Annotated in this window: 61 protein-coding genes, 1 tRNA gene and 1 pseudogene; 41 read left to right on the top strand and 22 right to left on the bottom strand. The window is 57.8% G+C overall.

Translation table 11 applies throughout. The features are described from left to right. Window positions 1-482 precede the first annotated feature (482 nt). Window positions 483-559 (top strand) — tRNA-Met (locus ACR0L4_RS21900). 218 nt (window positions 560-777) lie between these two features. Continuing rightward, the gene (locus tag ACR0L4_RS21895; protein ID WP_480515131.1) at window positions 778-1,596 is read left to right on the top strand and encodes a DUF2189 domain-containing protein; all 819 of its coding nucleotides are present in this window, start codon (window positions 778-780) and stop codon (window positions 1,594-1,596) included. 152 nt (window positions 1,597-1,748) lie between these two features. Here the strand turns inward: ACR0L4_RS21895 and ACR0L4_RS21890 are convergent, their stop codons facing one another. Beyond that, the gene (locus ACR0L4_RS21890) at window positions 1,749-3,932 is read right to left on the bottom strand and encodes an esterase-like activity of phytase family protein (RefSeq protein WP_480515129.1); all 2,184 of its coding nucleotides are present in this window, start codon (window positions 3,930-3,932) and stop codon (window positions 1,749-1,751) included. Window positions 3,933-4,065: 133 nt separating this feature from the next. Next, complete coding sequence (locus tag ACR0L4_RS21885) at window positions 4,066-5,541, bottom strand: NAD-dependent succinate-semialdehyde dehydrogenase (RefSeq protein ID WP_480515127.1); 1,476 nt, start codon at window positions 5,539-5,541, stop codon at window positions 4,066-4,068. Window positions 5,542-5,826: 285 nt separating this feature from the next. On the opposite strand from ACR0L4_RS21885, the gene ACR0L4_RS21880 reads away from it, so the two are divergent. From ACR0L4_RS21880 to ACR0L4_RS21865, 4 genes are all read left to right on the top strand, one after another. After that, a complete protein-coding gene (locus ACR0L4_RS21880; RefSeq protein ID WP_480515125.1) occupies window positions 5,827-6,906 on the top strand; it encodes a hypothetical protein in 1,080 nt (359 codons plus the stop codon). 248 nt (window positions 6,907-7,154) lie between these two features. Continuing rightward, window positions 7,155-8,273, top strand: a complete 1,119-nt coding sequence (locus ACR0L4_RS21875) for a hypothetical protein (protein ID WP_480515123.1) — start codon at window positions 7,155-7,157, stop codon at window positions 8,271-8,273. A 22-nt stretch (window positions 8,274-8,295) separates the two neighbouring features. Beyond that, window positions 8,296-10,227 (top strand): AAA family ATPase, encoded by a 1,932-nt coding sequence (locus ACR0L4_RS21870; protein ID WP_480515121.1) that lies wholly within the window; start codon window positions 8,296-8,298, stop codon window positions 10,225-10,227. Beyond that, entirely contained in the window at window positions 10,224-10,556 is a 333-nt protein-coding gene (locus ACR0L4_RS21865; RefSeq protein ID WP_170754470.1) for a hypothetical protein, read from the top strand. The genes ACR0L4_RS21870 and ACR0L4_RS21865 overlap by 4 nt, the downstream gene beginning before the upstream one ends. Before the next feature lie 26 nt (window positions 10,557-10,582). Here the strand turns inward: ACR0L4_RS21865 and ACR0L4_RS21860 are convergent, their stop codons facing one another. Next, window positions 10,583-10,726 carry a hypothetical protein gene (locus ACR0L4_RS21860; protein ID WP_480515119.1) on the bottom strand — a complete coding sequence of 48 codons (144 nt, stop codon included), beginning with the start codon at window positions 10,724-10,726 and terminating at the stop codon, window positions 10,583-10,585. Window positions 10,727-10,731: 5 nt separating this feature from the next. On the opposite strand from ACR0L4_RS21860, the gene ACR0L4_RS21855 reads away from it, so the two are divergent. From ACR0L4_RS21855 to ACR0L4_RS21845, 3 genes are read left to right on the top strand one after another with little or no spacing between them, the layout of a single operon-like run. Beyond that, complete coding sequence (locus ACR0L4_RS21855) at window positions 10,732-12,069, top strand: DUF6638 family protein (protein ID WP_480515117.1); 1,338 nt, start codon at window positions 10,732-10,734, stop codon at window positions 12,067-12,069. Window position 12,070: 1 nt separating this feature from the next. Beyond that, window positions 12,071-12,337, top strand: coding sequence for a hypothetical protein (locus tag ACR0L4_RS21850; protein WP_170754474.1), 267 nt, complete (start codon window positions 12,071-12,073; stop codon window positions 12,335-12,337). Window positions 12,338-12,347: 10 nt separating this feature from the next. Beyond that, window positions 12,348-12,992, top strand: coding sequence for a DUF1523 family protein (locus ACR0L4_RS21845; protein ID WP_170754476.1), 645 nt, complete (start codon window positions 12,348-12,350; stop codon window positions 12,990-12,992). Window positions 12,993-13,024: 32 nt separating this feature from the next. Here the strand turns inward: ACR0L4_RS21845 and ACR0L4_RS21840 are convergent, their stop codons facing one another. The 6 genes from ACR0L4_RS21840 to ACR0L4_RS21815 form a co-directional block, all read right to left on the bottom strand. Further along, a complete protein-coding gene (locus tag ACR0L4_RS21840) occupies window positions 13,025-14,119 on the bottom strand; it encodes a flagellar basal body P-ring protein FlgI (RefSeq protein WP_480515114.1) in 1,095 nt (364 codons plus the stop codon). Continuing rightward, the gene (locus tag ACR0L4_RS21835; RefSeq protein ID WP_480515112.1) at window positions 14,116-15,123 is read right to left on the bottom strand and encodes a flagellin; all 1,008 of its coding nucleotides are present in this window, start codon (window positions 15,121-15,123) and stop codon (window positions 14,116-14,118) included. The genes ACR0L4_RS21840 and ACR0L4_RS21835 overlap by 4 nt, the downstream gene beginning before the upstream one ends. 2 nt (window positions 15,124-15,125) lie before the next feature. Continuing rightward, entirely contained in the window at window positions 15,126-16,577 is a 1,452-nt protein-coding gene (flgK, locus tag ACR0L4_RS21830; protein ID WP_480515110.1) for a flagellar hook-associated protein FlgK, read from the bottom strand. Between the two features lie 33 nt (window positions 16,578-16,610). Continuing rightward, a complete protein-coding gene (locus tag ACR0L4_RS21825; protein WP_480515108.1) occupies window positions 16,611-17,906 on the bottom strand; it encodes a flagellar hook protein FlgE in 1,296 nt (431 codons plus the stop codon). 91 nt (window positions 17,907-17,997) lie between these two features. Further along, on the bottom strand, window positions 17,998-18,837 hold the full coding sequence (locus tag ACR0L4_RS21820; protein WP_480515106.1) for a flagellar motor protein MotB: 840 nt from the start codon (window positions 18,835-18,837) through the stop codon (window positions 17,998-18,000). An 86-nt stretch (window positions 18,838-18,923) separates the two neighbouring features. Then, window positions 18,924-20,261, bottom strand: coding sequence for a FliI/YscN family ATPase (locus ACR0L4_RS21815; RefSeq protein WP_480515104.1), 1,338 nt, complete (start codon window positions 20,259-20,261; stop codon window positions 18,924-18,926). Between the two features lie 86 nt (window positions 20,262-20,347). Here ACR0L4_RS21815 and ACR0L4_RS21810 point away from each other — a divergent pair, with 86 nt between their 5' ends. From ACR0L4_RS21810 to ACR0L4_RS21770, 9 genes are read left to right on the top strand one after another with little or no spacing between them, the layout of a single operon-like run. Further along, a complete protein-coding gene (locus tag ACR0L4_RS21810; RefSeq protein ID WP_170754567.1) occupies window positions 20,348-20,737 on the top strand; it encodes a FlgB family protein in 390 nt (129 codons plus the stop codon). Window positions 20,738-20,749: 12 nt separating this feature from the next. After that, entirely contained in the window at window positions 20,750-21,136 is a 387-nt protein-coding gene (gene flgC, locus ACR0L4_RS21805) for a flagellar basal body rod protein FlgC (RefSeq protein ID WP_480515102.1), read from the top strand. Between the two features lie 12 nt (window positions 21,137-21,148). Then, window positions 21,149-21,439, top strand: a complete 291-nt coding sequence (gene fliE / locus ACR0L4_RS21800) for a flagellar hook-basal body complex protein FliE (RefSeq protein ID WP_170754492.1) — start codon at window positions 21,149-21,151, stop codon at window positions 21,437-21,439. Window positions 21,440-21,442: 3 nt separating this feature from the next. Then, complete coding sequence (locus tag ACR0L4_RS21795) at window positions 21,443-21,715, top strand: flagellar biosynthetic protein FliQ (protein ID WP_170754494.1); 273 nt, start codon at window positions 21,443-21,445, stop codon at window positions 21,713-21,715. After that, on the top strand, window positions 21,715-22,425 hold the full coding sequence (locus tag ACR0L4_RS21790) for a flagellar hook-basal body complex protein (RefSeq protein ID WP_480515099.1): 711 nt from the start codon (window positions 21,715-21,717) through the stop codon (window positions 22,423-22,425). The genes ACR0L4_RS21795 and ACR0L4_RS21790 overlap by 1 nt, the downstream gene beginning before the upstream one ends. Before the next feature lie 15 nt (window positions 22,426-22,440). Then, a complete protein-coding gene (flgG, locus tag ACR0L4_RS21785) occupies window positions 22,441-23,226 on the top strand; it encodes a flagellar basal-body rod protein FlgG (RefSeq protein WP_480515097.1) in 786 nt (261 codons plus the stop codon). Next, the gene (gene flgA, locus ACR0L4_RS21780; protein ID WP_480515095.1) at window positions 23,226-23,642 is read left to right on the top strand and encodes a flagellar basal body P-ring formation chaperone FlgA; all 417 of its coding nucleotides are present in this window, start codon (window positions 23,226-23,228) and stop codon (window positions 23,640-23,642) included. The genes flgG and flgA overlap by 1 nt, the downstream gene beginning before the upstream one ends. Continuing rightward, on the top strand, window positions 23,642-24,373 hold the full coding sequence (gene flgH / locus ACR0L4_RS21775) for a flagellar basal body L-ring protein FlgH (protein ID WP_480515093.1): 732 nt from the start codon (window positions 23,642-23,644) through the stop codon (window positions 24,371-24,373). Before flgA ends, flgH begins: the two co-directional genes overlap by 1 nt. A 9-nt stretch (window positions 24,374-24,382) precedes the next feature. Then, window positions 24,383-24,898 carry a flagellar basal body-associated FliL family protein gene (locus tag ACR0L4_RS21770; protein ID WP_480515091.1) on the top strand — a complete coding sequence of 172 codons (516 nt, stop codon included), beginning with the start codon at window positions 24,383-24,385 and terminating at the stop codon, window positions 24,896-24,898. A 20-nt stretch (window positions 24,899-24,918) separates the two neighbouring features. Here the strand turns inward: ACR0L4_RS21770 and ACR0L4_RS21765 are convergent, their stop codons facing one another. The 8 genes from ACR0L4_RS21765 to ACR0L4_RS21730 all read right to left on the bottom strand — a co-directional run bounded on the left by ACR0L4_RS21765 (window position 24,919) and on the right by ACR0L4_RS21730 (window position 31,977). Beyond that, a complete protein-coding gene (locus ACR0L4_RS21765; RefSeq protein ID WP_480515089.1) occupies window positions 24,919-25,305 on the bottom strand; it encodes a hypothetical protein in 387 nt (128 codons plus the stop codon). Next, the gene (flhB, locus tag ACR0L4_RS21760) at window positions 25,302-26,390 is read right to left on the bottom strand and encodes a flagellar type III secretion system protein FlhB (protein ID WP_480515087.1); all 1,089 of its coding nucleotides are present in this window, start codon (window positions 26,388-26,390) and stop codon (window positions 25,302-25,304) included. The genes ACR0L4_RS21765 and flhB overlap by 4 nt, the downstream gene beginning before the upstream one ends. Continuing rightward, window positions 26,387-27,160, bottom strand: a complete 774-nt coding sequence (locus ACR0L4_RS21755; protein WP_480515085.1) for a flagellar biosynthetic protein FliR — start codon at window positions 27,158-27,160, stop codon at window positions 26,387-26,389. Before ACR0L4_RS21755 ends, flhB begins: the two co-directional genes overlap by 4 nt. Then, complete coding sequence (flhA, locus tag ACR0L4_RS21750) at window positions 27,157-29,184, bottom strand: flagellar biosynthesis protein FlhA (RefSeq protein ID WP_480515137.1); 2,028 nt, start codon at window positions 29,182-29,184, stop codon at window positions 27,157-27,159. The genes ACR0L4_RS21755 and flhA overlap by 4 nt, the downstream gene beginning before the upstream one ends. Before the next feature lie 69 nt (window positions 29,185-29,253). Next, window positions 29,254-29,952, bottom strand: a complete 699-nt coding sequence (locus ACR0L4_RS21745) for a lytic transglycosylase domain-containing protein (protein ID WP_480515083.1) — start codon at window positions 29,950-29,952, stop codon at window positions 29,254-29,256. A 73-nt stretch (window positions 29,953-30,025) separates the two neighbouring features. Beyond that, on the bottom strand, window positions 30,026-30,454 hold the full coding sequence (locus ACR0L4_RS21740) for an Lrp/AsnC family transcriptional regulator (protein ID WP_170754514.1): 429 nt from the start codon (window positions 30,452-30,454) through the stop codon (window positions 30,026-30,028). Window positions 30,455-30,504: 50 nt separating this feature from the next. Further along, window positions 30,505-31,719 (bottom strand): MFS transporter, encoded by a 1,215-nt coding sequence (locus tag ACR0L4_RS21735; RefSeq protein WP_480515081.1) that lies wholly within the window; start codon window positions 31,717-31,719, stop codon window positions 30,505-30,507. A gap of 3 nt (window positions 31,720-31,722) precedes the next feature. Beyond that, window positions 31,723-31,977 carry a metal-sensing transcriptional repressor gene (locus ACR0L4_RS21730; protein ID WP_480515078.1) on the bottom strand — a complete coding sequence of 85 codons (255 nt, stop codon included), beginning with the start codon at window positions 31,975-31,977 and terminating at the stop codon, window positions 31,723-31,725. 133 nt (window positions 31,978-32,110) lie between these two features. Between ACR0L4_RS21730 and ACR0L4_RS21725 the strand changes: the two genes are divergently transcribed. From ACR0L4_RS21725 to ACR0L4_RS21695, 7 genes are all read left to right on the top strand, one after another. Continuing rightward, window positions 32,111-32,725: a ribonuclease D gene (locus ACR0L4_RS21725; protein ID WP_480515076.1), complete on the top strand. Its 615-nt coding sequence runs from the start codon at window positions 32,111-32,113 to the stop codon at window positions 32,723-32,725. Continuing rightward, window positions 32,722-33,684 carry a KpsF/GutQ family sugar-phosphate isomerase gene (locus ACR0L4_RS21720; RefSeq protein ID WP_480515074.1) on the top strand — a complete coding sequence of 321 codons (963 nt, stop codon included), beginning with the start codon at window positions 32,722-32,724 and terminating at the stop codon, window positions 33,682-33,684. The genes ACR0L4_RS21725 and ACR0L4_RS21720 overlap by 4 nt, the downstream gene beginning before the upstream one ends. An 11-nt stretch (window positions 33,685-33,695) precedes the next feature. Then, window positions 33,696-34,295 carry an LptA/OstA family protein gene (locus tag ACR0L4_RS21715; RefSeq protein WP_170754525.1) on the top strand — a complete coding sequence of 200 codons (600 nt, stop codon included), beginning with the start codon at window positions 33,696-33,698 and terminating at the stop codon, window positions 34,293-34,295. A 33-nt stretch (window positions 34,296-34,328) separates the two neighbouring features. After that, window positions 34,329-34,790 carry an LptA/OstA family protein gene (locus tag ACR0L4_RS21710; protein ID WP_480515135.1) on the top strand — a complete coding sequence of 154 codons (462 nt, stop codon included), beginning with the start codon at window positions 34,329-34,331 and terminating at the stop codon, window positions 34,788-34,790. Further along, entirely contained in the window at window positions 34,790-35,548 is a 759-nt protein-coding gene (gene lptB / locus ACR0L4_RS21705; RefSeq protein WP_170754529.1) for an LPS export ABC transporter ATP-binding protein, read from the top strand. The genes ACR0L4_RS21710 and lptB overlap by 1 nt, the downstream gene beginning before the upstream one ends. 254 nt (window positions 35,549-35,802) lie before the next feature. Further along, entirely contained in the window at window positions 35,803-36,366 is a 564-nt protein-coding gene (gene hpf / locus ACR0L4_RS21700) for a ribosome hibernation-promoting factor, HPF/YfiA family (RefSeq protein WP_170754531.1), read from the top strand. A gap of 57 nt (window positions 36,367-36,423) precedes the next feature. After that, a complete protein-coding gene (locus tag ACR0L4_RS21695) occupies window positions 36,424-36,888 on the top strand; it encodes a PTS sugar transporter subunit IIA (RefSeq protein WP_170754533.1) in 465 nt (154 codons plus the stop codon). A 62-nt stretch (window positions 36,889-36,950) separates the two neighbouring features. On the opposite strand, the gene dalA is transcribed toward ACR0L4_RS21695, so the two are convergent. Further along, complete coding sequence (gene dalA, locus ACR0L4_RS21690; protein ID WP_480515071.1) at window positions 36,951-37,466, bottom strand: divisome-associated lipoprotein DalA; 516 nt, start codon at window positions 37,464-37,466, stop codon at window positions 36,951-36,953. Here dalA and ACR0L4_RS21685 point away from each other — a divergent pair. From ACR0L4_RS21685 to ACR0L4_RS21675, 3 genes are all read left to right on the top strand, one after another. Further along, entirely contained in the window at window positions 37,465-37,590 is a 126-nt protein-coding gene (locus ACR0L4_RS21685) for a hypothetical protein (protein ID WP_480515069.1), read from the top strand. The two genes, dalA and ACR0L4_RS21685, sit on opposite strands and share 2 nt — an antisense overlap. Window positions 37,591-37,635: 45 nt before the next feature. Continuing rightward, window positions 37,636-38,235: a L,D-transpeptidase gene (locus tag ACR0L4_RS21680; protein ID WP_170754537.1), complete on the top strand. Its 600-nt coding sequence runs from the start codon at window positions 37,636-37,638 to the stop codon at window positions 38,233-38,235. A gap of 139 nt (window positions 38,236-38,374) precedes the next feature. Further along, on the top strand, window positions 38,375-38,557 hold the full coding sequence (locus ACR0L4_RS21675) for a hypothetical protein (RefSeq protein ID WP_170433947.1): 183 nt from the start codon (window positions 38,375-38,377) through the stop codon (window positions 38,555-38,557). A 75-nt stretch (window positions 38,558-38,632) separates the two neighbouring features. Here ACR0L4_RS21675 and hemH read toward each other — a convergent pair whose 3' ends face one another. Together hemH and ACR0L4_RS21665 are read right to left on the bottom strand one after the other, a co-directional pair. Then, entirely contained in the window at window positions 38,633-39,682 is a 1,050-nt protein-coding gene (gene hemH / locus ACR0L4_RS21670) for a ferrochelatase (protein WP_480515067.1), read from the bottom strand. A gap of 56 nt (window positions 39,683-39,738) precedes the next feature. After that, window positions 39,739-40,569: a class I SAM-dependent methyltransferase gene (locus ACR0L4_RS21665; protein WP_480515065.1), complete on the bottom strand. Its 831-nt coding sequence runs from the start codon at window positions 40,567-40,569 to the stop codon at window positions 39,739-39,741. Window positions 40,570-40,585: 16 nt separating this feature from the next. Between ACR0L4_RS21665 and ACR0L4_RS21660 the strand changes: the two genes are divergently transcribed. The 5 genes from ACR0L4_RS21660 to ACR0L4_RS21640 all read left to right on the top strand — a co-directional run bounded on the left by ACR0L4_RS21660 (window position 40,586) and on the right by ACR0L4_RS21640 (window position 43,333). Beyond that, window positions 40,586-41,314 carry a double zinc ribbon domain-containing protein gene (locus ACR0L4_RS21660; protein WP_480515133.1) on the top strand — a complete coding sequence of 243 codons (729 nt, stop codon included), beginning with the start codon at window positions 40,586-40,588 and terminating at the stop codon, window positions 41,312-41,314. 37 nt (window positions 41,315-41,351) lie between these two features. Further along, window positions 41,352-41,609 (top strand): glutaredoxin 3, encoded by a 258-nt coding sequence (grxC, locus tag ACR0L4_RS21655; RefSeq protein ID WP_170754545.1) that lies wholly within the window; start codon window positions 41,352-41,354, stop codon window positions 41,607-41,609. Continuing rightward, complete coding sequence (locus ACR0L4_RS21650) at window positions 41,609-42,439, top strand: carbon-nitrogen hydrolase family protein (RefSeq protein WP_170754547.1); 831 nt, start codon at window positions 41,609-41,611, stop codon at window positions 42,437-42,439. The genes grxC and ACR0L4_RS21650 overlap by 1 nt, the downstream gene beginning before the upstream one ends. 14 nt (window positions 42,440-42,453) lie before the next feature. Next, window positions 42,454-42,894, top strand: coding sequence for a MarR family winged helix-turn-helix transcriptional regulator (locus tag ACR0L4_RS21645; RefSeq protein ID WP_170754549.1), 441 nt, complete (start codon window positions 42,454-42,456; stop codon window positions 42,892-42,894). A gap of 127 nt (window positions 42,895-43,021) precedes the next feature. Next, window positions 43,022-43,333 (top strand): hypothetical protein, encoded by a 312-nt coding sequence (locus ACR0L4_RS21640; RefSeq protein WP_480515062.1) that lies wholly within the window; start codon window positions 43,022-43,024, stop codon window positions 43,331-43,333. Between the two features lie 483 nt (window positions 43,334-43,816). Here ACR0L4_RS21640 and ubiG read toward each other — a convergent pair whose 3' ends face one another. Further along, the gene (gene ubiG, locus ACR0L4_RS21635; RefSeq protein ID WP_480515060.1) at window positions 43,817-44,563 is read right to left on the bottom strand and encodes a bifunctional 2-polyprenyl-6-hydroxyphenol methylase/3-demethylubiquinol 3-O-methyltransferase UbiG; all 747 of its coding nucleotides are present in this window, start codon (window positions 44,561-44,563) and stop codon (window positions 43,817-43,819) included. Window positions 44,564-44,612: 49 nt separating this feature from the next. Here ubiG and pip point away from each other — a divergent pair, with 49 nt between their 5' ends. The 8 genes and pseudogenes from pip to ACR0L4_RS21595 all read left to right on the top strand — a co-directional run bounded on the left by pip (window position 44,613) and on the right by ACR0L4_RS21595 (window position 53,834). Next, window positions 44,613-45,590, top strand: a complete 978-nt coding sequence (gene pip / locus ACR0L4_RS21630) for a prolyl aminopeptidase (RefSeq protein WP_480515058.1) — start codon at window positions 44,613-44,615, stop codon at window positions 45,588-45,590. Continuing rightward, entirely contained in the window at window positions 45,587-46,408 is an 822-nt protein-coding gene (locus ACR0L4_RS21625; RefSeq protein ID WP_480515056.1) for an ABC transporter substrate-binding protein, read from the top strand. The genes pip and ACR0L4_RS21625 overlap by 4 nt, the downstream gene beginning before the upstream one ends. Before the next feature lie 159 nt (window positions 46,409-46,567). Continuing rightward, complete coding sequence (gene rimP, locus ACR0L4_RS21620; RefSeq protein WP_480515054.1) at window positions 46,568-47,158, top strand: ribosome maturation factor RimP; 591 nt, start codon at window positions 46,568-46,570, stop codon at window positions 47,156-47,158. Next, window positions 47,158-48,771, top strand: a complete 1,614-nt coding sequence (gene nusA, locus ACR0L4_RS21615) for a transcription termination factor NusA (protein WP_480515052.1) — start codon at window positions 47,158-47,160, stop codon at window positions 48,769-48,771. Before rimP ends, nusA begins: the two co-directional genes overlap by 1 nt. Before the next feature lie 23 nt (window positions 48,772-48,794). Beyond that, entirely contained in the window at window positions 48,795-49,418 is a 624-nt protein-coding gene (locus ACR0L4_RS21610) for an RNA-binding protein (protein ID WP_480515050.1), read from the top strand. Window positions 49,419-49,426: 8 nt separating this feature from the next. Continuing rightward, complete coding sequence (infB, locus tag ACR0L4_RS21605; RefSeq protein ID WP_480515048.1) at window positions 49,427-51,904, top strand: translation initiation factor IF-2; 2,478 nt, start codon at window positions 49,427-49,429, stop codon at window positions 51,902-51,904. Window positions 51,905-52,148: 244 nt separating this feature from the next. Continuing rightward, window positions 52,149-53,522: pseudogene (locus ACR0L4_RS21600) on the top strand (transposase). A gap of 129 nt (window positions 53,523-53,651) precedes the next feature. After that, on the top strand, window positions 53,652-53,834 hold the full coding sequence (locus ACR0L4_RS21595; protein ID WP_170754563.1) for a hypothetical protein: 183 nt from the start codon (window positions 53,652-53,654) through the stop codon (window positions 53,832-53,834). Between the two features lie 208 nt (window positions 53,835-54,042). On the opposite strand, the gene ACR0L4_RS21590 is transcribed toward ACR0L4_RS21595, so the two are convergent. Beyond that, window positions 54,043-55,158, bottom strand: coding sequence for a M48 family metallopeptidase (locus ACR0L4_RS21590; protein ID WP_170754565.1), 1,116 nt, complete (start codon window positions 55,156-55,158; stop codon window positions 54,043-54,045). Window positions 55,159-55,447 lie beyond the last annotated feature (289 nt).

Below are 55,447 nucleotides of genomic sequence, written 5' to 3'. Positions count from 1 at the left end.
GAAGGCGGCCGCACCGTCGGCGCCGGCGTTGTGTCGAAAATCGTCGAGTAATTGGTTCTGGCGAAGAGATTATTCGTCGAGTAATCTCGGATCCAACCGATGAAACAAAGAAGGCCGCTCCTCCGAGGGCGGCCTTTTTTGTGTCCGACGGTTGCACGTCGGAGTACAATTGGCAGCCGATCGCACAGATAATCGATGCAAACAAATCAGCTATCAAGCACCAAACCCATGGTGCCGCACCTATGTGCGTCACACACAGGTCGATGACCGGCAACCTTTTGTCATACAGCGAGAATTTCCTCGAATGCATACTGTTCTGTCCCGGTTTGCATTCGCCTATACTTGCCGCATTTCGACGGGCCGGATCAAAAGAGAATTCCTGTCAGACAAGGTTCGCCAAAGCATCAGGACGATTCCGAAAGTCTTTGGTGTTTTCCCTCTTGACCCTCATCGACCACTCCCGTAAATCGCCTCTCACTCGTGGCGGAGTAGCTCAGTTGGTTAGAGCAGCGGAATCATAATCCGCGTGTCGGGGGTTCAAGTCCCTCCTCCGCTACCACCGATCCCCCAAAATGCTTCGACACGACCACCCAAGATCGCCGACCGTTTGTCCGTAGCGCCGCTTTCGGTCGCTGGGCACATGATAGCACCCTTCGTTTCGCTTGCTCTCATGCGCGACGTCATGCAGACTTGTACCGAGAGCGCGTAAATCTGTCCGGATGCGGGGTCTATGTGCAGGCCAGTCAGCATAGCGCTATGCTTTGGGAGGAGTGTGTCATGACATCCAAAACCAAAGGTACTGCACCTACGGACAATCTGGTGCCGCGTCAACAAGCTGTACCTCAAGTCAACAGGGTAACGTTTGAAGACATTGCCGAGTCGCTGAAGGCCGGGTTTTCAGACTTTCTCGCGCGTCCCGTCCTGAGCGGCTTTTTCGGCCTGTTCTACGCCCTTTTCGGACTTACAATGGTATGGGTTCTGATCTGGCTGGGCAAAATCTGGATGATCATCCCCGCCATTGTAGGCTTTCCGCTGGTCGCGCCTTTCGCGGCAGCCGGGCTGTACGAGATATCCAGAAGGTTGCAGTCGGGACAAAGCTTCGGCTGGTCAGAAATCCTTACAGTCATGGCCAACCAGCGAAAACGCGAGATGGGCTGGATGGCCTTTGTCACCTTGTTCATATTTTGGGTGTGGGTCTACCAGGTTCGGCTTTGGCTGGCCATCATCCTGCAGAATGCATCCTTCTCGGATTTTGACGGGTTTTTGACCACCGTGTTTTTCACTCCCGAGGGCTGGACGTTCCTGGCTGTCGGCACATGCATCGGCGCCTTTCTGTCTGCTGTACTTTTTTCGGTGACCGTTGTCGCCATGCCCATGCTGCTTGACCGGGAAACCAATTTCGTTTCTGCCATGCTAACGTCAATTCGCGTCGTCACCGAAAATCCTGTTGTTATGCTCAGTTGGGCGGCGATCATCTCGGTCACAATGTTGTTGTCGCTGGTTCCGGCGTTTCTGGGCCTGATCTTCACCCTGCCGATCCTGGGCCACACAACATGGCATCTGTACCAGCGGGCCGTTGCGCCAGCGGATGTGTGACCCTCGATACGACCCGGCAGAAACGCCAATTCACCACAGATCTCGCATTGCCCTGTTTGGCTAGGCCCGCCTCAGGCTAACGTGCAACTTCTTATGTAGGCAAAAAGACCCCGCACAGTCCTGCGCGGGGTCCGTCAGCGCATTTACGGCGATCAGTTCCCAGCCGAAACCGACCCGATGGACCAGAACATCGTCTCGCCCGAGGCATCGTCGACGCCGTCATTGTCGGTCATCACAAACGCCTCGCCCGAGGGCAGGATGGCGAGACCTTCGATCTTGTCCAGAACGTAACCTCCGGTCGAGGTCAGGTCGGGCAGTAGGTCGCGGACCTCTTGCTTGCTGACCACTGGCAGAGGGCCGCCCAGCTCGGCAGGGGTCATTTCGGACAGCGGGATACGATAGATCTTTTTGGTCACGGCGCGGTGGTCGTGCTGGTTGTCACGTTCGATTACGTAAACATGCTCACCAAAGGCCACGATCTCTGACAACCCGACCCAACCTGTTTCGGGATCGGCCTTGGGATAATGCACCGCACCCCATTCCTTGGTCTCAAGGTTATAGGCGACCAGTTTCACGTGGTTTTCCGGATCGTCCTTCCATTCGCGCTGAACGGCCATCCACAGGGTGTCGCCGACGCGGGTGATGCCTTCAAAGCCAAAACGTTTTTCGACGGCCATCAGTTCCGGCGGCAGGCCGATCTCGCCTTTGCGGTCTTTGATCATGCCATCCTTTGACACGTGGTAGATCGCATGTGGGATGACGCGGTCGGTACGACCTTCTGAGGCGACGTAGAACCCGCCGTTGCCGTCCAGTGTGATACCTTCCATGTCGATCTTTTGCGCCGGGCTACCGTCCTGGCGATGAACGCGGATCACGTCGACGATACGGGCTGGCTGTTGGCTGGGGTCAATCTTAAAGATCGAAGGCTGGAAGCCATAAAAGCTGTCATTGACCGCATAGATCATGCCGTCTTCGTCGGCGACCAGACCGGACAGAGCGCCCCACCCGATCAGCTCATCCGCACCGGCAGAGGTCAGATGTGGATAGGCGGCAGGGGCGTCCTGATATTCAAAGATCGAAACATGGGCACGCGGGCCGCCATCTTCGATCAAGTCTTTTTCATTGGCCGAGATCAGCAGGTTGCGTTCGGGGATGGCAACATAGCCTTCCGGGCCAACGCCCGAGGGCAGCAGCTGTTTCAGCACAGGGTTTGCCGGATCAGTAGCGTCATAGACACCCACAACCGAGGCGCGCTCGGCCCCAACAAAGATCATCGGCGTACCGCCAAAGGTCGCTGCGGTCACGCTTTCAGGCTCAACACCTTTGCTGTCCGAACGTTTGTCGGGATAGTGGCCGATCTGGATGATGGCTTTTTCGAAATCGGTACCGTTTTCGTAAACAACGGTGCCGTCCTTGTGGAAGATGGTCCAGCCGCGCGACCCGCCCTGATAATCGCCTTCATTGGCGGTGGCAAAATGGTTGTCGTCGATCCATTTCACCGCGTCTGGTTCGCGCAGTCGGCCCGGTTGGCTTTCGGTGAAGATCAGTGCGCCGCGTTCGTCGGTGGCGTCGATGCCTTCCAGATCAACCGCGCCCGCCGAGAAATGGCTGACCACGTTGCCGTCTTTGTCGACAACAGCGAGGTGGTTGTTTTCCTGCAGCGTGACGACGGTTTCGCCAAGGCCGTTGATGTCAACGAATTCCGGCTCGGGATCGGTCGGGGCAACCTCGGCCAGACCGGTCAAGGAGGCCATGTTCATGCCCGCGCAATCCAGCGCGCCATCCTTCAGCGGCACCAGCGCCAGCGACCCAGCGGGCAGTTGCGGGATGAGGCCGTCATTCAGATCTTCGTCACGCTCATTCTCGATGGCGACCGCGACAAAGCTGCCATCGGGTGCGATGGCTACACTGTCGGGCTGGCCGCCCAGATCGCAGGTGCCAGTTTCCGCCTTGCCCGCGATATCGACCGAGATCAGCTTGCCTGACGGCGCGATATAGCTGTCGGATGTGTTCACACCGACAAACGCGGTCGCGCCCACGATACCAACCGAGGTCGGCTCGCCACCCACATCCAACGCGCCCAAAGGCGCCGGGTTCGCTGGGTCGGTGATGTCGATCATCCCGATCGCACCCAGCGGGCTGTCAGTGTAAACCAGCGTCATGCCATCGGCGGTGGCCGCGATGATTTCGGGCGAGGTTTCGCGGTTGGTATCGGCCCCCTCGGCCATGTTCTTGACGACTGGGAAAGACGCAATTCGGTTGAAATTCATTTCTGCCATGGCCTGACCTGCGGTCAGGGCAAGGGCAGATGTCAGGCAGACACAGCGCAGTGACATCGTTTGGAATCCCCTCTCACTTGGATGAGAGTGGAATGACCACGGTTCATTGCGGAATTGTGACGGTTGGGCTTCAGTTTTGTGACAAGCGAGGTCGAAAAGGCCACCGCCCTAGGGCGATGGCCAAATCTGATCAGATCGACAGGCAGATGTATTTCATTTCCAGATAGTCTTCCATGCCGTGACGGCTGCCTTCGCGGCCCAGACCGGATTGTTTTACACCACCAAACGGGCCCAGCTCGGTCGAGATGATGCCGGTATTCACACCAACGATGCCGTATTCCAGCGCCTCGGCCACTTTGTAAACGCGGCTGAGGTCTTTGGCATAGAAATACGAGGCCAGACCAAAGATCGTGTCATTGGCCATGGCAATCACGTCGTCTTCGTCCTCGAACTTGAACAGAGGCGCCAGCGGGCCAAAGGTCTCGTCCTGGGCCACCATCATGTCTTGCGTCACGCCGGTGACGATGGTGGGCTGAAAGAAAGTGCCGCCCAGATCATGGGGCAGGCCGCCGGTCAGCACCGCGCCGCCCTTGTCGGTGACGTCCTTGATATGCTCCTGCACCTTGGCAACGGCGTCATCGTTGATCAGCGGGCCGGTGGTGATGCCTGCGTTCAGGCCGTCACCGACGTTCAGCGCCTCGACCGCGGCCTTCAGCTTGGCGGCAAAGGCGTCATAGACACCGGCTTGCACATAGATGCGGTTGGCACACACGCAGGTCTGGCCGTTATTGCGGAACTTGCACATCATCGCGCCTTCGACGGCGGCATCCAGATCGGCATCGTCGAACACGATGAAGGGCGCGTTGCCGCCCAGCTCCATCGAGCATTTCATCACTTGTTCCGAGGCCTGCCGCAGCAGGATGCGCCCCACCTCGGTAGAGCCGGTAAAGGTCAGCTTGCGCACGCCGGGGTTTTCGCAGAACTCCTTTCCGATCTCGCTGGCACGGGACGAGGGCACGACGTTGAACACACCGGCCGGGATGCCGGCCTGTTCTGCCAATGCGCCCAGAACCAGCGCGGACAAGGGTGTCTCGGCGGCAGGGCGGGCGACAAAGGCACAGCCCGCTGCCAGCGCCGGTCCGGCCTTGCGGGTGATCATCGCGTTGGGAAAGTTCCATGGCGTAATCGAGGCCGCAACGCCGATGGGCTGTTTCAGCACCATGATGCGTTTGTCGCGCTGATGGCCCGGAATAGTCTCGCCATAGATGCGCTTGGCCTCTTCACCGAAAAACTCAATGAATGAGGCACCATAGCCGATCTCGCCCACCGCTTCGGCCAGCGGTTTGCCCTGTTCGGCGGTCAGGATCTTGCCCAGATCCTCGGCGTTTTCCATCATCAGATCGTACCAGCGGCGCAGGATCACCGCGCGTTCCTTGCCGGTCAGCTTGGCCCATTCCTTTTGCGCGGCCTCGGCCTGGGCGATGGCACCTGCAACCTGCGCACGGCTTAGGTCGGCGACCTCGGCGATTACATCGCCACGCGCAGGGTTGGTGACGGAAAACGTCCCATTGTCACCTTCGACCCACTGACCGCCGATATAGGCCTTGGTCACCAGCAGATCAGGATTTTTGAGAAGTGATTTCAGATCAGTCGTCGCGTCCAACATGGGGTAGTCTCCGGCAGAATTTGAGTTGCGCGCACCCAAACAGGTGTGGCGGGTTTTGTCTATGGCCACTCTGTTGGGTGGATCAACCCAGTTTGACCGTGCGTCCGCGCAGCCCCGCGTTGCAGCTGTGCCGCAATGTACGCCAACAGGTCCAGTTGGGCCTACGCGCCTTTCCTTTCAGGCCCGAGTTTGTCAAAGTTTCCATGATTGTAGAGGTCAAGGGGATGTAAATTGGCGTAACATTCCCTATCTATTTGGGTATATAAGGAAAAAGGGATAGCACAGATGTCGAACCAGCAATTTGAGGCATTGATTGAGGAAACTCAGGCCAAGGTGCGTGAGTCGCAATCGCAGATCGAAGGCCTGACCTCGCGGATCGAGGCTGCACGCGCCAAGATCGGCACAGCCGAGGCGGATATCGACATCGAGAACGCCACTTTGGAAGATGTGCATACCCATACCGAGGTGATGAACGCCAATATCGCCGAGCTGATCATGGGTCTGGATGACGTCACCAGCGCGTTTTCCAAGGATTTTGACGAGATGCGCTCAAAATCCGGGTGGGAGACATTTGTCGGCATCTTCTCGAAGGGTAAATCTGAATCGATGCGGCAGGAGCGTATGCGCACCGCCAGTATCGACGACAAACTGCAGGACCTGATCGCCAAGTCCGACGTGATCGTGAAACTGCTGGAAGGGCAGCTGTCGGTTCTGGAAGAACAGCGTGTGAAGGTTGAAAACAACCTGACCGGCACGCTGGATGACCGCGAGGCCACCGTGGCCGAGTTGGAAGCGCTGCGGGCTGAAATTCAGGGCATGGACCCGACAATCATCACGCTGGAAAACAAGATCAGCGTTGAACAGGACGCCGCCGCACGGACCCAGCTTGAGACCGAACTGGCCGAGCTGAACAAGCAATATAACGCCAAGGTTCAGGAAGAGCAGGTCAAGCTGGCCAAAAGCCAAACGCTTGAGCGCTATATCGAAAAGGGCAAGACCTGGGTCGATTCCCTGCAAAACCAGGCGGCGACGCAGATGGTTCTGATCAACAAGCTACAGACAGACACGCAACAGCGCGTGGTGCTGTATGACGCCCTGACCAAATCGCTGAAAACGGCCCAGCAGCAGGACGTGGCCCACCGCATCAACGAGATCGGCGTGCAGACCGACCAAGAGGCGCAAACCGCCATGGCCGCCATCGGCACCGCGACCAACCAGAAAATGGCCGACATGCTTGAGGCGCACGAAGACCACATGGTCTTTGCCCGCGACGTGCTGGAGAAAAAGGCCAAGGCGGACGAACGCTTTGCCCGCCGGTTTGCCTCGATTGTCGAGAAGCATGATGAGAATTTGTATGGGGGCTAGAGTGCCAGACAGGGGTAGCAATCGTCTTTTTTCGATTGGTTTTACTTTGCTAGTCTGGCCATTTGCGACAGTTTTTTTGGCAAAATTGTACCAGCAAACCGATCCCTCTAATCTTTCAACACTTGGCTGGCATATAAATGTTTGGCTGCTAATGGGCGCGAGCATTGTTATTGGTCTGATAGTGTTGATTTGGTTCCTAATATCGAAGTTGATAGCCTTGACTATTCGATGGCGACACAGAACGTCCAATGACTGACCCCACCCAAGACCATGTCGGCCTGACAGACACCTTCGCCTCGCGCCGCTATTTCCGCAAATTCGAGGTGATCACCGTCCACCTCCTGCGCGTGGCCGCGACGATGGAGGCCGAGGGCGCGATCAGCAAACAAGAGGTGCGGATCGTATCGCGTTACCTCTCAGGATTACTCTACACCTTCCGCGCGCTCAGCATGAAATACCTGCTGGTCGGGCGTGATACGGGGCGGTTCTTTGGCAGCCTCGCCATGGACAAACGCGACAGCGGGTTTCCGGTCGCGGCTGAACTGTTGACCATGGCTAATGACGCGCAGCAGGCGCAGGTGCATCTGGCAAATATGCCGTCCGAGGATGAGCTGAAAACCGACATGGTGCGCACCATCATTGGCGACCGGGAAATCCCGACCAAGCTGCAATTCGCGCTGTCTCAAAGGCTCTATTACGAGGAATTGCTTAAAGGTCAGCTGTTCTGGGCCCGCAACGATCCCGAATGTCACTGGATTGGCAATGAGGGCGAGCGACGCAGGTTCCTGCTCCACTGGGCGGTCTATGACAGCCAGATCAACCTGCCCGTCATCTACCTGATGGAATTGGAAGATAGCGGGCGCACGGCCCTGCCCAAAGACCAACGCCGCTGGCCCGAGGTGCAAGCGCATCTGATGGCGCAATCCTTGGGCGGGTTGAAACTGGTGACCATTGCCAAAGGCTTTGATCAGGATTTCGACGACCTGCACCCCAAACACCTGCGCCGCATCCATGTGGGGCCAATGTATTCCTCGGCCTTTACCGAGCAATCCGGCCCGCTGCGGCAGGTGCTGGAGGATGCAAAATCCCCTCAGGGTCAGGATTGGGCGCTGGCTTGGACCACCGAGGTGCTGCAAAGCGAGGATGTGATCCAGGAACGCTCGGGCTGGTTCGGAACCGTTGACCGCGAGGTTTTTGCGCTGGACCCGTTCGGGGGGCAAGGGGCCGAGACCGGCGCGACACAAACCGAACGCTCAATCATCCTGCCCCAGCGCCCGTTCCAGGTGCTGGCCGAACGCAACCCGCCGGGCTTTGGCGACGTGCGCAAGTTCGTCGTCAGCAAGGCCGGGCAGGTGTTGAGATATTGAAGACAGTAAAGGCGATTTTGAGATGAGTTTGACGTCAGACCAGATGGAATTGCGCGAAGACGATATTCGCAAGCACTACACCGCGGCCACTGCCTTGCTGAACGGGTTCGAACACGCCCCGCGGATTGCCAAAGCGGTTGAGGCCGCGGTTGAGCGGTCTCCGGGTGTGTCCACGGGTCGGCGGTTTCGGTCCACCACGCCGGGTCTGGTGACACGGCGCACTGTGCGGGCTGACGGGGTGCATCTGGTGGAACGGATCGAGGCGTCGGACGATGGCGATACGCTGGTTTCTCCGCCGCAGGCCACCACGCAACAGGCCATTCGCCGCGCCATTGCCATCGCTCTGGCCGTGGCTGAGGCTTATGCCGAACAAACCCCGCTGGCCGATCTGAAACGCGCCAATCTGGCGGGGGATTTGCCCGCCGCCCGCAAGACTGAATTCTCGGAACTGCTGACGGCCGAGGCGCTGATCACCTCGCACACATTCGGCAATGCGCTGGCCTATTTGATATCATCGCATCTGGGTGAAACCACGGTTGATGTCGGGGAAATCGAAGAGGTTCTGACCGACAATGGCCAGCTTGCCCTGCACGGCGCCCTGTGGGAGCTGGACCAGACCCTCGCCAAACACGCCCCCGACGACGCCCATCTGATCGCTGCCACCAGCGCCTATGCCGAGCAACTGATGGAGAAATCCGCCCTGCGCGCGCAGTCCGCAGGTCAACTGGCCCCGTTCCAGAACGCCGCCTGGCATATCGAGGCAGATGATCTGACCATTCGCGGCTTTGAACCGGCGTCAAAAGCCAAATCCACTACGCTCACCATGACGTTCAAGAAACCGAACGAGGTGGTCGGCAACCATATCGCCAAATATCAGGCGATGAAGCTGGCCAAGATGGTGATGGCCTATGATTTCGACCGCCGCCTGAACCCGTTTGCTGAGCTTGGCGGGTTCATCTTTACTTTCATGGGCGACGGCAAACCGGGCACCGGCAAAACCACCCTGATCCAGATGATGGCTGGTCTGATCAACGATTACTGCCAGAACGCGGGCTATCCGTTCCGCTATCAGAACCTGAGCACCGACAATATCGACAGCTATCAAGGCAAGTCCGGCCAGAACGCCAAGGCGTTCATCAACACGATCATCGACCCTTCGGTCATCGGCTTCGGCACCATCGACGACATCGATCAGCTGGCAGGCAAACGCGGCGACCGGCAGTCCTCAGCCGGGCAGTTGGAAATCACCGCCGTGCTGATGGAGAGCTTTGCGGGTGCCAACACCGTCGTGCGCGGCAACTGCACCTTTGGCATGTTCTCGAACTACCCCGAGAATGTGGACGACGCCCTGCGCCAGCGGGCGGGGGCGCGGTTCCTGGTCGACGGGCCGCAAACGCGTGAGGATTACATCGACATCCTGCATCTGCTGATGGGCCGCAATCACGACATCCCGCTGGGCGAGCACAAAGCCTATGCCGCTCAGGAGATCAAGAAGGCTGTTGCCGCCAGTTTCGAAAGCCATTCCCGCCCGCATGAGGACGCTTTGTTGCAGGTCTATGATCGGGTGTCGGGCGAGATCGGCCAGATGGACACGATCGCCAAGCTGGGCACCTACCTGAAGGCGATCCAGCAGGCGGACGAACGTTTCACCGGCCGCGCGATCAAGAACATCACCGACGCAGTCAAGGTCCGCGCGATGGATTTCGAACTGTCCGACGAATGGATGGAAAACCCTGACCTGTTCCTGTTCCGCGACTACGACGCCAAGAAAGCCATGATCGAGGACCTGCGCCAGCCGATTACGGTTGAGATGGTGATCCAAGAGATCAACCGCTACGCCGACAGCGAGTTCCGCTATGCCGACAAGAGCGACGAGGTCGCCATCGAAAATGCCGTGCGTGAGATGGGCCGGATGGAAGAAGCCAAGAGGCGGTATCTGGAGGGGAAGGGGTGACCTGTTTGATCGCCATAGGTCTACCGCTACTGCTGAGTACTGCGATTGCTATACCAATGGGTTTACGAGCCTATCGCACGGCTCGTGCGTCCAAAGAGCATGGAAAGGAATGGCTGCTTCCATTCTTGGCCTATGGTGCGGCTTGTACTGTTTTAGCAGTTATTGCCAGCTATGCTTTGATGGATGTCTTTGTCGACCGATTTGCTGTGGACGTTGGCAGTACTAATCCCGCAGATGTTATGGCCTATTTCCAGTTACAGCTTGGATTGATTTCATTACCTCTTGGTTTCGCTGTTATTTTTGCATTTGCAAATGGGCGGCGCACATGAGTTTTGAGTTAGTGGAAAACGGGATTCTAGTTGAAGGTGATATCGCGGCGCACCCGCGACATGCCCGACCCGCCCACGTCGCGCCGGAAGCACGCCTTTGGCGTGACGGCGGGCGCGTTCCGCACCCACCCTCGGGCCGGGCGCAGCGCTACCGTTGTGCGGAAAGGCAAATCTCATGATCCGCCTCATCGAAAAAGGCCTGATGTTCGGCAACCTCGTCCACATTTCCAGCCCGGCTCTGGTCGAGCGGTATAACCGTGCGCTGCATCATCTGGCGGGCAAAACCACGGCACTGACGGATTTCCATGTCGATATCTCGGGCTATTCGCCGGAGGTGGGGATTGAGCTGGACGACGAGCTTTACCTCAACCCTAACGGGGTCAACCGGCAGTTCATCCTGTTGACGACCGAGCAGAAACGCGCGCCTCTGCTGAACGTCAAATTCTCGACCTCACGTGATATCCTACGCGAATTCATCGAGATGAACGAGGCGCAGCTGTTCGCCCTGACCGCCACCGATGCGGTGGCCGGTGAGCTGGTGAATTCGGTCATCACACTTACCACCCCGCGCGATTTGTTCAACATCAAAAAGATCGAGATCGAGGCCGACACCGCAGGTGGTACCCTGCGCAAGGCCGAGCAACTGGCGGGCATGGTCGAACGGTTCAAGACAGAAGAGGACGCCTGGTTCGACGATGTGCTGATCGCAAAGATGATCGAAACGGCAAAGGAAACCGGCGACGTCACCCGCAATCCCGTCCATCTGCGCCACACCGAGTTCGAGCAGTGCAACTTTTGGACGGCACATTTCGACGGGCTCTACTTGTTCCCGGATCTGGACCACCCGGCAGCCATTTGCATGGGGGACACGCCGGATGATCTTCCCTTGAAACACGTGTTTCATAAGTCGCAGAGCAATCAGATTGCCAAGTTCCTCGGTTTGAACGGTCTGGTTCAGACCATCATCGAAGCGCGGGGCGTGGACTCGGCGGCCATTCTACAGCAGAAGATGGATTTTCTGACCGTTTCCGCCGCAGCAGATGCCGATGTCGATCTGACCGGGCTGGATCGCAGCGACATGCGCCGCCTCGCGCGCAACCACGCGGATCGCTTGCCTGATGCGTATCACGGGCTTGCCCAACTCTTGCGCTGGGCGACCGATGGCGGATCGTGGCCGCGGATCACCTCGGACCATCCCGCCTACTTCTATACGTTGCGCGCAACGGACACCCCGTCCCGCGATCTGGTCAACATGTTGCTGTCCGAACTGGCGCCGTTGGATCCGCGTCAGTTGTTCATCTGCCACAAGGAACTGTTCTACCGTACCTACGCGACTTGGCCCGAGACCAAGAAAGCCTTTGTTGCCGACTTCCTTGCGCGCGAGTATCAGGTGGATAAGGCCGGGGCGCGTGCGGCACTGTTCGGTCATGAGCCGGACATGTCGGGCGAAGATCGGGTGAGCGAGGCCGTGATTGCACGGGTCGGGCCCTGGGGTTCGGTGAGGAAGGGGTAAGATGTTCGGAGCAATGCGCCTGTTTCTGATCCTGCTGGTGATCCAGACTGTTGCGTATTTTGCGCTGTCGCTCTATTCGCGCAGCTTGCGGCGTCGCAAGCTGGAAACCTGGTGGGACGAGAAGGGTAAACAGGGCAACAAGCAGGCGTTTGTCGAACGCGGCCTGCATGTCTATGACAACTCGTTCCGGCGCAAACTGATCCTGGGCGTCTATATTGTCCCCTGGATCGCGATCGGCGCGCTGATCTATATCGTGAACTACATGTGAGGGTTACTGCATGGCCTATTTGAAATGGGCGTTCATTATCATTTTCTGGGGCACGATCGCTGCGGTCCTGCAATACTCTCTGCCGCAACGCGATATCGTGCGGATTGTGAATACTTATGAAGAGAGGCAGGATCTGAATGACTGGACGCGGATCTTCTGGTCCGAGCCTGAAGATCAATCGACCAGCCTGTCGAACCGCGACGTGCAGTTCATTCAGGCGGTGCGCGCCAATGGCAAACCCATTGTGTACCGGAACGAGGATACTGGCTGGGGCTGGCCGCCGTATTTCAAGTTTGACACTGCGAATCTGTACACTGAAGCGAATGACGCGATTTCAAACAAGAATGACCCCGAATGGGTCGTCGTGACCCACTACGGTTGGCGCAATGAATTCATGTCGATTTTCCCGAACGCCGTGTTCATCAAACATGTCGAAGGACCGGATGTGCGAATTATTCCATGGTTCAACATCATCTTCCTGACTGTTTTTGCTGCCGTGGTTTGGGCCCTTTGGGTGCGTTGGCGCAGGTTCCGTCGGGCGCGTATCGATCCGATGCTGGAGTCCATGGAAGACGGCCTCTACGCGGCGGGCGATGCCATTGATGAGCGCCGCGGCCGGGTGCGCCGTTGGTTGGACAGTTGGAAATCGAAATAGGTCCCAATGAGCTGATGAACCGGGTTCGAGGGCTATCGAACAATGAATTCGGCATGCAGCGCCCCGGCCGCTTTGATTGTCTTCAATATGTCGATCATGTCGCGAGGTGAGACGCCGAGAGCGTTCAGACCTGCGACAACCTCGGACAGGGTCGTGGCTTCGGGAATTTCCGCTAACCCTGTGCCTTCCTCTTCTTCGATCCCGGCGAACGTGCGGGGCACCACGACGGTTTCGCCCTCTGCGAAGGGGTTTGGTTGAACCGCAATCGGAGCCTCTTCGACTGTCAGGGTCAGATTACCCTGAGACACCGCCACCCGTGAAATGCGGACTTCCTGCCCCATGACGATGGTACCCGAACGTTGATCGACCACGACTCGGGCCTTGGTTTCCGGTTCAACCAGAATGTTCTCGATCCGACCGATTGCATGTGCTGTCGACACGGCCTGAGTAGCCGCAATGTTCAACTCGACGGTTCCAGAATCCCGCATGATGGCCACGGCGCGGTTGAACTCGCGATTGATGGCGGTTTCGATTCGGCCCGCCGTGGTAAAATCAGGCTCACGCAATGCAAGCCGCATCTGAGTCAATGTCGAAAGCTCGAAATCAATCTCGCGCTCGACCCGCGCCCCAGACGGGATCACGCCCGAGGTCGGAACCCCGCGCACAACCGTTGCGGCTTCTCCTTCGACAGATGCACCTCCGGCCAGAACCGTGCCTTGGGCTACGGCATAGATCTGCCCGTCCGCAGCATTCAGCGGAGTCATGATAAGGGTCCCTCCCAAAAGGCTGTTTGAGTCGCCAATCGCCGAGACGGTGACGTCGATCTGCCCCCCAACCCGCGCGAATGGCGGTAGGCTGGCGGTGACCAGTACGGCCGCGACGTTTTTTGGACGGAAATCCTCACCATTCACGTTGACACCCAGCCTTTCGAGGATGTTGGACATGATTTCTTCAGTGAAGGGCGAATTGCGCAAGCCGTCGCCCGTTCCATTCAAACCGACAACAAGCCCGTAGCCGACCAGATCATTCCCGCGCACCCCATCGAAATCCACCAGATCTTTCAGACGGATTGCACCGGCAAAGACCGTGCTGGGCAAAAAAGCCAAAAGTAGAACAAGGACCTTCATCTCAGGAAATTCACCAACGACAGGTTCGCATTGCGAACGGTGACAGCGTAAAGGCTTTCAAGTTGGTATTGAACGGTTTGCAAGTTGGTGGCCGTATCATACGGATTGGCCTCGATCAGGGCATTTCGGCTGTATTCCAAGCTGGTGCGTAGGGCAGCGTTGCGGGTTGCCGCTTGTTCGACGCGCGCCTCGGCCGCGCCGATCTCGGCCCGAATTTTGACCGTTTCATCCTGAGTATTAGCCAATGCAACCCCCAACTGTTTGAACAAACCCGTTCGTTGATCCGTGGGTATGGCGAGGGCGTCATCCGCAACAAGTGCGACAATGGCCACGTCCCGCAGTGTTGCTTTGAACGCCGGGTCGGTTGCCGTAGTCGGCATAGAAATGCGTTCATTCTCGGCAATCTGCATCGATGACAGCGTCGTGTCAGACCCTTGGTAAATGACCGCATCAAATCCCGCGGGGTCGTTGAACCATGCATTCGCGGCGTTTCTAATATCGGTGACGGTCGTCAATCCTGTCAGTTCGGCCTCAAGCGCAGTCAGCAGAGTCTCAGCCGAAGGAAGCGGTGAGACATCCGTGGCAGTGCCCGAGAACAGGCTGCGACCGCCGATACGGGTGTTCAATGCGGACACCATGGTATCCAGCTCATTGCGGGCCTGAACCGAAGCCTGCTCAAGTGTGACAGTCTGGTTTGCCGTGTCGAATGCCAGCAAGGACGCCGCCATTTCTCCGGTCGATTCGCTGAACATCGTTAGGCTTTGCTGCATGGCATCGGTGAACAATTTGGCTTCGGCGGTCGCAATGCCAAAGGCATCCAGCCGCGTCAGGCTGCGGTCCAGATCAAGCAGGTGCGAATAGTCGCCGCCCAAATGACCGGACACATCCTGTACTTTCCCGGTCGACATTTCGTAGGAAAGTGTTTCGATCCGTTGCTTGATCTCGGTTGACCGGGTCTGCAAAGTCAAGCCACGTGCAAGATCGCCTATAGACGTCAAAGTCATGTTCATAACCTCAGAAGGGTTTCCATCAGCTCATCTACGACCGAGATGAGACGGGCATTGGCCGCGTAGGCCTGTTCGATCTGCATCAGGTGTTGAAGCTCTTGATCGGTATCCACACCTTGTTCGGCCTCGAGCAGGGCCATCTGCTGTTGAGCGCCGGTTGCGAATGTTTTGCGTTGCTCGGCAGCATGGGCATTTGACCCCGTGCGGGACATCATCGCCTCGGCAATTTCTGCGGCTCGCATGGATCCGGTGCCAAAGATCGCACCTGAAACCGGTCTTGCATCGTCCAGAATGGCACTGAACGCCTGTAATTGTGTCGCCTCACCGGGATCGTTCGGAACGGTGGCCCCGAGCCCTGCGCGCAGTTTCCAACTGTCGCCGCTGGTATCCGGGTCAACACCCGAGTTCAGGCCAATCCGTGATGCCAGGCCTGAAAGCGCCGTCAGGTCCAATCGGTTGCCCCCGTCGGTGAACAATCCGGGATCGGTTGGCAATGCCGTTGGGTCCAGCCCCGGTGTTTCGAACCGCTCGATCAGATCGCGGGCAACGGTGTCGAGCTGGTTCTGGGCTTCGGGAGCAACGTTGTCACGGATTTCGAACTGAGCCGCCAATGAACCGCCACGGATTTGCGCGGTATCGCCGCCAGTTCGTACCGGGTTGCCATTCATTTCCAGCCCTGACAACAAGCCGTTTGCCATAGTCATATGGGGTCGCGTGTCGCCCGTGGTTGTGAAGGAGAACTCGGCGGCTGTACCTTCAAGCAGGATCAGCCCGCCATCCGAGTAGAGAGAAACGCGGTCATTGTCGCGTGGCACGACATTCACCGGGATCAGCTCGTTGACCTGGTCAATCAGGGTTTGGCGCTGATCGAGAAACGCGTTGATGTCACCGCCGGAATTGCGAATCGCAGGAATCCTGGCATTCAGGTCTTCGATATCCTGGAGGGCCTTGTTCAGCACAACAACCTGTGACCCAATCGTGCGATCGGCATCCGAGCGCATCTGGCGCAAGCCTTCGGATGCTCGGTTCAGACTGTCTGCGAGGTCGCGGGCGCTTCGGGCTGCCTGATCCAGACGTTCCACCGAATCTGGCAGGCTGGCTGCGGTGATTAGATTGCCTTCGAATTCGGCCAAGCGATTGGAAAGCGACGCCGGATCTTCCGCTGTGCCTACAAGACCCTCGAACCGCGAGTGAAAATCCGACACGCCGGATCGATAGGCCACGTCCGCGTCGGTGGCGCGGCGATTGGCGGTCAGTACCGGATCCTGATGTCGGACAATGCCCGCAACGCGCACGCCGTTTCCTGATATCAGGTTTGTGGTCAGTTCCAGCGAGCGTTTTGCGTAGCCGGGCGTCAAGGCGTTTGCGATATTCCCGGAAACAACCGACGCGCCGCGACTGGTGGCGGTCAGGCCGCTCATGGCGTTGTTCAAAGCTGTCGACAGATTCATCCGACGGGTCCTTTCCGGTGGTCAAAGCCCATATCAGCGTTTGATGTTGGTGGTTTCCTGAAGCATCTCATCAACGGTCTGGATCACTTTGGCGCTTGAGGAGTAGGCGCGCTGTGTCTGGATCATCGAGGTCAGCTCGGTTGCGACATCTGTGGTGGATTCTTCACGTGCAAAGGACACGAGATCTCCGGTCGGGCCTTCGCCAGCGTTCCAGAGAAAGAATGTGCCGCTTTCGCGTGAAGGCGCATAGGTCTGGCTGTCAAGCGCAGTCAGCCCATTGGGATTCGGAACATCTGCCAAAGGAATTTGGAACATCCGGCGGCTGACGCCGGTATCATAAAACGCATAGACATACCCGTTTTCGTCAACCTGAACACTGGTCATTGTTCCAACCGCCGAACCGTCGCGCGTAATGGATACGGGCGCGAATGTGTCCGACAATTGCGTTATTCCGTCTGCGTCGCCGATCTGGCCAATGTTAACCTCCATCGGGCCACCTGCAACGTTCACGACCACGCTGCCCGTCGCCGGATCAAAGGCTCCGCCGGAAACTGTCGTCACGCTGGCAAGGGTACCGCCAGCGGTGCGGCTGTCGGTGAAGGTCAGCGTGTATTCCCCGATCACCGCGCCTCCTGATGCTGAGTCGCGCATGATCATTGTCCACTCGTTGCTTGACCCCGCAGCCGGAACCGTTGGTACCAGCTCGATATCGACGCTTTCGGATTTGCCGAGATTGTCGAAGTATTCGACCGACAGAGGCTGGGCATCCCCCGGCGCGCCCGCATCCGTTGCTGTCGCAGGAAGGTTCATCCGCAGGTTCATCTGCGTCGTCGGAGCACCTGACAGTTGATTGACGCTCAGTTGGATTGGTTCCAACGCTGCTGGCGTGTCCCTTGGAACAGCGGGAATTGTACCATCCGCGTTTGCCCGCCATCCCAGTAGGACCAGGCCCGATTCAGTTACCAGATAGCCCTGGTCATTGGTGCGGAATGATCCGGTTGTCGTCAAAAGCATCTCGTTCGAGCCACCCGCAATCTGCGAGCTTGGTCGCACCGGCAACATGCCTCGCCCCCGCACGGCCAGATCGGTCGAGTTGTTCGTTGTCACCAGTGAGCCGCGTTGATCAATCAGGCGCTGACTTGTCGTACGCACGCCGCCGGCCGAATAGCTACCGCCCTGGCCTGAGGTGACCATGGAGTGAAAATCCGTCTCCACCCGCTTGTAGCCGAAAGTCGATGAGTTGGCGATGTTGTCTGAAATTGTTGCCAACCTGTTCGCATTGGCTTTCAACGCAGCCACGCCAGCATTCAGCGAAGAGGAAATTGTCATGGGCACGCCCTTCTGTTGCGTCAATCGTTCCTGCAACAGGTAACGCGCCGGGCCTTAACAGCGCGCTAACAGGTAAAATGCCACCTATCCTTTAGCGGTTTCGCAGAAAAATCACTTCGATCCGGTTGTTTCGCGGGGCCATCGGGTTCTCGCTTGACAACTCTCGGTCAGCATGCCCGGTCACCCGGTCAAGTCTTTGATCCGGAAAACCTTTGTCTTCCAGCATCTGTCGTACGACCTGTGCACGCGCGGTCGACAGATCCCAGGCGGGATTGTCGACAAGAACCACCGGCGACGCGCTGACATGCCCTTCAACAGCAACTGCATTTGTCACCAGATCTGACGCGCGGGCCACCAAGAGCGTCAGCGCCCGCATCATTGCTGTCGGTCTATCGGTTTCCGATTCGAACAGAGGCTGATCTTCTGTATCAAACAGCTCGACCACCAGCCCTTCATCGGTGACCCGTGTGACGATATGTTTGAGGACTTTATCCGACACCATGCTTTCACCAGTGCGGCCCAAAAGCTGCGCTTCGAGCGTCGAAAAATCCTGTGCCGCTCCACTGCCGCTGCCATCCGCGTCCACGCCAGTGGATCCGCGCGCCTGTCTGGCCTCGGTTGGGTGGCGGGCACTGGCGCCTGAGCCGTCCATCACCATCGTTTTCTCGGAGAACATGTTGTTTCCGCCAAAGGCTCCGTTCCCGCCGCCCGAGACCGGGTTGACCGGAATTGTTGGCGAGAAATAATCCGCCAACCCCTTGCGTTGCTTTTCAGTCGTTGCGTTTAGCAGCCACATCAACATGAAGAAGGCCATCATGGCCGTGACAAAGTCTGCGTATGCGACTTTCCACGCGCCACCGTGGTGGCCACCGCCACCTGACACACGCTTCTTCTTGATGATGATTGGCGCCGCATTGCCTTGCGCACCCATCTCCACCACCTTCTATCACCCGTTCACAGGCGTATCAGCGCAGGTCTTAAGGGCGGCTTAACATCTAAAACTGTTCGGACTTGGGGTCATCGCGGCAGACCCGTTGCCGCCCGTCTCAGAATCAGCGATAATCGGTCGAAACTGCTTTCGATCCCCTCGGGGTCCTGCTTGCCAAAGAAACTGTCCAGCTCTTCATGGACGCGCACCGCCTGATCCAGTAGCGGATCAGAACCTTCAGAATACAGCCCCGCCCTGATCATCACCTCAGACTGCTCGTAGCTGCCGACCAGTTTTCGGGTCTCTTGGATCATTTGATTCTCGGCATCGGACGCCGCGTTGGGCAGGCTGCGCGACACAGACCGACTGAGGTCAATCGCCGGGAACCGCCCACGCTCGGCGATCTCGCGACTCAGCACGATATGACCGTCGAGAACGCCGCGCAGAATGTCGGCCACCGGTTCATCCATATCGGACCCTGCAACCAGTACACTGAACACGGCCGTGATATCGCCCTGAGACTGCGTCCCCGGACCGGCCCGTTCGCAGAGATTGGCCATCAAGGGCGTCACGGAAGGAGGGAACCCGCGCAGCGAGGGCGATTCCCCCATCGCCACGGCAATTTCGCGATGCGCTTCGGCAAAGCGTGTGACCGAATCGGCCAGGAACAACACGTTCAGTCCCTGGTCACGCAGGAATTCTGCGACCGACATGGCGGACCACGCGCAGCGGCGCCGTACCAGCGCCGATTGGTCCGAGGTCGCGGCAACGACAACCGACCGCTTCATCGCCTCAGGCCCCAGCGCGTTGGTGACAAACTCGTTCACTTCACGCCCGCGTTCACCAACCAAGGCCACCACGACCGCGTCCGCCTGCATCGACCGGGCCAAAGTGGCAAGCAGTGAGGACTTTCCGACGCCGGATCCCGCAAAGAGCCCAACACGCTGGCCCCGTACGACCGGCAGCATCGTGTTCAGCACCGCGAGGCCGGTGGCCATGCGGTCTCCCAACGGTTTGCGGTCCACGGCGGGCGGAGGAGCCTGCATGATATCCCGCACCCGCGCCCCGGCCAGCAACGGCTTGCCATCCAGGGCTTTGCCGAACGGATCAATCACGCGGCCAAGCCAATGCATCCCCGGAGCAAATTCGGGCGAAGGCGTCAGGATCACGCGATCGCCCAGGCTGATCCCGTCCGGGGCTGCACCGGGCAACATATGAATGTTCTCAGCACCCACATGCAGAACCTCACCTGCCAGATCGGGACCGGAGCGACGATGCAGGGTCAGCAAATCTCCGATGCGTGCGTGTTCGGTCAGACCACTGACCTCAATCCCCCCATGTGCCACAGCGGAAACAAGCCCCACGTGCCGCACCGCAGTCATCCGGTCGAATTCGCATTTCAGAAGCAAGGGGTCTAGATCGGACATCTTGGGTCTCCAACTGGTTTCTGAAAACGCTTTCTAAAGGAATCGGGGTTAAGCCTTGATTGAAATTGATCGAGGGAGAAGCCCCGATGTTCTCTGACCTGAACGTCTTTAAGACAGCGTACGCAATGGCAACCCATGCCGGGCAACGGCAGGCGGTTATTGCCCGCAACATGGCCAATACAGATACGCCCGGCTACCAGCCGCGCGATATCGAGGCCTTTCAATCCGCTTTCGAAAACACGGGCCCCCGAACCGGGATGACCGCCACCCGGCAAGGTCATCTGAACGGCAACGGCCCGATGGGTCAGCCTTGGGCCGAGTATGATGCCCAGCCCAACGGCGACCCCAATGGCAACGGTGTGTCGGTTGAGGAAGAGATGTTCAAAGCGATTGAGGTCAAGCGTCAGCATGACCGGGCTCTGACGATCTACAAATCGTCCATGAACATTCTACGCAGCAGCCTCGGTCGGTCATAAGGGAGGCGCATGATGAGTGATTTTTCCCATTCCCTTGCGGCCTCAACCAGTGCCCTGCGCGCCCAGGCGGCGCGATTGCGTCATGTGTCCGAGAACATCTCGAACGCGGATACGCCCGGGTATCGGCGCAAGACAGTGCCTTTTGAAGCTGTTCAGAAAGACGGGAAGACGATGGTGCAGGCCGGTCGCGTGCAACTGGATCGCCGTGACCTGTCCCGCATTCACGACCCCAGTCATCCGATGGCGGATGCAAGCGGGCACTACCTTGGTTCGAATGTCGATCTGATGATCGAGATCGCTGACGCACGCGAAGCTCAGCGCAGCTATGAGGCCAATCTCAAAATGTTCGATCAAACGCGACAAATGTCGTCGTCACTGATGGAATTGCTTAGAAAATAAAGGAAAGCCAGAATGGATATCCGATCCCTGACCGCCGCGCAGAACTACGCGGTTGCCCGTCCTGCAACTCAGGCCAGTCCCGATCATGAACCTACGGCGCAGGGCTTGCGCTCAAGCTTTCAGGACTTTGCCACGACGCTGAAACACAGCGAGCAGATGTCTGAGATCGCGATGACCGGGCAAGTTGACCCGCATGCTCTGGTACAGGCTTTGGCCCAGACTGAGCTGGCCGTCGAAACCGCTGTGATCGTCCGCAACAAAGTGGTCGAAGCCTATCAGGAAATCCTGCGGATGCCGGTCTGAGCGATGCTGAGCGAAGGTCTCTTCTACGACATCGTGCGCCAGGCGCTTTGGGTCGCGGTTATCACCTCGGTCCCCATTCTGGCGGTGGCGCTGGTGTCGGGGCTGGTGGTTGGTCTGTTCCAGGCGCTGACCTCGGTGCAGGAGATGACACTGACCTTCGTTCCAAAGCTGATCGCCATCGTGATCGTGTTCTGGATCTCGATGGGATTCATGACCCAGACCTTGGTCACGTTTTTTACCGGCACTCTGGTTCCGCTGATCGCAGGAGGTCGCTGATGGATACCGCCTATGTCACCCTGTCCCGCCAATCCGGGCTGATGAACGAAATGCGGCTGGTGGCGAACAACATCGCCAACGCCAATACGACCGGTTATCGCGCGCAAGGTCTGGTGTTTTCGGAATTCGTCCGCGACGTGCCAGGCAATCCCTCATTGTCCATGAGCCGTGCGGAGGTGCGCAACACCTCTCAGCAACAGGGTGTCCTGACCCAGACCGGAGGGCAGTTCGACTTTGCCATCGAAGGAGACGGGTTCTTCATGGTCGAAACGCCCGAGGGCAATCGCTTGACACGCGCAGGCAGCTTCACGCCGAATGCTCAAGGGGATCTGGTCGCAACAGATGGCGCGCGTGTGCTCGACAGCAACGGGTCGCCTGTATTTGTCCCCCCTGATGTGGCCTCGATTGATGTCGGCACGGACGGCACACTTAGCGTCGAGGGGCAGCTTTTGGGTCAGATCGGTGTCTATCGGGTTGCCGATTCCAAGGACCTGTTCCGTGAAGGAAACACTCGGTTTCGTGCCACCGGCAATGTAGATCCGGTTGACGAACCTGTGGTTCTGCACCGCTTTCTCGAAGGATCGAATGTCAATGCCATCACACAGGTGACTCGACTGATCGAAATCCAGCGCGCCTATGAACTGGGCCAAAGCTTTCTTGAAACCGAAGACGAGCGGGTGCGCGGCGCGCTCAAGGCGCTGATGCGCTAAAAAAGGAGACTTCCCATGCGGGCTTTGAAAATCGCAGCCACGGGTATGACCGCACAACAGATGCGGGTCGAGACGATCTCGAACAACCTGGCGAATATGAACACCACCGGGTACAATGCGCGACGTGCCGAGTTTGCCGATCTGCACTATCAGCAAATGGCCCGTGCTGGGGCCGTCAATGCCTCGGATGGGACGGTATTGCCGACAGGTATTCAGCTGGGCCTTGGTGTCCGCCCGGCAGCCGTCACTGTGCAACTGGCTCAGGGTGCACCGTCTGAAACCGGCAACGATCTGGACATCGCCATCGAAGGGCGCGGTTACCTTGAGGTGACGCTGCCGAACGGTCAGGCTGCTTTTTCGCGAGACGGCAGTCTGAAACGTTCTGCTGAAGGTCTGATCGTGACCTCGGACGGATTTGCCGTGTCGCCGGAAATCACTATCCCGGACGACGCCCGTTCAATTTCAATCAACGCTTCGGGCGAGGTCTACGCCTATTTTGACGATGCGCCTGAAGGTCAGTTGCTGGGTGAATTCACTTTGGCCAGCTTTTCCAACGCCAAGGGCCTTGAAGCGATCGGCAGCAACCTGTTCCGCGAGACCGAGGCTTCGGGCGCGCCGGTTCTGGGTTTGCCGGGCGAAGATGGGTTGGGAACGTTGCGGCAGGGATACCTCGAAGACAGTTCGGTCGACGCGGTACGGGAAGTCACGGAACTCATCGAGGCGCAGCGGGGCTATGAAATGAATGCCAAGGTCATCACCGCTGTCGACCAGATGATGAGCGCGACAACGCAGGTGCGGTGATGCGTGTTTTGCTGTTTGGCCTGGTTCTGTCGATGCCGGTCGAAACTCTGGCTGATATCGTTGTGCCGACCCGGACGATCCGGGCGAAAGAAATCATTTCGCCCGCCGATCTGGAAACCGCGCCGCGCGATGTCCTTGGGGCCGTCGCTGATCCCGATGTTCTGATCGGGCAGGAGGCGCAGATTGCGCTTTACCCCGGTCGCCCAATTCGCCCGACCGATGTGGGTCCACCTGCGATTGTGGATCGCAACGACCTTGTTGTTTTGGTGTTCTACCGACAGCCGTTGTCGATCACAGCGGAAGGTCGCGCGCTTGGCCGGGGCGCGGTCGGAGACCGGGTTCGGGTGATGAATCTGTCCTCACGGACAACAGTGACGGGCCGTATTCGTCCCGATGGTCAAATTGAGGTAAACTGATGTCTGGATTGTCTAAAACCCTTTTTCTTTTGGCATTTGCCATTTCTGCCTGCGGGCGTCTGGATCATCTGGGCAAGCCACCCAGCTTCACACCAAACGACGACTCACCCGAGCAGGTGGCCATGTTGTGGCCAGGTTTGCCACTGCACACCCAGCCGCAACGAACAGTCGACAGATCTTCGCTTTGGAGCGGCGGACAGCATTCGTTGCTGGGCGATCAGAGGGCGATCAAGAAAGGGGATATTCTGACTGTGGTCATTGAACTGGACGAAGAGGCTGAGATTTCCAACAACACCAACAGGTCTCGTACCGGATCGGAAAACCTGGCAGTCCCGCACCTGTTTGGCTTACCGCAGAGGGCACAGGACAATCTGCCGGAAGGTGCGTCATTGGACGAAGCTGTGGGCATCGAATCGGAGGCATCCAGTTCCGGGCGCGGATCGGTTCGGCGCAACGAGAAACTTACCTTGCGCATTGCGGCCACGGTGATCGATGTCTTGCCCAACGGCGTGTTGTCGATTTCTGGGTCGCAGGAGTTACGCGTGAATTTTGAACTGCGTGAGTTGCTGGTGGCTGGATATGTGCGCCCACAAGATATCTCCCGCCAGAATGAAATCACCTATGACAAAATCGCGTCTGCGCGGGTGTCCTATGGGGGCCGTGGGCAAATCACGGATGTGCAACAGCCACGATATGGTCAGCAGATCCTAGATTCTGTTCTGCCATTCTGAGGTGTGCCAGTGATCAAAATCCTAGTCCCCGTGATCTGTCTGGCCGTCGGTTTGGGCGCTGGTATTGGTGCCGCAAAACTTCTGGCGCCAAAAAAAGTGACGGGAGAGACTTCGGACCTTGAAAAACCCACAAAGGCCGACACGTCACTCAAAGAGCAAAACAGCAAACCCAAAACAACGGGCAAAAAGGATGAAAATGGTGGGTTTGAATATCTGAAACTCACCAAGCAATTTGTGGTACCGATCGTCCAGGACGACGAAATCTCGGCGCTGGTCACGATGTCGTTGAGTTTGGAGGCTGACCCGACCATCACCGATGCGTTCTACGCCATCGAACCAAAGCTGCGGGACGGATTTCTACAGGTACTGTTTGATCATGCCAATGCCGGGGGATTTGACGGTGCGTTCACGCATTCCGACAACCTGAACACGTTGCGCAAGTCGCTTTTGGAAGTGGCCCGGAAGGATCTGGGCGACGACGTTTCGCAGGTCTTGATCATGAGTGTCAGCCGTCAGGACACGTAAGCTACGGCAGAAAACGGGCTTTACCGCGGTGCATTTTTTCGTGCCGCAGACCTGCGCTTTTGTATTTTTAGCGCGTCAGTCAGAGCTTCAACCGCTTGCTTGCGGCCAAAAGCCTGGCGCAGTTTGTCCAGTGCTGCGAGTTTCTGGGCGCGGTGCCGGGCCAGTTCCAAATTCAATTGGCTGCGGGTCGAGGCTTCCCATCCATTCCACAACACGTCGGTACCGGTCACCTGGTACCCGTCGGTTCGGGCACTGTACTGGCGTATTTGCGTCACCTGCGCGTCTAAACGAGTCAGCTGATGTTGAACGCGGGCTTCTGCTTCCAGGACAGGGCGCAATTTCTGGTATTCTTTCTGAAACATCGCGTCCGTGACCGTTTTCAGGGCCGGTAATTCGTTGCGTTTCATCCTACCTGTCCTTTCGCACGTTTTCGCATTGCCTCGGCAAAACGGATGGCCGCCGCAACCGGGCGATAGTGTTCCTCGGCAATCTCTTGTCCAATCTCAACCGTCGCATGCAACGCTCGTGCGGTGGGCGGGTCCGAATGGATCGGTACGCCTGACTCGCTGGCGGCCGAGCGAATTGCAGCGGCCACTTCATCGACGCCCTTGGCCACACAGACCGGAGCCGTCCCCACTGCCCTCGACCATTTCAGTGCGACAGCAAAGTGGGTCGGGTTGACGATCACGACATCGGCTTTGGGCACATCGGACATCATCTGGTTGGTCGCAATTTCCTGAGCACGCTGGCGGCGTTGTTGTTTCACGTAAGGATCGCCTTCGGCATCCTTGGTCTCATCCTGGATTTCCTTGCGCGACATCCGGTTCTTTCGCATGTGTTCGGCATGTTGCCACACATAGTCCACGACTCCGATTGCAAGGGCGATCGCGATCACGATGAACAGAAAGCGAAACAACAGGTTCATCATCAACAGAATCGAACCGTGGGATGGTGCCGCACTGGCCGAAACGATCTCGGCCAGGTTGGCTTTGAGAAACAACGCAAGGCAGGTGCCGTAGATGGCCAGTTTTACAAAGCTCTTGGCGAATTCGAACAGACCGCCGCGCCCGAATTTGTTCTTTGCGTTAGACAAAAGCGAGATCCGGGACAACTTTGGTTTCAGTTTGCTGGGGGCAAAGATCAAGGCACGCTGGGCAATCAAGCTAAGCACGACAGCCGCCGCCGGCAGCGCAAAAAGCACGGCAACCGGCAACAATGCCCCCTTGAGCATCCCACCGACCGGCGCGGATGCCGGACCGGTCGCGACGAGATGGGCGATATCATCCGATTGATCGATCAGGACCACAAAAAGGGCGCCCATTTGATCTACAGTAAGTTTTCCGACGGTCAGCAGGGCAATCAGTAATCCAGTATATGCGGCAACGGCAGAAAGGTCGTTGGATTTTGCGACCTCGCCTTTTTCCCGAGCTTTCTGCAGTTTTTGCGGCGTGGGATCGAATGGCTTGTCGCTGTCATCGTCCGCTGCGCTCATGGAATTGGCCCCAGTGGATTGAGGGTGAATGTAAATAGCGCGTCCGCCCAAACCGACAGGATCAGCGGGGCTCCGGCAAACAGCAGAAACAGACCGGCGAAGGTGATTGCGGGTGCGCCGACAAAGGCGACCATCAGTTGGGGCATGGCACGGTTGATCACGCCAAGAGCCAGATTGTAGATCAAAGATGCGATGACGAATGGTGTGGCGAGCGCGAAGGCGAGCCTGAAGCTTTGGGCAATTTGTCGAACGCCCCATTGGGACAAATCCGCCGCAGACGGTGCCAGTCCCATGGGAAACATCGTATAGCTGTGGATCAAAAACTGCGCGGCGCGGATATGGAGCCCCATGAGTGCTGCCAACGCCAACCCGGCCAGTGTAAGAAACATCCCAAGGGCCGGTACAGGGTCTGCCGCTGCCCCACCCAAAAGCTGGGACAATGATGTCGACTGTGCTGCGATGGACCCTGCCGTTTGCATGGCCAGAACAAATAGACGCAGTCCCATTCCAAGCGCGATGCCGATCAGAACCTCGGTGCCGACCAACCGGACCATCGGCAGAAATCCGGGGGCCATACCTGGTGGTGCCACGGCGGGGAACACGACCAGCGTGAATGCCACAGCGATCCCAAGCTTTACGCGTACCGGTATGCTGCGCTCACCAAAGACGGGCAGCAGTGAAACCAGTGCCGAGACCCTTAAGAACACGACAAACATATGCCACAGCCCCGCACCGAGCTGCGCCGACAGATCGGATGGCAGGGCGATCATGCCGGCACCGTTCCGACCAGGGCAGGGCGCGCTTCAAGCCCGATTTCTTCGAAGGACAGGACCGGGTTCGAGATGCCGCGCGCCTGCATGATGGTGCGCAACAATCGGCGGCGACGGGTCGATGTGACAACAGCTGGAAACAGGCCGTGATCGGCAGATTGTGCAACGCTGTCCACGACGCCATCGGCCAGTTTGTTGAACAGGTTCGGGGGCAAGGCCACATCCAACCCGGCCGTAGGGGCATCGATCTGATAGGTTGCAAAGGTGTCTTCCCATTCCGGTGCGAGCTGGATCAGCGGGATCGAACCATCCTCGCGTTTCATTTCAGAGACCAGTTGGAAACCCAACCGCTGTCGGACAAGCTCGCAGATGCCTTCGGGTTGTGTGGTGGTCAGGCGCGCCTCGGCAACGCTTTCAAGGATCAGGGCCATGTTGCGGATCGAGACCCGTTCATTCAACAAGAGCCGCAGGACGGCGTGAAGTGTATCGATGGGGACTTTGTCCGGGATCAATTCGTCCAGCAGTTTGCGATTTGCCTCGGCTCGGACCGGGTCGCTGAGACGGGTCATCTCCGACAACAGACGACGCAGGGATTTCAGCGTCAACAGGCGTGAGAAGTTCTGTTTTATGATTTCGAGCAAATGGGTTGCCAGGATTTCAGGAGGCGAGACGATCGTTGCGCCGCTCAGCGCTGCGTCTTCCTGATCCTTGGGCAAAATCCAGCGGGCTGGGGCCCCATAGACCGGTTCGGTCACGTCATTGCCATCAGGCAGGCGGTCCTGCCCTTCCTGAACAAGTGCCAGCACCAGATCGGGGTTCAGCACTCCGCGGGCCTGTTCTACGCCTTGTACCTTGATCACATATGTCCCGGTGGGAAGGTCGGCGCGGTCGGTCAGGCGGATTTCAGGCAGGATGAGGCCAATTGTCGACGCCACATAGGTTCGCATATTCGCGATGCGGGCATCCAGCCCGGTTCCGGGGTTGAGGACCATGCTGACAAGATCCGGGGCAAATTCCAGATGAACGTCGTCCAGATCCAGAATGTCGCCGATGGCTTGTGAAACAGGAGCTTCGGTTTCCGTCGCGGGCATCTGAGCCGCAAGCGCATCGGTTCTTTGTTTTCGATAGACCGCGAAGGCCGCGTATCCCAGGACCGCTGCGCCAAGAATGAAGGGCAGAAATGGCAGACCGGGCACAAGCGCAAACAGAACCATCAGCACGGCCACCGTACCAAGTGCAGCCGGGTGTCGGCCAAGCTGCGAGAAGATTGCGTTGTCCGTTGCACCTTGTGTTCCTCCGCGTGCCAGCAAGAGGGCCGACGCGATAGAGATAATCACGGCCGGAATCTGCGAGACCAAACCGTCGCCAACAGTTAGAATGGCATATGTCTCGAACGCCGATGTCACCGGCATGCCGTGCACGATCACACCCATGACCAGGCCCATGACAAGGTTCAGCAAGGTGATCAGCAGCCCCGCAATGGCATCGCCCTTCACAAACTTTGAAGCCCCGTCAAGCGAGCCGAAGAAAGTGGTCTCTTGCTGTTCACGCTCGCGCCGTTCCTTGGCCTGCTGATGGTCGATGGCCCCGGCGGACATGTCGCTGTCGATAGCCAACTGCTTGCCTGGCATTCCGTCCAGTGCAAACCGCGCGCCGACCTCGGCCATGCGCGCGGCACCTTTCGTGATCACCATGAAGTTCACGATCAGCAGCACGCAGAACACGACCAGGCCCAGAAAGATGCTGCCCCCCATCACGAAGTTGGCGAATCCTTCGATCACGTTTCCTGCCGCACTTGGCCCGGTATGGCCCTGACCGATGATCAGTTTTGTCGAAGATACGTTCAGCGACAGTCTCAGCATCAGCGAAGCCAGCAGGATTGTCGGAAAGGAAGAAAAATCCAATGGGCGTTCGATGAACAAGGTCAGTGTGAAAATCAGAATGGCCAGAGCAAAAGAGGCGGCCAGCCCCACATCCAGCACCCAGGCCGGCATCGGCAGGATCATCATCACGATGACGGTCATCAGTGCCAGCGCCAGCAGCACTGTGGGCGAGAACAGGGATCGGGCGTTGATACTGGGCACGTTGAGCTCCTAGTTGAACGCGATGAAGGCAGTGGCGGAACCGTCGACCGGAACCAGTGACCCCAGAGCACCGCGATGCGGTTCAGATGTCTGCAGCGGGATCAGTGGGGCTGCGGCACCTGTGAAAGGGTCTCGGAAGGCGACGGTTGTTTGCGGGCTTTGGGAGCCGTCCAGTTGCGCCAGAACGGTTTGAAACCGATTGCGATACTTGTCAGCCAATGATGGTGTGCGTGAATGATAGGCCCCGGCGGCGGCAGGCCAGGACCCAAGCTCGGCATATAGTTCCTTGAGAAAGCGCGCGGCGTATGCGGCGTTTTCCTGTGGGTCAAACATCGCGTCGATCGAGCGGAACGCCTTTCCGTGCCAGCGATAGTTGATCTGAAAGCAACCGATATCGAAACTGCGCTTGCCCGCTTTGAAAATCTGGAAAACGTAGGTCTTTGCTTCAACCTCGGATTTGAACCAATAGCCTTGCCCTTCGACATTTATGGTCCATGGCCACGGTTCCAGTCGACCATCCAGCGCGCGCCCTGTTTCCACACGAGAGATCGCGCGCAAGATATCCAATGGCACCTCTTCAGACCGTGAAGCCATTCTTGCAGCTTGATCGCATACATCGCCGGTTCGGGCGTCGGGCATCGCCAACCCCGCCTGCGTTGTCAGCGCAAGTGTGAACAAAAGGAAAATCGGGGCGATACGATAGGGCATTCTGCCGGTCCGGGATTGTGGTCAATCCGGGCCAAGCTATCCAATCATCAGTTTACAGAGGGTTATCGCCGCTTCACTTTCGGTCGATCCGCCGACCGAACACGACGCTGGTGTTTGTGCGCAGCACGCCGGGGATTTTGGCAAGATCGTCAACCAGAACATCCAAATCCTCGATTCGAGGCGCCTCGGCCGAGAGTAGAAGGTCGAACTCGCCATTGATCGATAGGCAGCGTTTGACCTCGGGATAGGTCTCGAGCCTTTTGATGATGCGGGTGGTTTCCTTCTGCTGAACCTCAAGAAGCACAACGACCTGAACGCGGGGCGTGTCCTCGGGCGCGCGCAGTAGAACGGAATACCCCGCGATCACGCCACGGTCTTCCATGCGTTTGATACGTTCGTGGACCGTGGTGCGGGCCACGCCCAGCTTGGCCGCAATATTTGTGGTCGAGTCACGGGCATTGTGTTGCAAGGCGGCGATGATACGGCGGTCGAGCTGATCCATGAGGTCTCCGGCTGGGGTCACATTGGTGTAGATCAGAAGCGAGCGAAGGCTCAAGACTTCTGCGCAGCCGGGACCGTGTCGGATCGAGGCCAGATAGCGAGGGCGACCGCAATTCCCAAAACCGCCGCACTGGTCATTGCTGTCAGGACAACGGTTGCTCCGAAACGGGTCATCAGCCAACCGGCCAGTGGATACAGTACCAGCCAACAGGCATGTGACAACGTGAACTGGGCGGCGAACACCGCAGGCCGATCCTCGGGCTTGGCCGACCGGGTCAACAAGCGGCCTGAGGGGGTCAGGGTCATCGAGTAGCCAAACCCGATACAAGCCCAAAACGCGGTAACAAGCGCCAGGGACAGCGTACCCGACATGAATGCAGCGCAGGCCATCCCCAGAGTGCCGATAGATGCCCCGGTCAGCATGACCCGACGATCTTGGAACCGGTCCAGAAGTGGCGGCAGAACAAAGGCTGCAACCATCGACCCGCCCCCGAATCCGGCCAACGCGATGGCAACGGCGCTTTCGGACAGACCCAGATCAGCGCGCACGATCACCACCGTATTGACGATCACCATCGAGCTTAGCGCGGCAGCGGACCACGTGAGCGCCAGCAAGCCGCGCAGACGTGTCGTCGACAGATAGAGGCGGATGCCGCGCGTTGTCCGGTCGTATATCCCGCGTCGTTCCGTCGGTTTGGGAGACGGCAACACAACCGACACAACCAGAAGCGCCGAAGCGACAAAGCCCGCGCCCGTTCCCCAGAACAGCGTATCAAAGCTGACAACGAGCAACAGTGCAGCGGCCAGCATCGGGCTGAGCAGGCTTTCCAGATCATAGGCAAGCCGGGACAGGGATAGCGCGCGCGTATAGTCATGCTCGTCCGTCAGCACATCTGGGATCGTGGCCTGAAACGCAGGGGTGAATCCGGCCGAGGCGGACTGCAGCGCGAAGATCAGCACATAGACCTGCCAAACCTCGGACACAAAGGGCAGGCATAGGGCAACAACCGCCCGGACAAGATCCAGCGCCACAAGCATCTTGCGCCGGTCGAGCTGTTCAGCAAAAGCCGCCGCAAGCGGCGCGATGCCGACATAGGCCACCATCTTGATGGTCAGAGCGGTGCCCAGAACCATCCCCGCTGCGTTCCCGGCGAGATCATAGGCTAGAAGCCCCAGAGCAATCGTCGCCAGCCCGGTTCCCGTCAGCGCCACCACCTGTGCCGCCAGAAGGTGGCGATAGGTGTGGTTTTGCAGAACGCTCAGCATGCCTCAGAGGAATTTCGTTATGGTTTTGAAATCATCGACCGCTGATCCGTCCTCTGAGGACAGGCAATGGTCGATATGATCGTGGATCAGAACCCGCTTGGCGTTCGTGATTGCCTTTTCGACAGCAAAAAGTTGCTGGGCAATATCGGAACAAGGCGCTTGATCTTCGAGCATGGCGATGACTTTTGCCAGATGCCCGTGGGCACGTTTCAAACGCGCCGTGATCTGGGGATGTGATTCATGTGTGTGATTGGTCATCTGGCAACCCTATCCCCCCCTTGAGGATATGATCAAGTTCGAATGGTGCTCGATTGCCACATCAAGGGGACGACGTTGAGTTTGCCGGGCAAACCGCCTATCTCGGGGTCGAGACCGCACAAAGGACATTTCCGTGGCGAACCACCTTTACAAGAACGACCTTCCCGATGGGCTGGATATGGGGCCGATCGTGGCGATTGACTGCGAAACTATGGGATTGAATCCGCACCGGGATCGCTTGTGCGTGATCCAGATGTCGGGCGGGGACGGCAATACACACATTGTTCAGGTCAAAAAGGGGCAGACAGAGGCCCCGAACCTGCGCGCAATGCTGGAAGACCCGAATGTGCTGAAACTGTTCCATTTTGGCCGGTTCGACATCGCCGCGATGTATCATACGTTTGGCGCATTGGCCGCGCCCGTCTATTGCACCAAGATTGCCAGCCGTCTTGTTCGAACCTACACAGATCGTCACGGGTTGAAAAACCTGTGCCAGGAATTGATCGGCGTCGATATCTCGAAGCAACAGCAGATGAGCGACTGGGGTGCCGAAACCCTTACTGACGCTCAGTTGGACTACGCGGCCTCGGACGTGTTGTATTTGCATCGCCTGCGCGACGAATTGGACAAGCGCCTGGCCCGCGAGGGCCGCGCCGAGATGGCACAGGCCTGTTTTGATTTCCTGCCGATGCGTGCGAAACTGGACCTTGCAGGCTGGCCCGAAACGGATATTTTTGCGCACTCATGACCGATAGTGAAACCTTCCTGAAAACGGCCCGAAAGGTCGTTACCGATGAAGCCCGCGCGCTGGATGTGCTGTCCGACAGTCTGGACGAGAATTTCTCGGAGGCGATGCAGATGATCCTGCAAGCCACCGGGCGCATTATTGTCAGCGGCATCGGTAAATCGGGCCATATCGGCCACAAGATCGCGGCCACATTGGCCAGCACGGGCACGCCCGCCTATTTCGTGCACCCGGCCGAGGCCAGCCACGGCGACCTGGGCATGGTGTCCAAAGGCGACGTTGTTCTGGCAATCTCGAATTCAGGCGAAGCCCCCGAGTTGGCCAATCTGCTGGCTTTCACGCGCCGCTTCGGCATTCCGCTGATCGGACTGTCCAGCAAGCCGGAAAGCACATTGATGAAGCAAGCGGATGTGCATTTGCTGATCCCGTCCCTGGGCGAGGCTTGTGGCTTTGGAATGGTCCCGTCAATTTCGACCACGCTGACTCTGGCGATGGGCGACGCGCTTGCAATTGCGCTGATGAAACACCGTGACTTTCAGCCTGAGGATTTCCGCGCGTACCACCCCGGAGGCAAGTTGGGCGCACAGCTGTCGACCGCGCAGGATCTGATGCATGCCGACCTGCCCATTGTGCCTGCTGGCACGTCGATGAGCGAGGCGCTTTTAGTTATGAGCCAGAAGAGCTTTGGTGTTGTTGGCGTAACAGATGACACTGGCCGCCTGTTGGGAATCGTCACCGACGGCGACTTGCGGCGCAACATGGAAGGATTGCTGAGCAAAACAACGGATCAGGTCATGACCCGTAATCCGTTGACCATTGCACCCAATGCGATGGCGGAAGAGGCTGTCGGCATCATGAATGATCGCAAGATCACCTCGCTTTTCGTTGTTGACCCGGATGGGAACGGACAGGCGCTGGGCCTGCTCCATATCCATGACTGCCTGCGCGTCGGTTTAGGCTGAGGAGTGTTTTGGTGGACCGTTATTCCCGCATGGTTCAGTTCCTCAAGGTGCTGTTGCCGTTGACGGCCATTGTTCTGCTGTCCACCGTCTTTTTGCTGTCCCGCAGTATTGAAACCGATGTCTCGGTGCCCTTCACGCAAAAGGATATCGATGAGCGGCTGGCCGGGCAGGTGATCACGCAACCCAATTACCGCGGCACGACCACAAAGGGCGAAGATATCCAGATCGAGGCATCTCAGATCACGCAGGGCGCGCAGGGCGATGGCCCCGCAGCATCCGAGTTTCGAGGCCGTTTCGGGATGCTGAACGGTGGAGTGATCACATTGGATTCCAACTCGGGACTGATCCGGCCCGACAAAGGGACGGCGACGTTTGTCGGCGACGTCTTGATCACCACGACGGATGGTATTCAGGTCACGACTGATCTGCTGAACACCTCGCTGGATGAAATCCGTGGGGATACCCCGGGACAGGTCAATGGTACCGGGGTCATCGGTGACTTTTCTGCAGGGCGCATGAGCTTTGGCACGGGAAAAAAGGACGGGCCGGTCCATATTCTTTTTACAGATGGTGTGAAGCTGGTATATGAGCCAGCAAAAGCAGAAAGATAACCTGTGTTCGATTTTCGATTTATTCCCGTTTGCATGGTTTTGTTGACCAGCCCTGTTTCTGCCGTCGCGCAGCAAGCGCAGGTTGCCTTCGGGTCGGTCAAGGCCGATCCCAGTCTGCCGGTCGAAGTGACGTCGGATTCGTTGAACGTGAATCAGGAAGACGGATCAGCAGAGTTTGTTGGCAATGTGATCGTCATTCAGGGCGAAATGCGCCTGTCAGCGGGCCGGGTGCTGGTGATTTACAACCAGGACCGCTCGGGTATTGAACGCATGGAAGCGACCGAGAACGTGGTTCTGGTCAGCCCGCCGGATGCGGCCGAAGGCGATCGGGCCGAATACACCATCGATACCGGTGTCATCGTCATGAAAGGCAACGTATTGCTGAGTCAGGGTCCCAGCACGATCAGCAGCGACCAGATGGTCGCGAACCTGACCTCTGGAACGGCGACCATGACAGGGCGGGTCAAGACCATTCTACAACAGGGCAACAACTGATGGCGCGTCCCTCTTTGTCAGTCGCAGAGGGCAGCGTTGGCCTGCGGATTGAAAAACTGCGGAAATCCTACCGGAAGAAAACGGTCATCCGCGATGTCTCGATGACGCTTGATCGGTCTGAAGTTGTGGCGCTGTTGGGGCCAAACGGGTCTGGCAAGACAACAACCTTTTATTCGGTTGCGGGTCTGGTTTTTCCGGAAGCTGGTAAGGTCACAATTGATGGGCGGAACGTTACGACCCTGCCCATGTACCGTCGCGCCCGGCTTGGGATCGGGTACTTACCGCAGGAAATGTCAATCTTCCGCGGTATGAGCGTCGAGGACAACATCGCTTCGGTCCTGGATATCACCGTAAATCACGCTCACCGCCGCAAAGAACGGCTGGAAGAGCTGTTGTCCGATTTCTCGATCGAGCATTTGCGCCGCGCTCCTGCGCTGGCCTTGTCGGGTGGCGAACGGCGGAGGGTCGAGATTGCGCGCTGTCTGGCGGCTGATCCGAAATATCTGCTGCTGGATGAACCGTTTGCAGGTGTCGACCCAATCAGCGTGGGTGATATCCGTCACTTGGTGGCGGATTTGAAGAAACGCGGGATCGGGGTGCTGATCACCGACCACAACGTCCGCGAAACGCTTGAGATTGTGGATCGCGCCTATATTCTGCACGACGGTCAGGTTCTGATGTCGGGTACGCCGGACGAGGTTGTGGAAAACGAAAACGTGCGCCGTGTGTATCTGGGCGAAAACTTCCGGATTTCATAGCCTTGCGACAATTTGCGCTCGTTAGATGGGCGGAAATCGCGTATATACACGCCTGTTTCGATTGACTCTTCCGCCGCCTCTTGGCTCAATTGGGTCATGGCATTTATTCGGTTCCAGACTGGATCTCGATGTCCCTTCCTTGAAGGGCCAAGGCGGCGGCAACCGATCAGAATGTCGATATCCCCCACCCGATAAAAACAAGTGCGTCGCGTGACGTGACGTCAGAAATGGGTGTGAATTGTGAAGGAGATCACATGCGTTACCAAATCAGCGGAAAACAGATCGATATCGGCGCGGCTCTGCAGACCCATGTGCAGACCGAACTGGGCGAGGTTGTGGGAAAATATGCCCAGCGCCCGACAGATGCCAATGTCGTCTTTTCCCGTTCAGCGCATGAATATGTATGCGAAACGACAGTACATTTGTCGACAGGGCTGACGGCGCAGGCCAAAGCCCACGCCACCGAAATCTACGCGGCGTTTGAAGGATGCTGCGACAAGATGGAAACGCAGCTGCGCCGCTACAAGCGTCGTCTGAAGGACCATCACAAGGATCGTGCTGAACCAGTTGAACTCTTTGGGGCGTCCTCTTATATCCTCGCCTCTGACGAATCGGAGACGGCAGTTGAACCCGAATCGCTGCAGCCTATGATTGTGGCTGAGATGGAAACAAAGATCCCATCGCTCAGCGTCGGTGAAGCCGTTATGCAAATGGAACTAGCCGGCGCTCCGGTGCTGGTGTTCCGGAATGAAAACAAGGATGGGTTGAATGTCGTATATCGTCGGGATGACGGTAACATCGGCTGGATCGATCCTTAACAGGCAAGATTGAAAGGCAGGCCCTGGCATAGGCCCGGGCCGCTATGGAGCATGAATATGGAGCTTTCGAGCATTCTGAAGCCCGAAGCAGTACGTGTATTATCTGCCGCTTCCAGCAAGAAGCGACTGTTTCAGGAAATTGGTGATGTTGCAGCGGGCACTTTGGGTTTGGACGCCCAGACCGTTGTCGATTGCCTGTTGGAGCGGGAAAGCCTGGGGCCGACCGGCGTTGGCCATGGGGTGGCCCTGCCGCATGCGCGACTGACTGATCTGGACGCGGTCGCGGGCGTATTTGTCATGCTGGAGAAACCTATCGATTTCGGCTCGGTGGACCGCCAACCGGTGGACATCGCCTTTGCGCTTTTTGCACCCGAAGAAGCGGGTGTGGATCACCTGAAAGCTCTGGCGCTGGTGTCGCGGACACTGCGCGACAGCTCGGTTTGTGCCAAGCTGCGGGCGAATCCGGACCCGGTCAAACTCTATGCGATTTTGACCGAGGCACAGTCGATGCAAGCGGCCTAACGATATGAAAACAAAAAAGCCCCCGGATGTCGGGGGCTTTTTTTGATCCTGCACCGGTGTGATTAGCCGCCGGTTCCCATTTCCAGCGTCCACCAGATTTTGCCGCCGTTCTCCTGATGCCAGGCAAAGCCCATCTGGGTAGCCTTCGGGTCCATGATCACCGAGCGGGGGCCCGGTTCCTGCATCCAGGCGGCGAGGGTTTCCGTCTCGGTCTCATAGGTTTCCGAGATCGCCTCACCCAGGAATGTGCCAAAATATCCGACGCGGGCTGCGCGGTCGATGGGCGAGGACCCGTCCGACCCGAAATGCCAGGGGCGGTTTTGCCGCGCCATGTCTTTGGAATGGGTCGCGGCCGCTGCATTGAGTTGGGCATTCAGTTGAACCGCCTGCAACCCTTGTGCCTGTCGCAGAGCGTTCACCGAATCGAGCATACGGAACTGCAGTTTTTCGGGGTTGCCACGGATTTTGTAAACCGAAGGCAGCGGGCGCCCGTCCGTGCCCAGAGCGGTGGGTGTCGTGTCGGTACATGCCGCCAAGGCGACAAGGCAAATCAACAGAAAAGAAAAGATACGCGTCATGATCGACCTGATTATTGTGTCGTTACCGGGCATAGCGCGCCAGACCGTGCGGGGCAAACGCACAATGGCCACAGCCTGCGTGTTTCTGCCGGTTTGGTTTGCGACTGAAGCATTCTGGCAATAAAATGGACCAGATTTTCCATTTCGCCTTAGCAAAGGACCGATTGTCATGGTCAAGAAACACATTCGCTGTTCAACGCGCCGGAGATTTCTGGCTGGCGCATCCGCTGCGTTGGCCTCTCCCGCAATTGCCCAGTACATTCCGGGCGACCCGCTGCGCCCGGCTCCGGAACCTGAAGCGCCTGTGCGACGCAATGTTTCAGGCTTCAGGGCTTTGGATTGGCAGCCGTATTTTTCGAATACGCGCAACGGGGCCATATTGGTCGATACCACGTCACGTGCGCTGCATTATTGGTCAGATGATCAATCCGTGTACAAACTGTACCCTTCTTCGGTCCCTCTGACCGAGGACATGACCCGCCGTGGCCGTACAAGCGTCATTCGCAAAGTCGAAGGGCCAAGCTGGTCTCCGACGCCATCAATGAAAAAGCGAAACCCCGAATGGCCGGATTACATTCCGCCTGGTCCGGATAACCCATTGGGAACGCACGCTTTGTACTTGAGTTGGAAGTATTATCGTATTCACGGCACCCACGATACGCGCAAAATCGGGCGCAGGTCGTCGAATGGCTGCATCGGCCTGTTCAACGATGATATTGCCGAGCTGTTTTCCATGACGAAGGTCGGCACGCAAGTGTTGCTAATTTGACGACATTTTCGCGCACGAAGCCGCTTAATCCGCAAGTTGCAATTGCAATCCCGCCTCTTTGCTGATTAGAAAAAACCACGAGGTAAGTCTTTGATGTGCGGTTCCAGATAGTGGAATCGTGCAAATTCTGGAGGTTAATATGAAAAAACTCGTTCTCGCCGCTGCACTGACTGCTGCTGCTTCGACTGCATATGCTGGCAACCTGGAAGAGCCGGTTGTTGAAGCACCTGTAGTTGTCGAAGAGACCCAGGGCACGTCGCAGGGCATCCTGCTGCCGCTGATCCTGCTGGTTGTAGTTGCCGCAGCTGTTGCAGCAAGCTAATTCGACGAGCATTATCCAGAGAAAAGGCGGTGGAGCTTTCCACCGCCTTTTTTCATACCCCGATGTCGGGGCCGGTCAGTCCAGCCAGCCGCTCAGGTTGTCTTCGATGATCTTGCCCAAAGCGGCGATATGCGAATCATCGTCGTTGAGGCAGGGAATATAGGTGAAGTGTTCGCCCCCGGCTTCTTCAAAGCTTTCCTTGATCTCTTCGTTGATCTCTTCCAGCGTCTCGATGCAATCCGACGAAAACGCTGGCGCGATGACCGCGATGTTCTTTTTGCCCTGCCGCGCCAAATCGGCCACGTGGTCTACTGTGTAAGGTTTCAACCATTCCTCCGGGCCAAAGCGCGACTGGAAGGTCGAAACAATCTTATCATCTGACCAGCCGAGCCGTTCTTTCAACAGACGAGATGTCTTGACGCACTGACAGTGATAGGGATCGCCCTGCTGCAAATAGCGCTCGGGCATGCCATGGTAGGAACAGACCAGCGTGTCAGGTTTGGTGTCCATCGCGGCATAAGCCTGCTCGACGGACTGGGCCAGCGCCTCGATGTAGGTGGGCTCATCGTAGTAGGCGGGGACCGTGCGGCTGGCCGGTTGCCAGGGTTCTTCCATCAGGGCGCGAAAGAACTGATCGTTGGCTGTGGCGGTCGTGGCCCCGGCATAGTGCGGGTAAAGCGGGAAGAACAGGATACGGTCGCAGCCCTCGGCGACCATTTCCCGCACTTTCGATTTTGTAGATGGATTTCCGTAGCGCATACAGAAGTCGACCAGAACCCGATCGCCGTAGCGGGCCTGCATCGCATCACGCAACTTGGTGGTTTGATCCTTGGTTATTGTCATCAGCGGGCTTTCGCCCTTGTCGTGATTCCAGATCGACTTGTACGCCTCGCCGGAACTGAAGGGGCGTTTGGTCAGGATGATGCCTTGCAGGATTGGTTGCCATTTCCACGCCGGATAGTCGATCACGCGGCGATCTGACAAAAACTCGTTCAGATAGCGCCGCATCGGCCAGTACGTGTAGTTATCCGGTGTGCCCAGGTTGGCCAGCAGAATGCCCACGCGCCCCATTTTTACCTTGGGGTGATCAGCGGGTGCGTGCACGGGGCGGGTAGCGTCAAACATTGCGATCTTCCTGAATTTGCGAGTTCTGGCCTGAGATAAAGGGAAATACCCAGTCGTCAATCGGGCAGTTTGCCCTCATCCGTGCCTAGGGCTTCTGCGAGGCGCGTCTGAGCTGAGCCGGGGCGCAGCGGTTTGGGTTGGCTGTCGTCGGGTGACCAGCCTGTCAGGCAGATCAGCTCGAACGTCGCGGGCAGGCGACCGGTGGGCGTGGCAAAATGGTCGGTATAGATAACCTGCGCTTGCTCAAAAACCTGCCGACGGGTGAGGGATTTCAGCCGGTTCCACAGAACATTGGTTTCCCCCATCGCGCGCAGGTCCTGCATGAGATGTGCCAGATCGCGATACTCTGCCGTCAGGGGAACCGCATCGGCCACGGGAAGGGCCAACCCGGCCCGTTGCAGCAGCGCACCCAGATCCCGCAACTCTCCCATCGGGGCAACGCGCGGGCTCAGGCCGCCTGTGACCTCAATCTCAGCCTGACCAAGCGCTGCGCGCAACTGGTGCAGGGTCTCGCCTCCCAGACACACGGTCAAAAGCAGACCGTCGGGGCACAGCGCGCGGCGGCATTGGATCAGTTGCCCGACCGGATCATTGGCCCAGTGCAGCGCCATGGCGTGAACCACCAGATCGTGCGCTCCGGGTGCCAGGTCGAGCCTGTCGTCATCCGTCACGATCCGGGCATCGGGTAGGATATCCTGCCAAATCTGTGGGAAAGGAGTCACGATCGCCGGAGCTGTAAAGCTTCTGTTAACCATGGTCAGCCGATCCTGCACCTCGTCTATTGCGGCGCGGTGAAGGAACAAGGCCTCTTCCAGAACCTTCGAGCGGCGACGCAGCAAAGTGGCGCGGTCGAAGAGGGAGGATGCATTGGACGCAGGCAGTTTCATACCCCGCACGTATCGCATTTGGCCGCGAGTTCAAACCGCGTTGCAATTGATCTATCCGCCCCGGTGCCTCAGCTGTGGTGAGTTGACCGAGTCGGACTTTGGCCTTTGCGGGTCCTGCTGGCGCGACACGCCATTTATCGGCGGAGCGGTGTGCGACAGCTGTGGCATACCTGTGCCTGGGGACAGGGATGGGCATCGGATCGAATGCGATGATTGCCTGAAGTCGCCGCGCCCTTGGCAGGATGGACGGGCAGCTTTGCTCTATAGCGAGCGGGCCAGATCGTTGATTCTGGCGCTCAAGCATGGTGACCGCCCCGAGCTTGCCCGACCTGCCGCACGCTGGATGGCACTGGCGGGGCGGGATGTGCTGAAACCGGATATGCTGATCGCGCCGGTCCCTTTGCATTGGTCGCGGCTGATCAAACGGCGGTACAATCAATCCGCACTTCTGGCACAGCATCTGGCGCGGGAAACCGGGCTGGATGTCTGTCCTGATGCGCTGGTGCGGCAAACCCAAACGCCGGTGCTGGATGGAAAAACCGCAGCCCAGCGGTCCGAGACGCTGGATGGGGTCATCGTCCCTCATCCCAAACGGCGGCATCACCTTGAAGGCCGCGATGTCCTGCTGGTCGATGATGTCATGACGTCCGGGGCAACCCTGGCGGCCTGCACGCGAGCCTGTCAGAATGCCGGAGCAAATCATATTTTCGTGTTGGTGCTGGCGCGCGTTGCCAAGGATGCCTAATTCGCACAAGATCGTGCGAAACCTGAAGGACGGATTTATGAAACCTGTTGAAATCTACACATCGCCTCTGTGCGGCTTCTGCCACGCTGCCAAGCGTTTGTTGAAACAGAAGGGCGTCGAATACAAGGAAATCGACGTATTGCTGCATCCAAAGCGCAAACCCGAAATGATCCAACGCGCGGGCGGCAAACGTACCGTGCCGCAGATCTTCATCGGGACCGATCACGTCGGCGGTTGCGACGATCTTTATGAACTGGATCGTCAGGGCAAGCTGGACGGTCTGCTGGCAGCCTGATGAAAACCGCCCTGCTGCAAGTCACCTCGTCTGACGACCCGGTGGAAAATCTGAACATGGTGCGCGTCTTGATGGCCGAGGCGGCGCAGCAGGGCGCGCAGTTCATTCTGACACCCGAGGTGACGAACTGCGTCTCAACCAGCATCACGCGGCAGCGCGAGGTTCTGCAGCACGAAGAGGATGACGTCACTTTGGCTGGCCTGCGCGAACAGGCTGCCTCACTTGGTGTTTGGTTGCTGATCGGATCGCTGGGGCTCAAGACCCACGATGCAGATGGCCGCTTTGCCAATCGGTGCTTCATGATCGACCCGCAAGGGCAGATCGTGGCGCGCTATGACAAAATTCACATGTTCGATGTGCGGGTGACCGAGGCCGAGACCTTCCGCGAATCGAACAACTACCGTCCGGGCGAGAAAGCGGTCATTGCCGAGACGGATTTCGGCAAGGTCGGCCTGACCATCTGTTATGACATCCGCTTTCCGCGTCTCTACGCTGCGTTGGCGCAGGCAGGGGCGCGTATTCTGACCGTTCCGGCAGCGTTTTCGCCGATCACCGGGGCGGCCCATTGGGAATCGTTGCTGCGCGCACGGGCCATCGAAACCGGTTGTTGGGTGCTGGCCCCGGCGCAAACCGGTGAACATGCCAAAACCCGGGGAAAAACCCGAAATACCCACGGTCACAGCATGGTTGTCGCGCCTTGGGGAGAGGTGCTGATCGACGCAGGTATCGATCCGGGCATTCACATTTTCGATTTGGATGATAGTTCTGTGACAGAGGCACGCCGCCGTGTGCCCTCATTGACTCACGTGCGCCCTTTCGAGGGACCCTGACCCAGAAACGGACCATGACGGACGACACCAATGCCCTGGCAGTCACGCTGTTCAGCGAGATCCTGACCGCCGACCAGCTTTTGCGCAACCGGCTGAGCCGGGTGCTGCCCAAGGGCATGGAAATCTCGCATTTCTCTGTGCTGAACCATCTGGTCTTTGTCGGAGACGAGCGCACACCGGCGCAACTGGCGAACACCTTCCACGTCACGCGTGGGGCGATGACCAACACGTTGGCCAAGCTGGAATGGGCCGGCTACATCCATATCCGCCCCGACTGGGACGACGCCCGCCGCAAGATGGTCGCGATCAGCCCCGCCGGCAAACGCGCGCGGGATCAGGCGATTTCCTCGATTGCCCCGCTGATCAACCGCGTGGTCGGAGAGCTGGGGTTGGAGCGTGTCCGGAGTACGTTGCCGGTGTTGAGGGATTTGCGATTGCAGTTGGAGGGGGAGTAGGGCGCGCGCGTTGGCCTGATGCAAGCGTGCAAAATCCATGCGTGTGGCATCGCCAAATTTGTGTGTGCGAATTCATATCTCAAATCGAATACTTGGCACGACTCATGACAGAGAATGAGGTCAGAAATTGAAGAAATTGCTTGTCTGGGTTTTTCTAGCGAATCCTGCGTTTGCTGAGGAAGTGGTTAGTCTGAACCAGATTGAACAGTATGCTGGGGAGTTTCTGAATCAGGAAACATGCGAAGAAATGATTGATCGCGCCAGACTAGGTAAGGTCAAGAAAACCAGTTCGGAAGATCAAATAAAGTCTATGGTTTTTTACACCTACATGCAGGGCTTCGCAAAAGGTAGAAATATCAGTGTCAAAGAGAGCGGTCGGCTGATATTTCAGTTTTGCGCGAAGAATCCCGGATCCCTCGTATCTCAATTCCAAGACTGAGGTTACAACAGCTTCCACTTGAATTCTCGAACATTGCTTCTAACTACGCCGCAATTAGAAACATACAATATACGCCCATATTCGTTCAGAATCTGTAGATCGTGTTTTGCGAGTCCTGCGTGGTCATAGCTAACAAGCGCATACGCTCGAAATCCGCCGGAACGTTTAACCCAAGACGGGACTTTTTCTTCATCCCTAACTTCGGAATGTGAGACCAGCCGAACTGAAAAGGCGGCGTCCCGATAGTCAGGGTCCTTCCGCAAGGGATTACTTTGCATTGCATAAGTTCTTGCGAGCGCCAGACTTTCCCCATCTGAAAGTCTGTGCCTAGTCTCAATGCAATATCCCTTGGCCCGCTTTGCACCCTTGTAAGTCGAGGCTGAGAAAGCAACCGCTGCGATGGCAAACGCAACGCAAATCGAAAAACGGGTAAAAGTCATTTGGAGTATCCTCACTCAGCGCGAATGGGTGCGAACACCTATCCTACCCTGGCTTCACACTCGCGGTCACATAGTTCACGCTCAAATCCCGGTCCGAGATCGACCAGCTCCAGAGGATCGGGTTGAAGACGAATCCCTTGCGGTCCACCGGCTCCAGCCCGGCTTGGCGCAGTAGGTCGAACAGCTCATCGGGGGTGATGAACTTGTTCCATTCATGCGTGCCGCGTGGCAGCCAGCGCATGACGACCTCGGCCCCGAAGATAGCCATGGCATAGGATTTCGGGTTGCGGTTGATGGTCGAGCAAATCTCCAACCCGCCGGGTTTCAGCAATTGTCTCGTGGCGGTCAGGTAACTTAGCGGGTCGGCGACATGTTCGACCACTTCCATGTTCAGCACGACGTCGAACTGCTCGCCTGCGGCGGCCATGTCCTCGGCGGTGGTGTGGCGGTAGTCGATCTCAAGCCCCGATTGCTCGGCATGGATGCGGGCGACGGGCAGGTTGCCCGCAGCAGCGTCGGCCCCCACGACCTCGGCCCCAAGGCGGGCCATGGGTTCGCTCAGCAGCCCTCCACCGCAGCCGATATCGAGAAGGCGCAGGCCCTTGAACGGTGCGGGCGCGTTCAGGTCGCGGTCAAACTCACCCGCAATCTGCTGTGTGATATAGTCCAAACGACACGGATTCAGCATGTGCAGAGGTTTGAATTTCCCATGCGGGTCCCACCATTCCGCTGCCATCGCCTCGAATTTAGCGATCTCAGATGGGTCGACCGTGTTCGGATGCGCTTGCATTCCTGTCTCCGTGTGCTCTTTTACGTCTTAAGGACTATATAGGGCCATAATGGACAAGTACCCGGACCAAAAGCGCGCAGTGCAATATCTCTACCCGCCGATCGATCCTTTTGATCAGCGGTTGGTCAGTGTGGGCGATGGGCACCAGATATATATGGAGCAAAGCGGCAACCCCGATGGGCTGCCGGTTGTGGTGCTGCACGGGGGGCCGGGTGGTGGCTGCAGCCCTGCGATGCGGCGCTATTTCGATCCACGCGTGTTCCGCGTGATTCTGTTCGATCAGCGGGGATGTGGTAAATCGCGGCCCCATGCCTCGGTCGAACACAACACGACATGGCATTTGGTCGAGGATATCGAGCGGCTGCGGTCGCTTTTGGATATTGATGAATGGACCGTGTTTGGCGGTAGCTGGGGGGCCACGCTGGCGTTGATCTATGCGCAGACGCATCCCGACCGGGTCAGCCGTCTTGTGCTGCGCGGGGTGTTTTTGGCGACGCAGGCCGAGTTGGATTGGTTCTATGGCGGTGGTGCGGGGAAGTTCTGGCCAGAGCAATGGGCCAAGTTCACCTCTTTGCTGTCGGAAGAAGAGCTGTCCGATACGATCAGGGCGTATAACAAACGTCTGTTTTCGGGTGATCGCGCGACCGAAATTCTCTATGCGCGCGCTTGGTCAGCCTGGGAAAACGCGTTGGCATCGATACATTCCAACGGATCGACAGGCGAAAGCCCCGGGGAATATGCGCGGGCCTTTGCGCGGCTTGAGAATCACTATTTCATCAACAACGCGTTTCTTGAGAGTGATGGGCAGATTCTGGATCGGATGGACAGAATTGCCCAAATACCCGGCCATATCGTGCAGGGTCGCTATGATATGATTTGCCCGCCTGAAGGAGCCTGGACCCTCGCCGAACGCTGGCCGAATGCCGAGCTCAAGATGGTTCGCCAAGCCGGCCATGCTCTTTCCGAGCCCGGTATCAGTGCGGAATTGGTGCGAATCATGGATCGCGTGGCGGAGGGCGTGGCATGACCCGGATGGACCGCCGTGCTTTGTTTGCTTCGGGTGCTGCCGCTGCGTTGCTGGCGGCAACAGGCGCGTCGCTGGCGGATACGCCAAAAGCTGGGGGCACTTTGCGTCTTGCAGTGCCGCGTGACGACAGTTTGGAACAGGTGGCACGCGGGGCGGTATTTGATACCCTAACTGAGATCGCCCCCGATGGAACACTGCGTGCGGAGTTGGCGACGGGCTGGCAGACCGATGCGGATGCGCGGGTCTGGACGTTTGATCTGCGCACAGATGTGACTTTCCACGATGGCACAGAGTTGGATGTGTCGGATGTTCTACCGATTATGGCCGGGTTCGGACGAACGGAAGCCTTGAGCTCGACCCAAATACGCGTCGATCTTGCAGAGCCAAACGCGGGATTGCCATTTCTGCTGGCCGATACCCGTTTTGTCGTCACTCGGCATGGCGCGGGTGTCACGCCCTTGAAACAGGCCAACGGCACAGGCTGTTATCGCGTCGAACGGGCCGAAGATGATCGCAATTTCCTTGGGCGCAAGGTGGCAGATCACTACAAGAACAGTACCGCTGGGTGGGCCGACAAGGTTGAGGTCATCGTGATCCCTGACGCGCGTGTGCGGGCCGAGGCGTTGCGGGATGGTTTTGTCGACATTGCAGCGCTTCCTGATAGTGATCAGCTGCGCACCAAACGTGGTCTCAGGTTCTTCCCGAACGACGCGGACATGTTGCTGGCGGTTGCGCCCCACGTGGGGATGCCGCGCCAGATCGCGCGGGGCAGGGCATTAGACGATGGACGCATCGCCGAACGGTGGTGGCTGGCGTAAATCCGATCACGATTTGCACCGGGGGTTGCAGACTCGGGAAACCCTGCGTATATGCATCCCAACAGCGGCGTGTCGGACTTCTGGTTCGAGGCTCCACCGGAAAATTCGACGGGCCGCGCGCCCGTTTTTTTGTGCCCGACTGACAGGGTAGAGTAGCTGATGACAAACGACCTGATAGCCAAAGCAGCCATCGACCGGCGACTTGCCGAGATCATCACCCCTGTGATCGAAGATCTGGGGTATGAGCTGGTCCGTGTCCGCCTGATGAGCGGCAAGCAGACCACCTTGCAGATCATGGCGGACAAGCCCGAGGGTGGCATCGAAGTGGATGATTGCGCCGAAATCTCGAACGCGGTCAGCGCCACGCTGGATGTCGAGGACCCGATCCTAGACGCCTATGCGTTGGAAGTGTCCAGCCCGGGCATCGACCGGCCCCTGACCCGCCTCAAAGATTTTGAGGTGTTCGAAGGGTATGAGGCCAAGATCGAGACCATCGAGCTGATTGACGGTCGCCGCCGGTTCAAAGGCGAACTGGCCGGGATCGAAGGGGATGAGGTTCTGATCAACATCCCCGAGGGGGATGAGACGATCACCATCGGTCTGCAATTCGACTGGTTGAGCGACGCCAAGCTGGTCCTCACCGATGACCTGATCAAGGAAATGCTGCGCCAGCGCAAAGACGCCGGTGCCCTGAACGAAAACGCTTTCGACGAGATTGAGACCGAAGGGTCCGAAGAGGAGACGAACTGATGGCAATCACCTCAGCCAACCAGCTGGAGCTGCTGCAGACCGCCGAGGCCGTGGCCCGCGAAAAGATGATCGACCCCGGTCTGGTTGTCGAAGCGATGGAGGAATCGCTCGCCCGTGCCGCCAAGAGCCGCTACGGCGCCGAGATGGACATCCGCGTCAGCATCGACCGCAAGACAGGTAAAGCTACCTTTACCCGCGTCCGCACCGTGGTCGAGGATGAAGAGCTGGAGAATTATCAGGCCGAGATGACCGTCGAGCAGGCCATGCAATATATGGAATCGCCCGAGGTTGGTGACGTCTTCGTTGAAGAAGTGCCCCCGGTTGAAATGGGCCGGATCGCGGCGCAATCGGCCAAGCAGGTGATTCTGCAGAAAGTTCGCGAAGCTGAACGCGACCGTCAGTACGAAGAATTCAAGGATCGCGCAGGCACCATCATCAACGGTGCGGTCAAGCGCGAAGAATTCGGCAATGTCATCGTCGATCTGGGCGGGGCCGAGGCTGTTCTGCGCCGTAACGACAAGATCGGCCGCGAAAGCTATCGCCCGAACGACCGTGTGCGTGCCTACATCAAGGAGGTTCGCCGCGAGGTGCGTGGCCACCAGATCTTCCTGTCGCGCACTGCGCCGGAGTTCATGGCCGAGCTGTTCAAGATGGAAGTGCCGGAAATCTATGACGGGATCATTGAGGTCAAGGCCGTGGCCCGCGACCCCGGTTCGCGCGCCAAAATTGCCGTTATTTCTTATGACGGGTCGATTGATCCGGTCGGCGCCTGCGTCGGTATGCGTGGTAGCCGCGTGCAGGCCGTTGTGAATGAGCTGCAGGGCGAAAAGATCGACATCATTCCGTGGAACGAAGATCAGCCGACTTTCCTGGTCAACGCGCTGCAGCCTGCCGAGGTCTCCAAGGTGGTTCTGGACGAAGAAGCCGGCAAGATCGAAGTTGTGGTTCCGGAAGAGCAGTTGAGCCTTGCGATTGGCCGCCGGGGTCAGAACGTACGTCTGGCCAGCCAGCTGACCAACCTGGACATCGACATCATGACCGAAGCCGAAGAATCGGCGCGTCGTCAGAAAGAATTCGAAGCCCGCACAAGCCTGTTCATGGAAACGCTCGATCTGGACGAATTCTTCGCTCAGCTCTTGGTGTCTGAGGGCTTTACCAACCTTGAAGAAGTCGCCTACGTCGAAATCGAGGAACTGCTTGTCATTGACGGTGTCGACGAAGGCACTGCGCAGGAATTGCAGACCCGTGCGCGTGAATTCCTCGAAGCGCAAGCCAAGGCCGCTCTGGACGCTGCCCGCGCGCTGGGCGTCGAGGACAGCCTTATTGAATTCGAGGGCCTGACACCCCAGATGGTAGAGGCGCTGGCCAAGGACGATGTGAAGACACTGGAAGACTTCGCAACCTGCGCCGATTGGGAGCTGGCCGGTGGCTGGACCACTGTTGATGGCGAACGCATCAAGGATGACGGCGTGCTTGAACCTTTTGGTGTAACACTGGAAGAAGCACAGGATCTGGTCATGACCGCGCGCATCATGCTGGGTTGGGTTGATCCGGCCGAATTGGAACAGGCCGAAGAAGACGCCGACCTTGCAGAAGAGGAGGCCGAGGCCTGATCTCAGGGCCTCGGGTGGCTGACATGGGTCGCGGTGGCGTCCATAAAGATCGGTCCGACGGGCCAGAGCGGAAATGCATCGCCACGGGCGAGGTGCAGCCAAAATATGGGCTGATCCGCTTTGTCACCGGCCCCGATGGACAGGTCTACCCGGATGTCGCGGCAAAACTGCCGGGGCGTGGGGTTTACGTAGCGGCAGACCGTGCCGCATTGGACCAGGCCGCAGGCAAGAAGCTGTTCGCGCGTGGGTTCAAGGCACAGGTAACTGTGCCAGTCGACCTGACAGACGAAGTCGAAAGGCAGATCGCACGTCGCGTGATCGAACTTTTGAGTCTGGCCCGTAAGTCGGGTGATGCGGTTGCGGGCTATGAAAAGGTCAAGACGTGGCTGGACCGGGAAGAGGCGAGTGTGCTGATTCAGGCCGCCGATGGCTCGGGGCGCGGCAAGTCGAAACTCAGCACGCCGCACTTCGGAAAATACATCGGTTGGCTGACTGCCGATGAATTAGGGCAGGCATTTGGTCGCCAAACCGTGATTCATGCGGCCTTGGCCTCTGGCGGACTCGCCAAACGTGTTGTAGAGGAAGCGCAGCGCCTGCGTGGCTTGCGCGAAACGGATGACGGCGGCAGGGGCCGCTCGGAAGGGTAAGAAGCTTTATGAGCGATAATGACGGCAAAAAGACATTGGGTCTTCGTGGCGGGGCACGCCCCGGAAATGTGAAACAGAGTTTCAGCCACGGACGCACCAAGAATGTCGTGGTGGAAACCAAACGCAAACGCGTGGTGGTCCCCAAGCCGGGTGCCAGCAAACCGGGTGGCGGAGCGACGCCATCAGGTGATCCGTCGCGTCGTCCTGCGGGTATTTCTGACGCGGAAATGGCGCGTCGGATGAAAGCGTTGCAGGCCGCCAAGGCTCGCGAAGCCGAAGAGTCCGCCGCCCGTGAGGCCGCTGAAAAGGCGCGTGAAGAAGAACGCGCCCGCCGCCGCGCGGAACAAGAGGCCAAAGAGCGTGAACAGCGCGAAGCAGAAGAGCGCGCCCGCGCCAAGGCTGAAGAAGAAGAACGTCAGCGCAAAGAGGCTGAAGAAGCCGCCAAACGCGCGGCTGCGGCCCCGGCTCCTGAAGAGCCAAAAGCCGCACGTAGCCCGGCCAGCAAGCCTGCGCCAGCTGCGGCACCACGCAAGCAGGATCGCGAACGTGAACAGCGCGGCAACCGCGGCAAGGGACGCGATGATAACCGTCGTTCAGGCAAGCTGACATTGGGTCAGGCTACGGGCGGCGAAGGCAATCGCCAGCGTTCGATGGCAGCCATGAAGCGCAAGCAAGAGCGCGCGCGCCAGAAAGCCATGGGTGGCACGGTCGAGCGGGAAAAGGTCATTCGTGACGTTCAGCTCCCCGAGGCGATCATGGTTTCGGAACTGGCCAACCGCATGGCCGAGCGTGTGGCCGATGTGGTCAAGTCTCTGATGCAGATGGGCATGATGGTCACGCAGAACCAGACTATTGATGCTGATACTGCAGAACTGATCATCGAAGAGTTTGGCCACAAGGTGACTCGTGTCTCTGATTCGGATGTCGAAGACGTCATCAAAGAGGTCGAAGACAGCGACGAAGATCTGCAGCCGCGCCCGCCGGTCATTACCATAATGGGTCATGTTGACCACGGTAAGACCTCGCTTCTGGATGCGATCCGCGACGCCCGCGTTGTGGCGGGTGAGGCCGGGGGTATTACCCAGCATATCGGTGCCTATCAGGTGAAAACCGATAGCGGCACGACGCTGTCATTCCTGGATACACCGGGCCACGCGGCCTTTACCTCGATGCGCTCACGCGGTGCACAGGTCACGGATATCGTGGTTCTGGTTGTCGCTGCGGATGACGCTGTGATGCCGCAGACGATCGAGGCGATCAACCATGCCAAAGCTGCGGGTGTCCCGATGATTGTTGCGATCAACAAGGTCGACAAGCCGGATGCAAACCCGGACAAGGTGCGCACCGATCTGCTGCAGCACGAAGTCATCGTCGAGAAAATGTCGGGTGAGGTTCAGGACGTCGAGGTTTCGGCCATCACCGGTCAGGGCCTGGACGAGCTGCTGGAAGCCATCGCGCTGCAATCTGAAATCCTCGAGCTGAAAGCCAACCCGAACCGCGCCGCCCAAGGCGCCGTGATCGAGGCGCAGCTGGATGTAGGTCGCGGACCTGTTGCCACTGTTCTGGTTCAGACCGGTACATTGCGTCAGGGCGATATCTTTGTTGTGGGTGAGCAATACGGTAAAGTCCGTGCGCTGATCAACGACAAGGGCGAACGCGTCAAAGAAGCTGGCCCATCGGTTCCGGTCGAGGTTCTGGGTCTGAACGGCACGCCCGAGGCCGGGGACGTTCTAAACGTCACCGAGACCGAAGCGCAGGCGCGTGAAATCGCCGCCTACCGTGAGCAAGCCGCCAAGGACAAACGCGCCGCCGCCGGTGCCGCGACCACCCTTGAACAGCTGATGCAGAAGGCCAAGGAAGACGAAAACGTCACCGAGCTGCCAATTCTGATGAAAGCGGACGTGCAGGGTTCTGCCGAAGCCATCGTTCAGGCGATGGAAAAGATCGGCAATGACGAAGTACGCGTACGCGTGCTGCACTCGGGCGTTGGTGCGATCACCGAAACCGATGTCGGCCTGGCCGAAGCGTCCGGGGCCCCGATCCTGGGCTTCAACGTGCGTGCCAATGCCTCGGCACGGAACACAGCGAACCAGAAGGGCGTGGAAATCCGCTATTACTCGGTGATCTACGATCTGGTCGACGACGTGAAAGCCGCCGCTTCGGGCCTGCTGAGCGCCGAGATCCGCGAAAAGTTCATCGGTTACGCCGAGATTCGCGAAGTCTTCAAGGTTACTGGCGTTGGCAAGGTTGCTGGCTGTCTAGTCACCGAAGGCGTGGCGCGCCGTTCCGCAGGTGTCCGCCTGCTGCGCGACAACGTGGTGATCCACGAAGGCACGCTGAAGACGCTGAAACGCTTCAAGGACGAAGTGGCGGAGGTTCAGTCGGGTCAGGAATGCGGTATGGCATTCGAGAACTACGACGATATCCGCGCCGGCGACGTCATCGAAATCTTTGAGCGCGAAGAGGTCACCCGGACACTGGATTGATCCGGTGTCGTAAGAAGCATAAATCAGCGGCTCGCTCGGGCCGCTGTTTTTACGTTTTGTGAAACTTAGCGAACCAATTGCTCTGTGTTTTGAGGTTTTTTGAAACCAATCACTGCGCCGCGTCAGTAGGTTTGGCTAAAAGACAAGCCGACTCAAGGTCAGTTGTGTCCCGATAGTGTTGAAAAAGTCCGTTGATTGGTTGGTTGTGCGCTGATTCACTCGTTTTGAGAGTGGAGGTGCGGCGATGATGGGACCGAGGCAGGGTGCGCAGGGTGCGCTGTTCTACGAGTTTTCAATCGAGGAATTTGTACCCGAGGATCACCCGCTACGCGGCATTGATCGTTTCCTTGATCTGTCTGACGTTCGACCGCTTCTGGCCCCGTCGTATAGCTCGCATGGTCGTCCTTCGGTTGACCCTGAGTTGATGATCCGGATGCTGTTGTTGGGCTATTGCCAAGGCATTCGATCCGAGCGCCGCCTCTGTGAAGAAGTGCATGTCAATCTGGCGTACAGGTGGTTTTGCAGGCTCGACTTGACTGACCCGGTGCCTGATCATTCGACCTTCTCAAAGAACCGGCATAGGCGTTTCCGGGAGAGCGGTTTGTTCCGGCAGCTCTTCGAGACAGTTTTGCAGCGCTGCATTGATGAGGGCTTGGTTGGCGGCGAGAGCTTCGGCGTCGATGCCAGCCTGATCCCGGCGAATGCGAACCAGACATGCGGGATCGACAGCAAGGAAGGTCTGCCATCCGACCTGACAACCCACGTCGTTGAGGACTATCTCGAGACACTTGATGATGCGGCATTCGGAGCCTCGACCAAAGTCGTTCCCAAATACATCTCGCCTGTCGATCCTGCGGCGCGCTGGACGGGGGCAGACGGTGGAGCAGCCTTCTTCGCGTGCTCGACCAACTATATGGTGGATTTGGACAATGCCGTGATTGTAGATGTTGAGCCATCCGTTCCGATCCGAACCGCTGAGGCCTTTGCCGCAAGGCGTATGATCGACCGGATCACAGACCGCTTTAACATGACCCCGGACAAATTGGTGGGCGACACCGGCTACGGTTCAGCAGAAATGCTGGGCTGGTTGGTGGAAGAGCGCGGCATCGCTCCGCACATTCCGGTCTGGGACAAATCCAAACGGACGGGCGGCACATTCTCACGCGAAGACTTTGTCTACGACCCCGCTGCCGATAGCTACACATGCCCCGGCAACAAGGAACTGAGAACGTATCGCCGAAACTTCTCCAAACCGCGAAAGCCCAACGGCGGTAAAGACGGGTTCATCCGATGCCGTGCTTCAAAACACGACTGTGATCCTGCCCGCTCAAACCGCAATGTTGTCCAAGGGACCCTGGCAGGCGCGTGATGAGATCCGTACACGAAGCTGCGCGAGATGTGGCCCGCGACATACGCAAAACCGATGCCTACATGACCTCGTTCATTCAGAGGCGGATAGTCGAGATGCTCTTCGCCCATCTGAAGCGATACATCGGCGTGACGATGATGCGGCTTCGAAGGACCCAAAGGCGCATATGAACAGTTCCAGCTCGCAGCAACTGCTCAAAACCTCAGGAAACTCGCCAAGCTGATTCCGCAACAACAACCAATAGGCTGAAAGCAACGGCAAAGCTGCTTTGAGCGCAACCCATCGGCAGCCCCAACGTCGACTTCTTCAACACTATTCGGACTTTTGGGTCATTCGGTTAAATCTTCCGGACGTTGACAACTTTAGGCACTCAAAACCATGCTCGAAAAAATGACTATTGCTCTACTCGAACTCCGCAACGGTCATCTTTCTTTGGAATTCGAAAAAGATGGCATTCCTGAAGTTGTGAATAAAATCAGAAACTTGTTTGGAAAAGCAGATCAAATGCAATATGTTGTGGCAAGCGAGGTTACGTTTGGCGGAGCCACTTTCACCTTTTAAAATGAGTGGCAAGACCCATGCCTGATCTCGTCCACGCATCGGGGCGATTAAAGCCTTCGGCAAGTCCATAAGCAACTGAATATCAAGTAGAGCCGACTACGTAGATACTGTGAGCTCGGACACTTTGGGCTAAAACCAATCGTCCACAGCGCCAACACACGCAGCTTTGCAAATTCGCAAATGAACAAATCAATCTGCAGCATCAGGCCTACCACCCTTCTTCAATTTGAATTTCGCGCCGCAGGTTGTCTCCCTGTTTTGCGAATTGCCCTTCAAGTTCAGAATCGCTGTCACGCACTTCGTCCGGATCAAAAACAGAAGCGTCAGCATCGCTGAGTAGGTCTAGAAACGCGATGCGATAGACGGTCGGTGGATGCGTCGAGTCCACTGCCAGTTTCGCGGCATTCGCCTTGGCGATAATCGCGTCACGTTCCCGGACTGAAATTCCCGTAATGGCGGACGCAAATCGGTCAACTAGCGCCAATCCGCCGGGCACCCGGTTCGCGTGCATCCCCAAACGTTCTATCGCTATGCGTTCGTCGAGCATCGTTTTTTGAAGAGCAGATTGCGATGCTGGTACACCGGCGACGTATGCCGCGAGTGCGTCGGCCAAGTACTCAGATCTCTGGCTCTCAAAAAAAATTAGCCGCAACAGAAGCCTATGAAGGCCGGATACAATCAGGAACGGGAGATACATTATGATCTCAGCCAAAAGTTCATCTGCATCAGGTTCAAGAAACCAAAGCCAGCCCTCTAGAGTTTGAAGCGCCTTGCCGGTTAGTCCCGAACGGGCTGGATCACCGTTCACCTGATGTGCCACCTCGTGGGCAAGAATAGCCAACTTTTCCTCGGGTGTAGTCGCCCGCCATAGCACCGCGCCGATTCCGATGACACGTTTTCCTGTAAAATGTAGCATGAATGCATTGAAGTCAGGTGTAATCATAACGTGGGTAATGGACTCAGTTCCCATTCGATCAGTGATCTGGTCCAATAGATGGAATGTGGCAGGTAATTTGGAACGCTCGGAGAGACCTTCCAACCCTCGTTGACGATTGGGCAGGAGAATGTAACCTATTCCAACCATTACTAATCCGATGATTATGGCAAAGACGTTTGGAAAGGTAATTGCGATTAGCAGCGCGCCTAACATGATCGAAACAAATGGGCTGGCAAGAATGGCTATCGACAAAACAGTAGCCACAACGGGTACAGTCCGCTTTCTGTCGAGTTTGCGTTCAATAAGGTCTTTTTGGGCATCCAAGAATATTTTTTCGCCCAATCTGCGGTTCAACCGCTCGCGAAACTGCGTGGTACTTTTGTTCATCTGTGAAAGTCAAAATCCTAAAGCTAAATGTGAAGTGTTCTCTTCAAGGAGGTTTGGCTCAGGCCAATGAACTGGTCAACGGCTGTTTTTCTCTGATTTAGCACCCTGACTGCTTCTTCACCAAGACGCCCTTGAATGGCTGGAATGCGTGTGAGACAGCCAATGTGTTTGCAGCATGGGATTCTATCGGCAACGAAGGCAGTCTCGTCTTGCCCCGTTTCAGTGGACGGTTTGAAAGGACCCGGCTGACCGATCTTCGAAGTCAGCTGGACTTACGTTGCCAAGATAT

The sequence above is a fragment of the Ruegeria sp. AB5 genome (assembly GCF_056542645.1).
The sequence above is the reverse complement of the archived record's forward strand: the minus strand, read 5'-3'. Positions and strand labels throughout refer to the sequence as shown.

Coding starts and splice junctions, on each gene's coding strand:
- ACR0L4_RS21895 (WP_480515131.1), top strand. CDS start 778: ATGACATCCAAAACCAAAGGTACTGCACCTACGGACAATCTGGTGCCG.
- ACR0L4_RS21890 (WP_480515129.1), bottom strand. CDS start 3,932: ATGTCACTGCGCTGTGTCTGCCTGACATCTGCCCTTGCCCTGACCGCA.
- ACR0L4_RS21885 (WP_480515127.1), bottom strand. CDS start 5,541: ATGTTGGACGCGACGACTGATCTGAAATCACTTCTCAAAAATCCTGAT.
- ACR0L4_RS21880 (WP_480515125.1), top strand. CDS start 5,827: ATGTCGAACCAGCAATTTGAGGCATTGATTGAGGAAACTCAGGCCAAG.
- ACR0L4_RS21875 (WP_480515123.1), top strand. CDS start 7,155: ATGACTGACCCCACCCAAGACCATGTCGGCCTGACAGACACCTTCGCC.
- ACR0L4_RS21870 (WP_480515121.1), top strand. CDS start 8,296: ATGAGTTTGACGTCAGACCAGATGGAATTGCGCGAAGACGATATTCGC.
- ACR0L4_RS21855 (WP_480515117.1), top strand. CDS start 10,732: ATGATCCGCCTCATCGAAAAAGGCCTGATGTTCGGCAACCTCGTCCAC.
- ACR0L4_RS21850 (WP_170754474.1), top strand. CDS start 12,071: ATGTTCGGAGCAATGCGCCTGTTTCTGATCCTGCTGGTGATCCAGACT.
- ACR0L4_RS21845 (WP_170754476.1), top strand. CDS start 12,348: ATGGCCTATTTGAAATGGGCGTTCATTATCATTTTCTGGGGCACGATC.
- ACR0L4_RS21840 (WP_480515114.1), bottom strand. CDS start 14,119: ATGAAGGTCCTTGTTCTACTTTTGGCTTTTTTGCCCAGCACGGTCTTT.
- ACR0L4_RS21835 (WP_480515112.1), bottom strand. CDS start 15,123: ATGACTTTGACGTCTATAGGCGATCTTGCACGTGGCTTGACTTTGCAG.
- flgK (WP_480515110.1), bottom strand. CDS start 16,577: ATGAATCTGTCGACAGCTTTGAACAACGCCATGAGCGGCCTGACCGCC.
- ACR0L4_RS21825 (WP_480515108.1), bottom strand. CDS start 17,906: ATGACAATTTCCTCTTCGCTGAATGCTGGCGTGGCTGCGTTGAAAGCC.
- ACR0L4_RS21820 (WP_480515106.1), bottom strand. CDS start 18,837: ATGGGTGCGCAAGGCAATGCGGCGCCAATCATCATCAAGAAGAAGCGT.
- ACR0L4_RS21815 (WP_480515104.1), bottom strand. CDS start 20,261: ATGTCCGATCTAGACCCCTTGCTTCTGAAATGCGAATTCGACCGGATG.
- ACR0L4_RS21810 (WP_170754567.1), top strand. CDS start 20,348: ATGTTCTCTGACCTGAACGTCTTTAAGACAGCGTACGCAATGGCAACC.
- flgC (WP_480515102.1), top strand. CDS start 20,750: ATGAGTGATTTTTCCCATTCCCTTGCGGCCTCAACCAGTGCCCTGCGC.
- fliE (WP_170754492.1), top strand. CDS start 21,149: ATGGATATCCGATCCCTGACCGCCGCGCAGAACTACGCGGTTGCCCGT.
- ACR0L4_RS21795 (WP_170754494.1), top strand. CDS start 21,443: ATGCTGAGCGAAGGTCTCTTCTACGACATCGTGCGCCAGGCGCTTTGG.
- ACR0L4_RS21790 (WP_480515099.1), top strand. CDS start 21,715: ATGGATACCGCCTATGTCACCCTGTCCCGCCAATCCGGGCTGATGAAC.
- flgG (WP_480515097.1), top strand. CDS start 22,441: ATGCGGGCTTTGAAAATCGCAGCCACGGGTATGACCGCACAACAGATG.
- flgA (WP_480515095.1), top strand. CDS start 23,226: ATGCGTGTTTTGCTGTTTGGCCTGGTTCTGTCGATGCCGGTCGAAACT.
- flgH (WP_480515093.1), top strand. CDS start 23,642: ATGTCTGGATTGTCTAAAACCCTTTTTCTTTTGGCATTTGCCATTTCT.
- ACR0L4_RS21765 (WP_480515089.1), bottom strand. CDS start 25,305: ATGAAACGCAACGAATTACCGGCCCTGAAAACGGTCACGGACGCGATG.
- flhB (WP_480515087.1), bottom strand. CDS start 26,390: ATGAGCGCAGCGGACGATGACAGCGACAAGCCATTCGATCCCACGCCG.
- ACR0L4_RS21755 (WP_480515085.1), bottom strand. CDS start 27,160: ATGATCGCCCTGCCATCCGATCTGTCGGCGCAGCTCGGTGCGGGGCTG.
- flhA (WP_480515137.1), bottom strand. CDS start 29,184: ATGACCGTCATCGTGATGATGATCCTGCCGATGCCGGCCTGGGTGCTG.
- ACR0L4_RS21745 (WP_480515083.1), bottom strand. CDS start 29,952: ATGCCCTATCGTATCGCCCCGATTTTCCTTTTGTTCACACTTGCGCTG.
- ACR0L4_RS21740 (WP_170754514.1), bottom strand. CDS start 30,454: ATGGATCAGCTCGACCGCCGTATCATCGCCGCCTTGCAACACAATGCC.
- ACR0L4_RS21735 (WP_480515081.1), bottom strand. CDS start 31,719: ATGCTGAGCGTTCTGCAAAACCACACCTATCGCCACCTTCTGGCGGCA.
- ACR0L4_RS21730 (WP_480515078.1), bottom strand. CDS start 31,977: ATGACCAATCACACACATGAATCACATCCCCAGATCACGGCGCGTTTG.
- ACR0L4_RS21720 (WP_480515074.1), top strand. CDS start 32,722: ATGACCGATAGTGAAACCTTCCTGAAAACGGCCCGAAAGGTCGTTACC.
- ACR0L4_RS21710 (WP_480515135.1), top strand. CDS start 34,329: ATGGTTTTGTTGACCAGCCCTGTTTCTGCCGTCGCGCAGCAAGCGCAG.
- lptB (WP_170754529.1), top strand. CDS start 34,790: ATGGCGCGTCCCTCTTTGTCAGTCGCAGAGGGCAGCGTTGGCCTGCGG.
- hpf (WP_170754531.1), top strand. CDS start 35,803: ATGCGTTACCAAATCAGCGGAAAACAGATCGATATCGGCGCGGCTCTG.
- ACR0L4_RS21695 (WP_170754533.1), top strand. CDS start 36,424: ATGGAGCTTTCGAGCATTCTGAAGCCCGAAGCAGTACGTGTATTATCT.
- ACR0L4_RS21685 (WP_480515069.1), top strand. CDS start 37,465: ATGATCGACCTGATTATTGTGTCGTTACCGGGCATAGCGCGCCAGACC.
- dalA (WP_480515071.1), bottom strand. CDS start 37,466: ATGACGCGTATCTTTTCTTTTCTGTTGATTTGCCTTGTCGCCTTGGCG.
- ACR0L4_RS21680 (WP_170754537.1), top strand. CDS start 37,636: ATGGTCAAGAAACACATTCGCTGTTCAACGCGCCGGAGATTTCTGGCT.
- ACR0L4_RS21675 (WP_170433947.1), top strand. CDS start 38,375: ATGAAAAAACTCGTTCTCGCCGCTGCACTGACTGCTGCTGCTTCGACT.
- hemH (WP_480515067.1), bottom strand. CDS start 39,682: ATGTTTGACGCTACCCGCCCCGTGCACGCACCCGCTGATCACCCCAAG.
- ACR0L4_RS21665 (WP_480515065.1), bottom strand. CDS start 40,569: ATGAAACTGCCTGCGTCCAATGCATCCTCCCTCTTCGACCGCGCCACT.
- grxC (WP_170754545.1), top strand. CDS start 41,352: ATGAAACCTGTTGAAATCTACACATCGCCTCTGTGCGGCTTCTGCCAC.
- ACR0L4_RS21650 (WP_170754547.1), top strand. CDS start 41,609: ATGAAAACCGCCCTGCTGCAAGTCACCTCGTCTGACGACCCGGTGGAA.
- ACR0L4_RS21645 (WP_170754549.1), top strand. CDS start 42,454: ATGACGGACGACACCAATGCCCTGGCAGTCACGCTGTTCAGCGAGATC.
- ubiG (WP_480515060.1), bottom strand. CDS start 44,563: ATGCAAGCGCATCCGAACACGGTCGACCCATCTGAGATCGCTAAATTC.
- pip (WP_480515058.1), top strand. CDS start 44,613: ATGGACAAGTACCCGGACCAAAAGCGCGCAGTGCAATATCTCTACCCG.
- ACR0L4_RS21625 (WP_480515056.1), top strand. CDS start 45,587: ATGACCCGGATGGACCGCCGTGCTTTGTTTGCTTCGGGTGCTGCCGCT.
- rimP (WP_480515054.1), top strand. CDS start 46,568: ATGACAAACGACCTGATAGCCAAAGCAGCCATCGACCGGCGACTTGCC.
- nusA (WP_480515052.1), top strand. CDS start 47,158: ATGGCAATCACCTCAGCCAACCAGCTGGAGCTGCTGCAGACCGCCGAG.
- ACR0L4_RS21610 (WP_480515050.1), top strand. CDS start 48,795: ATGGGTCGCGGTGGCGTCCATAAAGATCGGTCCGACGGGCCAGAGCGG.
- infB (WP_480515048.1), top strand. CDS start 49,427: ATGAGCGATAATGACGGCAAAAAGACATTGGGTCTTCGTGGCGGGGCA.
- ACR0L4_RS21595 (WP_170754563.1), top strand. CDS start 53,652: ATGCTCGAAAAAATGACTATTGCTCTACTCGAACTCCGCAACGGTCAT.
- ACR0L4_RS21590 (WP_170754565.1), bottom strand. CDS start 55,158: ATGAACAAAAGTACCACGCAGTTTCGCGAGCGGTTGAACCGCAGATTG.